Genomic DNA, 57671 nt, shown 5'->3' with positions numbered 1-57671 from the left:
AATTCGGAAGTGGTACTGGTGGCGATGCTGTTGTCCGGCGTGAGTCAGCCCTGGTTGCTGGTCTTAATAGCAACAATGGGTAATAGCCTTGGAGGGCTGACTAACGTTATTCTTGGACGTTTCTTTCCGCTACGCGAAAAATCTCGCTGGCAGGAAAAGGCAGTGGGCTGGCTAAAACGCTATGGCGCTGCCACGCTGTTATTAAGCTGGATGCCTGTAATAGGCGATTTACTGTGTCTGCTGGCGGGATGGATGCGCATCTCCTGGGGGCCGGTGCTCTTTTTTTTGTGCCTTGGCAAGGCGTTACGCTATGTTTTATTGGCATGGGTAACACTACAGGGTATGACGTGGTGGCACTAATTGGTGGAATGAATTCGCGACCTTCAATCGTCAACCATTACAATTATGCTGAGTGACAATTTTTTGACAGGCGGGAGGTCAAATTGATCCCGGACGTATCACAGGCGCTGGCCTGGCTGGAAAACCACCCTCAGGCACTGAAGGGGATTCAGCGTGGGCTTGAGCGCGAAACGCTGCGCGTAAATGCGGATGGTAGCTTAGCGACAACGGGACACCCGAAGGCGTTAGGCTCGGCGCTGACACATAAATGGATCACAACCGATTTCGCCGAAGCGCTGCTGGAGTTCATCACGCCGGTAGACGGTGATATTGATCATATGCTGACGATCATGCGCGATGTGCATCGCTTTACCGCCCGCAACCTCGGCGACGAGCGTATGTGGCCGCTCAGCATGCCGTGCTATATCGAGCAGGGGCAGGATATCGAGCTGGCGCAGTACGGCACCTCTAACGTGGGGCGGATGAAAACGCTGTACCGTGAAGGCCTGAAAAACCGCTACGGCGCACTGATGCAGACGATCTCTGGCGTGCACTACAATTTCTCTCTGCCGATGGCGTTCTGGCAGGCGAAATGCGGTGAAACGGATAAAGACGCGATCTCTGCGGGCTACTTCCGCCTGATCCGCAACTATTACCGTTTTGGCTGGGTTATTCCGTATCTGTTTGGCGCGTCGCCGGCCATCTGTTCATCGTTCTTGCAAGGGAAACCGACCACGCTGCCGTTCGAGAAGACCGAGTGTGGCATGTATTACCTGCCGTACGCGACCTCTCTTCGCCTGAGCGACCTTGGCTATACCAATAAATCGCAAAGCAATCTCGGAATTACGTTTAACGATCTGCACGACTATGTGGCAGGCTTGAAGCGGGCGATCAAAACTCCGTCGGAAGAGTACGAAAAAATCGGCCTCGAAAAAGACGGCAAGCGCCTGCAAATCAACAGCAACGTATTGCAGATTGAGAACGAACTGTATGCGCCGATTCGTCCGAAGCGCGTAACGCGCAGCGGTGAAACGCCGTCGGATGCGCTACAGCGCGGCGGGATTGAATACATTGAAGTGCGCTCGCTGGATATCAACCCGTTCTCGCCGATTGGCGTTGACGAGCAGCAGGTTCGCTTCCTCGACCTGTTTATGGTCTGGTGCGTTCTGGCGGATGCGCCGGAAATGAGTTCCGACGAGCTGCTGTGTACCCGTACCAACTGGAATCGCGTGATTCTGGAAGGGCGTAAGCCGGGCCTGACGTTAGGGATTGGCTGTGAAACGGCGCAGTTCCCGCTGTCTAAGGTGGGGAAAGATCTGTTCAGTGACCTGAAGCGCGTTGCCCAGACGCTGGACAGCGTGTACGGCGGCGAAGCATACCAGAAGGTCTGCGACGAACTGGTTGAAAGCTTTGATAACCCGGAACTGACGTTCTCGGCACGCATTCTGCGTTCTATGATTGAGCAGGGAATTGGCGGCACAGGACGTTCACTGTCAGCGGAGTACCGTGAGATGCTGATGCAGGAGCCGTTAGAGGTTCTGAGCGAAGCGGATTTTGTGGCAGAGCGCGACGCATCCGTTATGCGTCAGAAAGCGATCGAAGCGGCGGATACGGAGTCGTTTGAGGCGTTTCTGGCGAAGCAGGCTTGAACCAAAAGAAAAAGGCCACATCGCTGTGGCCAAAATATACATCTCTGAATTCAGGGATGATGATAACAAATGCGCGTCTTTCATATACTCAGACGCGCATTCTGTAGAAGAGTTCAGTTTATTTTAAAAAAATCACTATCGGAGGTGACGTATGCCGTTATTAGATAGCTTTACTGTCGACCATACCCGTATGGAAGCACCAGCAGTCCGCGTGGCGAAGACCATGAACACGCCGCACGGCGACACGATCACCGTTTTCGACCTGCGCTTCTGCGTGCCGAATAAAGAAGTGATGCCGGAGAAAGGCATTCACACGCTGGAACACCTGTTCGCTGGCTTCATGCGCGACCACCTGAACGGCAACGGCGTGGAGATCATCGATATCTCTCCGATGGGCTGCCGCACCGGTTTTTACATGAGCCTGATTGGTCAGCCGGAAGAGAAACGCGTTGCGGATGCGTGGAAAGCGGCGATGGAAGACGTGCTGAAGGTGAAAGAGCAGAACCAGATCCCTGAGCTGAACGTTTATCAGTGCGGCACTTACCAGATGCACTCTCTGGAAGAAGCCCAGGACATTGCCCGTCATATCATCGAACGTGATGTTCGTGTAAACAGCAACGACGAGCTGGCCCTGCCAAAAGAAAAACTTCAGGAACTGCACATTTAGTATTGTGCCCGTGGATGCCCGGTGGCGCTTCGCTGACCGGGCCTACAATCCTTTATCGGTACTGATAATTGTGGATAACCGGGCCGGACAGAGGCCCGGTTATCGTAGGCCGGGTAAGGCGTAGCTGCCACCCGGCAACCCATAAACAGGGTTAATGCGCACCGCCGCCGCCGCTACCGGCACCAAACGGTGGTTTGGCAAACCACACCAGCCCCAGCAGGACGATAAAGATCCCCGCCGATATCCAGAATATCTCGTTTGCCGAGATAATCAGCCCCTGGTTGGTGATTTGCTGGGCAAGCCAGCCGGACGCCTGCTGCTCCGTCATGCCCATCCCCTCAAGCTGGCTATACATCTGCTGAGCGTTAGGGTTGAACGGGTTCACCGCTTCGGTCAGCTGGGCGTGGTGCATCGATTCCCGGTTGGTCCACAGCGTGGTGGTAATCGAGGTCCCGATGGAGCCCGCCAGCGTACGGGTAAAGTTCGACAGGCTCGATGCCGCCGCCATCCGCTCTGGCGGCAAGCCGGAAAGCGTAATGGTAGTCAGCGGCATAAAGAAGCACGCCACGGCAAAGCCCTGAATAAACTGCGGCCACGCGGAGGCGCCAAAGTCCATTCCCGGTTCGAACGTATACGCGCGCCAGTAGAAGCACACGGCGTACATGATGAAGCTGAACGTCACCAGCCTGCGCATGTCGAGCTTATGGGCGAAACGGCCAATAATCGGCGACAGCAGAACCGGAATTAACCCCACCGGCGCGGAGGCCAGCCCCGCCCAGGTTGCGGTATAGCCGTACACCTCCTGCAACAGCTGCGGCAGCAGAACAATCGCGCCGAAGTAGAGCATATAGGCGAGGCTGATACAGAGGCAGCCGATGGTGAAGTTTCGCGATTTAAACAGCGAGAGATCGACTATCGGGTTATCGTCCGTCAGCTCCCAGACAATCAGGAAGCTAATGGCGACCACGGCGACCACCGTCAGCACGATGATTTCCGTAGAGGCGAACCAGTCCAGCTCTTTACCCCGGTCGAGCATGATTTGCAGGCTGCCGATGCCGACCACCAGCAGCGCCAGACCGATACCGTCGATCCGCCGCTGTTCGGTTCGCGTTTCGCGACCGCGCAGAGACTGTAGCGTCATCAGCACCACCAGCGCACCGATGGGCACGTTGATGAAGAAGATCCAGCCCCAGTGATAGTTATCGCTGATGTAACCGCCGAGGATAGGCCCGCAAATCGGGGCGACAATCACCGTCATCGACCACAGCGCGAGCGCGATGGAGCGTTTGGCGGGCGGATAGTTGTTCAGCAGCAAACTCTGCGACAGCGGGATCAACGGCCCGGCGACAATCCCCTGGATGACGCGGAAGAATATCAGCATCGTCAGGCTGCTGGACATCCCGCAGGCCCAGGAGGCCAGCACGAACAGGATCGTCGACCAGAGGAACAGCTTCACTTCACCGACGCGCTTCGCCAGCCAGCCGGTAATGGGGATGGAGATGGCATTCGCCACCCCGAACGAGGTAATGACCCAGGTCCCCTGGCTCAGCGATGAGCCAAGGTTCCCGGCGATGGTTGGGATCGCCACGTTTGCGATGGTGGAGTCCAGCACCTGCATGAATGTCGCCAGCGACAGCGCAATGGTCATAATGACCAGCTGCGCCCCCTCCAGCGGTTTTTGCGGCTTTTGCTGTTGCATAACGCTCACCTTCGGATTAACCGGCGTTTGCCTTCACGATGTCATCGATCAGCTTATTAACCGGATCGAGGCTAATTTCACGGGCGTTACTTTCATAAGCTGGCGTGCTGCGCACCTGATTTGCGAGGATCTGACCGTCGCGGTTGGCGGTATCAACCGTCACCAGCGTGGAAAGGCCAATTCGCAGCGGATGGTCCGCCAGCTGTTTGGCATCCAGTTCAATACGCACGGGCAGGCGCTGTACCACTTTGATCCAGTTGCCGGTGGCGTTCTGCGCAGGTAGCAGGCTGAACGCGCTGCCGGTCCCCATGTCCAGACCGACCACTTTACCGGTGTACTTCACGTCATCGCCGTAGATATCGCTGACCACGGTTGCGGTCTGGCCGATACGCATATGCGCCAGCTGGGTCTCTTTGAAGTTCGCATCCACCCACAGATTGTTCGCCGGAACGACCGCCATCAGCGGCGTGGTGGTGCCAATCTGCGCGCCGGGCTGTACGGAACGACGGGAAACGTAGCCGGTCATCGGGCTGACGATTTTGGTACGTTGCAGGGCAAGCCATGCGTTGCGCACTTCGGTCGCCGCCTGTTTCACCGCCGGCTGGTTTTCCAGAGAGGTGCCCAGCACCATCGCCTGGTTAGCGTTGTACTGCTGAATAGCCACGTCCAGCTGCGCCTGTGCGCTGGCCACCGCATCGCGGGCGTGCTGCAACTCTTCACGGCCAATCAGGTTGGCGGTGCCGAGAGGAACACGACGCTTAAGGTCGCTTTGCGCCTGGGCCAGGGCCGTTTTCTGCACGTCGATACTGGCCTGAAGCTGTTTGCTGTTGATCATCAGCTGGCGGGTCTGGCGAACGCTGGAGGCCAGCGCCGTCTGTGCTTTTTCAAACGCCTGTTGGGCGTCGGTCGGGTCGAGCGTGACCAGCACATCCCCTTTTTTTACAAAGTCGGTGTTGTCAGCCCAGACTTTCGTCACGCTGCCCGACACCTGTGCCATGATTTGAACCTGATTCCCTGCCACGTATGCATCGTCTGTCTCTTCAACATGACGCAATACTAAAAACCAATAAATCCCATATGCCACGGCAATAATAATAAAGAGCAAGGTCAGCAGAATAAGGGCGCTCTTACGTTTGCCCTTCTTGTTAACCGGTTGCTGCGGGGGAGTGTTCTCCGCATTTGCGCTCATTGTTGTTCTCCACGATCTTTTTATTTTCACATCGGCTGAGCCGACCTGTTGTCAGAAAGGCCAGCAGTTTCACGTGCTGGCCTGTCAGTTTTTCTTTTGAAATCTGGATGGTTGAGCGGATCGTCGCGTTAGCGCAGCGCCTCAAGAATGACGCCATCTTCATCCATCTGATCCAGACGGGTGAGCAGCTTGCGAGTAATGTGCTCAAGCTGGTCGCGCTCGGCGGTGCTGAGGGCGGACCAGAGCTGGTGCAGGCAGTTATGCTGCGGGGGCAGCACTTCGCGCAGGAATTCGTGACCTTTCTCGGTCAGTTGCAGATGCAGGCAGCGGCGATCGTTATCGCTTTCACGGCGTTCGATCCAGCCGCGCTTCTCCAGCTCATCAGCAATACGGGTGGCATTGGTACGGGATGAACCCAGCGCGCAGCTCAGTTCAGACGGCTGAATGCTGTGGTTTTCCTGAGACTCAAGCGTAATCAACGCCATAAATAACGTCTCGTTAATCCCTTGCGCTTTCAGCATCTTATTACGATTTTCCAGCAGCTTACCCTGCATGTGCATGCACAGGCGGGTCAGCAGGATCTCCTGATACGGGAAGTCCTCATGACGACTGGCGCGGAACTTAAGCATTTGTTCAATGGGCGTAAACGAACTATCCATTTTGGGCATAACCTCATTAATTACAGCCGATATAGTAACGATAGTGACAAATAATGTAAATGAATTATTTGTGCGGTTATATCCGCCAAACGAATGTCACCATCAGAAAGCGCCGGGTAAATCCGTGACCCGGTGAGCACAGAAAGCGTGGGGTGTATACCCGCGAAAGAGGGGATGTGAGGACAGGGGTCTGAACTATTCATGCCGGTAGTAAATATGTCACCCACAGTAAAATTTCTGGGATAAATGATTACCGTTACATTAACAGATGCAGGCCCCCTTTACACCCCAGGGGGCCCAAAGCAATGTAAAACTTAGTGAATTGCTTCCTGGCGGTGGTAGCCGCGCCACCACACCAGCAGATTTATCGCCGCGACGATGGCGCCAATGGCGCACACGCCCGTCCAGCCCGCATGCTGCCAGGCGGAGGCTGAGATCAACGAGCCCGCCGCGCCGCCGATAAAGTAGCTGGTCATATATCCGGCCGTCAGGCGGTTACGTGCGTCCGGCTTCACGCGGTAAATAACGGTCTGGTTGGTGATGTGTACGCCCTGCACGGTGAGGTCGAGCACCAGAATACCAACAATCAGTGCCAGCACTGAGACGTGTCCGTACCAGATGGCCGCCCAGGAGAGCAGGAGCAACACCAGCCCGGCGGAGGTGGTCATATGCGATTTGCCTTTGTCGGCCAGCCCACCGGCCGGGCGTGCGCCCAGCGCGCCAGCCGCGCCTGCCAGCCCAAACAGGCCAATCACCCCTTCTGAGTAGTTAAACGGCGGTGCGGCGAGCAGAAATGCCATCGACGTCCATAAGATGCTGAAGTTAGCGAAGGTAAGACACCCCAGAATGGCGCGCGTGCGCAGGAGTTTATCCTGCGTAAAGAGGCTGAAAACGGAGGCGAGAAGCTGGGGATAGTTCAGGTGATTCTCCTGCTTCACTTTCGGCAGGCCGCGCCACAGCGCCAGCGCCATGATAACCATCAGCACGCTCGCCACCCAGTAGACGGTGCGCCAGCCGCCGAGGCTCGCCAGCAGCCCGGCAACGGTTCTCGCCAGCAGGATGCCTAGCAGCAGGCCGCTCATGATAGTGCCGACCACTTTGCCGCGTTTTTCCGGGGACGCCAGCGTAGCGGCAAGGGGAACCAGAATTTGCGCCACCACCGAGAACAGGCCGGTCAGCGCGGTGCCAATAATCATCATCGTTAACGACTGGCTGCTGGCAGTGATCAACATCCCGCCAGCCGCCAGAAGCGTCATAGAGACGATAAGCATCCGGCGCTCAAACATATCGCCCAATGGCACCAGGAACAGCAGCCCTGCCGCATAGCCGAGCTGCGCAGCGGTGACGATAAAGCCGGCGGAGCTGGCGGAAAGATCGAAGGCGCGCGCGATAGTATCAAGCAGAGGCTGCGCGTAATAGTTGCTGGCGACTGCCAGACCCGTTGCCACGGACATTAAAAGGATGAGTGCGGGGCTAAGCCCCTGAGATGTTTTTGTCATTAGTTTCAGGAATCGTGAGTTAAGTGATTATTTTTCCGGAAACATAATAACCAATGATTGAGAATGTTGGGGGATTGTTATGTGTGTGTTTGTGCGGTTATCCCCCTCACCCCAGCCCTCTCCCCAAAGGGGAGAGGGTGAGGGGTAAGGTTATGTTGTATTTTTACTTCTGCGCCGCAAGCGCCTCTTTCACCCAGCCATCAAACTGCTGCTGGTGGGCTTTGATCCAGCCATCCACGTGGCCTTTAATATCGGCTTCGGACGATTTACCCGCGTGCATCATCGCGTTCTGAGCGTTGATGTCCGCCAGCGGCAGCTTCATCACCGAGAACAATTTCGCCGCAGCCGGGTTTTTCTCTGCCCAGGCTTTGTTCGCCACGATATGCATGGTGTTCACCGGGAAGCCATAGTTCATGCCGTTCGGCAGTTTGGTGTCGATATCTTTCTGCTCGCCCGGCAGGGAGGAGAAGGGCACCTGCAACCACACCACGTCTTTGCCCGGCTTCAGCACGTCGCTCACCCAGTACGGCGTCCAGGTGTAGTAGATCACCGGCTTGCCCTCTTTAAAGCGGGCGATGGTGTCGGCCATCATCGCGGAGTAATTGCCGTGACTCACGTCGACGGTTTTCGCCAGATCAAACGCTTTGTTCTGGTGGTTGATCACCGCTTCACAGCCCCAGCCCGGTGAACAGCCCATCATGTCCGCTTTGCCGTCGCCGTTGGTGTCGAACAGTCTGGCGATCTTCGGATCTTTCAGCTGTTCAATATTGGTGATGTGGTACTGGTCGGCGGTTTTCTTGTCGATCAGATAGCCCTGCGCCGCGCCGGTCACGAAGGTGCCTTCGCGGTAGAATTTCTTGTCACCGCCTGCGGCAGCAAACATATCGTCGTGCAATGGCTGCCAGTTCACGGCGGTAAAGGTGGCATCACCGGAGGCAATCGAGGTATAGCCCACGTTGTAATCCACTTCGCTGGCGGTATTCACGGTATAGCCCAGCTTCTCCAGCGCGCGGCTGACGAGCTGCGTCTGGAAGGACTCTTCCGAAATGGTGCTTTGCACCGGCTGCACGGTAATGCCTTTGCCCGGCAGGTCAGCGGCAAACGCGCTGGTGGAGACAAGGGTCGCAAACGCTGTGGCAAAAAATACGTTATGTCGCATCGTTGTTCCTTATTTTGTAAAGGGGCGGGTGAGTAACCCGAGAGGGCCGGTGGTGTACCAGCGACGGTTGCCGCGACTGCGTGAATCACGACCGACAGCCTGGGTCAGGCGGTCAAGAATGATGGCGAGGATCACAATCCCGACGCCGCCGACGGTCGCCAGCCCCATATCAAGACGGCCAATACCGCGCAGTACCATCTGGCCTAAACCGCCAACGGCAATCATCGAGGCGATTACCACCATGGACAGCGCCAGCATCAGGGTCTGGTTCACGCCTGCCATAATGGTCGGCATCGCCAGCGGAAGCTGAACCTTGAACAGCATCTGACGCGGGCTGGCGCCGAACGAGCGCGAGGCCTCAATCAGATCCGCAGGTACCTGGTTAATGCCCAGGATCGTCAGGCGAATAATCGGCGGCAGGGCGAAGATTATGGTCACCACTACCCCCGGCACGTTACCGATACCGAACAGCATGACGATAGGCACCAGGTAAACGAACGCCGGCGTGGTCTGCATCGCATCCAGCAGCGGGCGAATAATTTTCGCGGCCCGCGGGCTGCGCGCCAGCCAGATCCCCATCGGTAGCCCGATGACAATGCAGAAGAGCAGGGCGGTCAGCACTAGCGCCAGGGTAATCATCGCCTGAGACCACGCGCCAATCGCGCCGATGGCGATCAGGGAGATCAGCGTGGCGACGCCCATCCCCGCGCTACCGAACTGCCACGCGATCAGCGAGAACAGGATAATCGCTACGGGCGCAGGCATGCCCAGCATCAGCTGCTGGAAACCGTTCAGGATGTAATCCACCGGGATGCGGATCCCCTGGAACACCGGGCGGAAGTGGGTAACGACCCAGTCGATCCCCTCCGTCACCCAGCTGTCCAGCGGGATCAGCGTCTTGTGGAACGGATCCATAATATTGAAATGCTCTGGCGCAGGCGCAGGTGCGCTGTTGAGCCAGTCCGCCGCGCCGCCGCCGTCGGCAGGTGCGGGCGTGGAACCCCACGCATCGGCAGATTGCGCCGCGCTGTCCGCAGCGTCAGTGGTACCCCATGGGTTTGATTGATCAGCCATTGTTTGCCCCCTCGCGATCTAAAGCCTGTAGCAACATCCGTTTTGAAATGATGCCAACGTACTGTTGTTCTTCACCGACAACCGGCACGGCGCAAGGCGCCTGACCCACATGAGAGAGCAACTCGCTGAGCGGCGTTTCGGCGTCCACGGCAAGCGGAGCGTCAATCAACGCCGCATCGATTCCCTGGTTTTCGCTCAGGGCGGTTTTCAGAGAGTCGATGGAGACAACGCCGACAAATTTATTGCCGCGTTCAACCAGATAACCGTATTCACGATCTTCATCCTGCAACAGCTTCAGCGCGGAGCGCGGGCCAAAACCTGGCGTTTTTCGAATAATGCCGTTTGGCGTTCGGCGGGCAATATCTTTCGCACTAAATACGTGGCTAATATCCACGCCGCGGAAGAAGGTGCGCACATAATCATTTGCCGGATTATTGAGAATTTCATCCGGCGTACCGACCTGCACCACCTCGCCATTTTGCATAATGGCAATTCGGTCGCCAATACGCATGGCTTCATCCAGATCGTGAGAAATAAACACGATGGTGCGCTGATGTTTGGCCTGTAATTTTACCAGCTCATCCTGCATCTCGGTGCGAATTAAGGGATCGAGCGCCGAGAAAGCTTCGTCCATTAATAAAATATCTGGATTAATGGCTAATGCGCGGGCTAATCCCACGCGCTGACGCATGCCGCCCGACAGCTCATCCGGGTAGGCATGAGCATAATTTTCCAGCCCAACCTGACGCAGCGCATCAAGGGCTTTTTCCTGACGTACCTGAGCGGGCGTGCCGGCTAACTCCATGCCGAAGGCGGTATTATCGAGCACCGTCATGTGCGGCATCAGCGCAAATGACTGAAACACCATCGCAATTTTCTTTCTGCGCACCTCGCGGAGTTCTGCGTCTGAGATTCTGGCGATATCCACGCCGTCAATCAGCACCTGTCCGCGGGTGGGTTCAATCAGGCGATTGAGAAGGCGAACCATAGTGGATTTACCCGAACCGGATAATCCCATGATGACAAAAATCTCGCCTTCTTCAATGGCCAGACTGGCGTCTTTAACGCCAAGCGATAGCCCGGTTTTTTCCAGAATTTGCTCTTTCGAAAGGCCTTTCTCAATATATTTGAAAGCACGCTGCGGGTGCTCGCCAAATACTTTATAAAGATTTTTCACTTCTAATTTAATTGCCATGCAATAGAGAGTGTCCTGTTATTTGTTTATGTCGATATGATTACCATGGTAAATAGTTAACTGGCATTACCCTAACATACTCAGAATCTGAGACAACCCTGAGCGGGCATGAGGTCGGAATTTTGCCACAAGCGAAACGGCTGAATTTCCCATGAATAAAGGGCTGAGGGCGGTTTGAATTTTTCTCAATTTTTTGCTGCTGCATGGGGAAATTCCGCCTGAATCGGTGTGATTCAGGCGAATATGACGTGGAAATTACAGTGTAGTACGTAGTGAAATATTCGGCCGGGAATAATGAACTTTATATTTAATTAACGAACGTTAATTCACTCATTAAAAATCCCAGTCCTCATCTTCCGTCTCCACCGCTTTACCCATCACGTACGATGAGCCGGACCCGGAAAAGAAGTCGTGGTTTTCATCCGCGCTGGGTGACAGCGCCGCGAGGATCGCCGGGTTCACCTCCGCCATCTCCGGCGGGAAAAGCGCCTCGTAGCCCAGGTTCATCAGCGCCTTATTGGCGTTGTAGCAGAGGAACGCTTTTACGTCCTCTTCCCAGCCCGTTCCGGCGTACAGTTCTTCGGTATAGCTCAGCTCGTTGTCGTAAAGATCCATCAGCAAATCGAGCGCAAATCCCTTCAGCTCTTCCTGCTTCGCTGCGCTGACTTTTTCCAGCCCTTTCTGGTACTTATAGCCGATGTAATACCCATGCACCGCCTCGTCACGAATAATGAGGCGAATCAAATCGGCGGTATTGGTGAGCTTGCCCCGGCTCGACCAGTACATGGGCAGCCAGAAGCCGGAATAGAAGAGAAAAGATTCCAGGAACACGCTGGCGATCTTTTTCTTCAGCGGCTCGTCGGCGCGATAATACTCCAGCACCAGCTCCGCCTTACGCTGCAATGACGCGCTCTCTTCACTCCAGGCGTAGGCCGCGTCAACGTCTCTGGTCTGGCACAGCGTCGAGAAAATCGAGCTGTAGGAGCGGGCATGGACCGCCTCCATAAAGCTGATATTCGACATCACCGCCTCTTCGTGCGGCGTCAGCGCATCGCTCATCAGCGCGGGGGCACCCACGGTATTCTGAATCGTGTCCAGCAGCGTCAGGCCGGTAAAGACGCGGATTGTCAGCTGCTGCTCGGCGTGGCTGAGCGTTTGCCAGGCCGGAATATCGTTGGAGAGCGGCACCTTTTCCGGCAGCCAGAAGTTGCTGGTCAGGCGGTTCCACACCTCCAGGTCTTTATCGTCCTGAATCTTGTTCCAGTTAACGGCACTCACGCGTGACAGTTTCATCCTTTCTCCTTACAGCGCGCAGGACACGCAGCCTTCGATTTCGGTGCCTTCCAGCGCGAGCTGGCGCAGGCGAATGTAGTACAGCGTTTTGATGCCTTTCTTCCAGGCATAAATCTGCGCCTTATTGATATCCCGCGTGGTGGCGGTATCCGGGAAGAAGAGCGTCAGCGACAGCCCCTGATCCACGTGTTTTGTCGCCTCGGCGTAGGTATCAATGATTTTCTCCGGCCCGATCTCATAGGCGTCCTGATAGAGCGTCAGATTGTCGTTAGTCATAAACGGGGCAGGGTAGTAGACGCGCCCGGTTTTGCCTTCCTTACGAATTTCAATTTTCGACACGATCGGGTGAATGCTCGACGTGGCGTGATTGATGTAAGAAATAGAGCCGGTCGGGGGTACCGCCTGAAGGTTCTGGTTATAGATGCCGTAGCGCATCACGTCGTCGCGCAGCTGCTGCCACATCTCGCGCGTCGGCAGGGTAATGCCGGCGCGGTCAAACAGCGCGCGCACTTTTTCGGTTTTCGGCTGCCAGTCGCTTTCCAGATAATGGCTGAAATATTCCCCGCTGGCGTAGCGCGACTGCTCAAAGCCTGCGAACCGCTGGTTGCGCTCGCGCGCCAGCATCATTGAGGTGTGCAGCGCATGCCAGGTGATGGTGTAGAAATAGAGATTCGTGAAATCCAGCCCTTCCGGGCTGCCGTAGGCGATGCCTTCCCGCGCCAGGTAGCCGTGCAGGTTCATCTGCCCCAGGCCGATGGCGTGCGACGCGGCGTTGCCCGCCTCAATGGACGGCACGCTGCGGATGTGGCTCATGTCCGATACCGCCGTCAGCCCGCGAACGGCGGTCTCCACCGTGCGGCCAAAATCTGGCGAATCCATGGTGTGGGCAATATTCAGCGACCCGAGGTTACAGGAGATATCTTTGCCGATGTCCGCGTAGTCGAGGTTTTCGTCATAGGTGGAGGTGCTGTTGACCTGCAAAATCTCCGAGCACAGGTTGCTCATGTTGATGCGCCCGGCAATCGGGCTGGCGCGGTTAACCGTATCCTCGTACATGATGTACGGGTAGCCGGACTCAAACTGAATTTCCGCAAGCGTCTGGAAGAAATCGCGGGCGTTGATGTACTTCTTGCGGATGCGATCGTCTGCAACCAGCTCGTCATAAAGCTCGCTTATCGCCACGTCGCCAAACGCTTTGCCGTAGATCCGTTCAATGTCATACGGCGAGAACAGCGCCATGTCGGCATTCTCTTTGGCCAGCTTAAAGGTGATATCCGGGATAACCACACCGAGCGACAGGGTTTTGATGCGGATTTTTTCGTCGGCGTTTTCACGTTTGGTATCGAGAAAACGCAGGATGTCCGGGTGGTGCGCGTGCAGATAAACCGCGCCCGCACCCTGGCGTGCGCCAAGCTGGTTGGCGTAGGAGAAGGCATCTTCCAGCATCTTCATCACCGGGATGACGCCGGAGGACTGGTTTTCGATGCGTTTGATCGGCGCGCCCGCTTCCCGCAGGTTTGAGAGCAGAAACGCCACGCCGCCGCCGCGTTTCGACAGCTGTAGCGCCGAATTCACCGCACGGCCAATCGACTCCATATTGTCTTCAATACGCAGCAGGAAGCAGGAGACCAGCTCGCCGCGCTGGGCTTTGCCGCAGTTAAGGAAGGTTGGCGTGGCAGGCTGGAAGCGGCCTGAGAGGATCTCCTCCGTCAGTCTTTCGGCCAGAGCTTCATCGCCCTGCGCCAGCGTCAGGGCCACCATGACCACCCGGTCTTCAAAGCTTTCTAAATAGCGTTTGCCGTCGAAGGTTTTCAGGGTGTAGCTGGTGTAATACTTCCATGCGCCAAGAAACGTCTGGAAGCGAAAACCGCTGGCGTGCGCATGTGCAAACAATGCCTCCACGAAGGCGCGATCGTAGCGGGTCAGGACGCGCTCTTCGTAATATCCCTCTTTTACCAGATAGTCGAGACGTTCCCGCTGGCTGTCAAAGGCAACGCTGTTCGGGCGTACGTGGGCGGCAAAAAAGGCGTCCACCGCCTCACGATCTTTATCGAGCTGAATGCGCCCCTCGCGGTCATAGAGGTTAAGCATTGCGTTTAATGCGTGGTAATCCGGCGTCGCCTGAATCACGCGTTCTGCGGTTGTCGTTGCCAAAATTCGTTCACTCCTTTACGCACGTTCTCTACGTCCTGCTGTGTCCCCATCAGTTCAAAACGATAGAGATACGGCACGCCGCATTTTTGAGAGATGACATCCCCGGCGCGGGCAAAGGCCTCGCCGAAATTGCGATTGCCCGCCGCAATCACGCCGCGAATCAGCTGTCGGTTATGGGGATCGTTCAGAAAGCGGATCACCTGACGGGGAACGGCCCCAGCGGTGCCACCGCCGCCATAGCTCGGCACCACCAGTATGTAAGGTTCGTCTACCTGAATACGCTCCCGCTCGTTCAGCGGGATGCGTATCGCAGGCAGCCCGAGGCGCTCCATAAACCGAAGCGTGTTTTCCGAGCTGCTGGAAAAGTAGACCAGCCTGCTCATGCACTGACGGCCTGAGCGGCAAGACGGTTGATCATGTCCGGGCGAAAGCCAGACCAGCTGGTATCACCGGCAACCACCACCGGAAGCTGACGAAAACCCTGCGCCCGCAGGATGTCAGCCGCGTCGGGCACCTGATCAAGATTGACCATCTCAAATGCCACGCCGCGGCTCTCCATCGCCCGTTTCGTGGCGTGGCACTGAACACAATCGTTACGAGTGTAAATAATAATGCTCATGATTCGTATTTCCATTTAGAATGAGAGAACGGCGCGAGTAAACGCGTCATGTTGTGTGTGTCTGTCTAAAGGGAATACTAGATGTAGTTGCGATAAGTTTCAACCACACAAGATATGGGAAATTTAGATTGATAAGGCCCTAATGATGAGCCCGGCGGGGCAGGGCGGGCTGTACATGTTTTTCAGGCTTTCCGGCAAAGAAAAGCCCCGGCGCCAGGGGCAACCGGGGCTAAGAACTCGCGCTTACTTACGCAGGCTAAGCAGGGCGCCGACAAAAATACCGACCGCCGCCACCGTTCCCAGCGTACACAGCGGTTTTTCACGTACGAAGGTGGTGGCGCAGCTGGCCATGTCGCAGGCCGCCTGGGTGGTACGTGAGCGGCCATTCATCCTTGCGCGCGTTTCACGCAGCAGAGACTGAGCCTTACGTTTCGCGGCATCTGTTTCATCCTTCGCATCAGAGCCCCAGGATTTCAGCACCGCTTCCAGCGTATCCGCTAATTGGCTGACATCATTACGAATATCCTGTGTGTCGTCGTTAATATCGTTTCGGTTCGGTCTGTTAAACATACGATCCTCCATAATTTGTGTTCCCGTTTAGTTTAGTTCAGAAATTTAATATCTGAAGCCAGTCACGGGTTATCGGGCAGTTTATGGAATATTCTGAAAGCCCTGCTAATGCTGAATACTGTAAGGTTGCCCGGCAGGTATGATAATGAGGAAGAGATATGTATTTACGACCCGATGAGGTGGCGCGCGTTCTTGAAAAAGAAGGGTTCACCATGGATGAGGTAACATCAAAAGCGTACGGATATCGCCGTGGCGAGAATTATGTTTACGTTAACCGTGAAGCAAGAATGGGGCGTACTGCTCTCATTATTCACCCGACACTGAAAGACAGAAGCCTGTCATTTGCTGAGCCCGCCTCGGATATTAAAACCTGCGATCATTATCAGCAATTTCCGCTCTATTTAGGCGGCGAGACGCATGAACATTATGGTATTCCGCACGGTTTCAGCTCGCGTATGGCGCTGGAGCGGTTCCTGAAAGGGCTGTTTGGCGACGTACAATAACTCTGCGACTGGCATGTGCCAGTCGCCTCACCTTACGCTTTGGCCTGGCTATAGGGGCTGACTTTAAACAGGCGACGGCAGTAGTCGAGAAAGTAACCGTACACCGCACCCATCAGCATTGATACCACGATATTCGAACTTACCGCGGCGGCGATTTGATGCCAGTCTGCGCCCACCGTCAGCAAAATAACCACATACACCGGGGACTGGAACGTTACATAAGCCAGCACGTCAGCCAGGTTTTTTACCCAACCTGCCGGGCTAATACGCCGGGCATAACGCATCACCGCATCGCGATACAATCCGTACGGCCAGGCGATCATAATATTCACCGGAATGGCCACCAGGCGCGACGAGAGGGACTGCTCAAAGGACATTCCCGACAGAAATATTTCAATCAGCATGTTCACGACGGAACAGTAAACGACCATCGCGAAAGTATCCGCTACCGCATGGCGCAGGCGAGACTGCGGTGAGAACATGTCTGAACTCCTCGAACAGGACAAAAAAGTGGCGTTTTACCTGCGGCGTTTAGTGCTTTAGGTTGGTTTGTTTTGAGTGTATAGCGTATCTCTCTGGCTTTTAACTAACAAGTAGTGATTAATCTTTATTTAGTGGCGCTTTGTCCATAAAATTCTCTAAAGTTGTCTGTTTTTTGCGCGCTTCGTTATTTTCTTTCCCATCAACGTTTTTGTTAAAAGAAATCAATCGATTAGCTTATCTGAGCACGCGTGAAACCTTTGTTGTACGAGCGTTTAAGGGCGGTTTTATGAACGGTTTTAAACAGGCGTTTTTGACCAGGTGCAGGACGGTATATTACGCATTATAACTGACGGATAATTCCGGGTTATATTAACGGGATATTCTAAAACATTTACAATAATGTCAAAACGACAGGATGGGTAGATATCAGAACAAAAATCAATTATTCTGTTGCCTGATTTATGTTATACACACGAAGAAAGGTTTCTCATTATTATGGCTTTAACGTTACAGAATCTTAATAATATCCGTACGCTCCGGGCGCTGGCGCGTGAATTATCCATGGATGTTCTGGAAGAAATGCTGGAAAAAGTCCGGATGGTCACGGAAGAAAAACGCAGCGAGCAGGCTGAATTAGAGCGTCAACGCGCTGAGCAGCAGGAAAAAATTAATGCTCTGCTGGAACTGATGAAGGCTGACGGTATTTCCCCGAGCGATCTGTTAGGCGGTGAACTGGCTCATGCGGGCCAGCCGGCTAAAAAACGTAAAGCGCGTGCGGCGAAATATCGTTTCATCGATGCGAACGGTGAAGAGAAAACGTGGACCGGTCAGGGACGTACGCCAAAGCCCATTGCGAACGCGCTGGCAAACGGTAAATCTCTGGACGATTTTCTGATCTGATGATAATTCGGGCGGTGTATTCCGCCCGGTTATTGACTCAGCAGACGCCAAAGTCACCTTCTTCGGAGTAAAGAACCACGTCCGCCGCTTTCAGGTTATATTTCTCGCCCTGCTCATTGCTGGCCTGTACGGCCACAATATTTTCACCATTCACTTCGAGCACTTTCAGTTTCGGACCGCCCTGACGCGGTTGAACATAATCGCCGACAGAAAACATAGCACCTCCTAACGTTGTTATGATCTTCACCATAGCCCACGTCCGGGGGCGGGGTACAGTCTAATCTTGCAAATACCCTTTATCAGGTACGCCGGTTCCACGGCATCACTTTCAGTAGTCGCGCCATGCCGCAAAAACCCGTCACACCGGCAAACAGCAGCCCGGCGCCCACAAAACCGCTCAGCAGGAAAAAGGCGCTGGAGACGCTGTAACCCAGCACCACACCGCAGAGGATCAGCAGCCCGGCGGCGATCTGCACCTGACGCATCAGCGGAAGGGGTTGCGATCTGTCTTCAACGGTCAGCAGCCCGGCTTGCTTCCAGCCCTGAATACCCCCCTTAACCACAAAGGCGTTTGCAGGGGAGGCTGCCCGGGCAAGACGAGCGGCATTGTTTGAGGTTCGCGCGCCGGACTGACAGTGGAAAATCACCGTTTCTCCCGGCGCTGGGTTTAGCCCGCCGGGTAACGAATCCAGCGGGATGGAGTGCGCCGCCGGAATGTGCTCGCGGGCAAATTCGTCGGCGTCGCGAATATCGATGAGTTTAGCGCCCTCTGCAATCAGCGCGCTTGCCTGCCGGGGCGTAATAAGGGGAAGAGACATTGTGTTTCCTTACGGTCATTTTCAGAACAGTAGAGCATTTAAGGCAAGGTTTAAGCCACTGTAAAGAGGGTAAAGGCAGGTAAAAGCGCGAGTGCCGAATGGCAGTTACCCGTAAACTGGCTACGCTTAGAGTTGTGTCTTTTATACTTTTCAATTGGTTAGCTTGCACGGAGTTTTTATGGGTTTTTGGCGTGTTGTTTTTACGATTATTCTCCCGCCGCTGGGCGTGCTGCTTGGCAAGGGACTGGGCTGGGCGTTCATCCTGAATATCCTTCTGACCATCCTGGGTTACTTCCCGGGCCTTATCCACGCGTTTTGGGTTCAGACGAAAAGCTAAATACGCCACAGTAAGTCACTGTAGATCCGGGTCAGCGCGCCCTCGGGGCCAAACTGCTGTTTGATCCAGCGCGTGACCTGACCGGTCGCCGCATGCTGCGTGGCGAGCAGCATGCGCGAGTCCTGGCGCGGATTATTGATCCGCCGCGTCACCAGCAGCCCGTCCTCTACCGCCTCCCGCGTCATATACTCCGGTAAAAATCCAATACCTTCCCCCAGGATCTGACACTGACATTTGGTGTTGAAGTCCGGTACCAGAATCGCCTCCTGGCCGTGAAGCAGCCAGCCGACCTTCTTGTTGATGGTGTGCGCAGTGTCCTCGACCATGATATTGGGATACAGACGCAGCTGACTTTCGGAAATGGGCTCCGGGGCGAATGCCAGCGGATGCGTCGGGGCGATGGCAAATACCCAGCGGATCGCCCCTATTTCGGTGTAATCAATGCCGCCGCCGTCCAGCAGCGTATCTGGCGCGCCAATGGCAATGTTGGCCTGATTATTAATGATGGAATCCCAGACGCCGTTGTACACCTCGGTCGTCACCGTGATCTGGCAGGTGGGAAACTGTTTTTTCAGCACCTGGAGCAAACGCGCGGTATGGCGTGGCGTATACAAAAGCTGATTAATGCAGATGCGCACCCGCGTCTCAATGCCCTGCGAAATGGTATCAATCCCGCGCTTGATGGCGTGAAAGTCATTCAGCAGGTCGGTCGCTTTACGATAAAAGTAAAAGCCGGATTCGGTCAGCTCAATGCTGCGCGTGTTGCGTACAAACAGCACCACGTCCAGCCCGGTCTCCATGCGTTTAATGGTGTAGCTGATGGCGGAGGTGGTCACGCCCAGCTCGGCAGCAGCTTTGCTAAAACTGCCAAAACGCGCCGCGGTGGTGAAGGCCAGCAAATTCTCTTCGGTAAAGATGGAATTCATATTATGGCTCCGGGTGACCATCAGTTTTGAACATATTTTAACAGCGCCGTTACATCATATTTGAAGTGGGTCACAGTTCTGGCTTTTCACGCAGATCCGCGTCATGTAAGGCTTTTTCAGCCATAAGGATAATGCAGCCTGAGGTGCCTGAACGCGGTAAAACATAAGAAAAAGGTTGCACAGACGCACGTTTTTGCCTGACCGTTGAATTTAACTCAACAATGAATTGCGTGTCGATGAATCATTTTTAAGCGGATTCTTTTATGAACAGCCTGTTGCTATTCTCAGGTCATCAGAAGTGACACATAGGGAGTCTTAATATGTCTGCAACTGCACTGGTTACAGAATTTCTGCTGGCGGCAGAAGAGGGCAATATCGATGCGCTAAAAGCCTGCCTGAAGAAAGGCGTGGATATTAACGCGACCAACCGCCAGAAAAGAACCGCCATTATTATTGCCAGCCTGAAAAAGCATTACGCCTGCGTAGAATTTTTAATTGCCGCTGGGGCGGATATTGATAAACAGGACCAGACCTGCTTTAACCCCTTCCTGATTAGCTGCCTGACCAATGATGTAACCCTGCTGCGCATTGTTCTTCCAGCGGAGCCGGATCTCGACCGTCTGACGCGTTTTGGCGGCGTGGGTATAACCCCTGCCAGTGAAAAAGGGCACGTTGAAATCGTGCGCGAACTGCTGGAAAAAACCGATATTAACGTCAACCACACCAATTTTGTCGGCTGGACGCCGCTGCTGGAAGCCATCGTGTTAAACGACGGCGGCGCAAAGCAGCAGGAAATTGTGAAGCTGCTGCTGGATCACGGCGCGAATCCGCACATGACCGATAAATACGGCAAAACCCCGCTCGAACTGGCGCGGGAAAAAGGCTTCAACGCGATAGCAGACCTGCTGTTGGCGGCAGGCGCATAGCGCAATTGGCCAGCCTTTTCCGGCTGGCCATTAATCAAAAACGCATTGTTACCGACGTGCTTTTAGCACGACGGCGGCCCCCTTTTATCTTAAACAGGTGAAAATAATGCCAACCAAAATCGTCATAAAAAAGAACACGTATTTCGATTCGGTTTCCTTAATGTCGGTTTCCACCAAAGCCAATAAACTGCCGGGCGTCGAACAGGCATTTGTGGCGATGGCGACGGAAATGAATAAAGGCGTTCTGAAAAATCTCGGGCTGCTCACGCCGGAATTAGCAGAAGCTAAAAATGGCGACCTGATGATCGTGATTAAAGGCGATGCGGCGAACGATGAAACGCTGGCGGAAATAGAAGCCTTATTTACCCGCAAAGCGAGCAGCGGCGCCCATGAAGCACGCTACGCGACGATAGCCAGCGCCAAAACCCATCGCCCGGACAGCAACCTGGCGGTCATTTCCGTCAACGGCACCTTTGCCGCCCGCGAAGCGCGTCAGGCGCTGGAAAACGATCTTAACGTCATGCTCTTTTCCGATAACGTGTCGCTGGACGACGAGCTGGCGCTGAAGCAGCTGGCGCATGAGAAAGGGCTGCTGATGATGGGGCCGGACTGCGGGACCGCCATCATCAACGGTGCGGGGCTGTGCTTCGCCAACGCGGTCCGTCGCGGGCCGATTGGGATTGTGGGCGCCTCTGGCACCGGCAGCCAGGAGCTGAGCGTACGCATTCACGAGTTCGGCGGCGGCGTGTCGCAGCTGATCGGCACCGGCGGGCGCGATCTCAGCGAGAAAATCGGCGGCCTGATGATGCTCGACGCCATTGACATGCTTGAGGCGGATGAGGGCACCCAGGTGATTGCGCTCATCTCCAAGCCGCCTGCACCCGCGGTGGCCGGGAAAGTGTTGGCCCGCGCGCGCGCCTGCCGCAAGCCCGTGGTCGTCTGTTTCCTTGGCCGCAACGACCCGCCCGCCGATGAAGACGGCTTGCAGTTTGCCCGTGGCACCAAAGAGGCGGCGCTCAAAGCGGTGCTGCTCACCGGCGTTAAAAAAGAGTCGCTGGATTTACATCCGCTCAACTGGCCGCTGATTGAAGAGGTGCGCGCCCGCCTGACGCCGCAGCAGAAGTACATTCGCGGCCTGTTCTGCGGCGGCACCTTGTGCGACGAAGCGATGTTCGCCGCGCTTGCGAAATTCGACGATGTCTGGAGCAATATCCAGCCCGATCCGGCTAAGCGCCTGAAGGACATCAGCGTCAGCCAGGCCCACACCTTCCTTGACTTCGGTGACGACGACTTCACCAACGGCAAACCGCACCCAATGATTGACCCGACCAACCGCATCAGCCGCCTGCTACAGGAGGCGCGCGATCCGCAGGTGGGCGTCATCGTGATGGACTTCGTGCTCGGCTTTGGCGCACACGAGGATCCGGTGGGGGTGATGATCGAGGCGATCAAAGAGGCACAGGCCATTGCGAAAGCCGATAACCGTCCGCTGGAGATCCTCGGCTACGTGCTCGGCACCGACCAGGATCCGCAATCGCTGGCGCAGCAGTGCCAGCGGCTGACCGACGCAGGCGTCATCTGGGCCAGCAGCAGCACCAACACCGGATTACTGGCACGCGAATTTGTCTGCAAAGGGGAGAAAGCATAATGACCACTTTATTCAACCAGCCGCTTAACGTCATTAACGTCGGCATTGCGATGTTCAGCGACGACCTCAAAAAGCAGCACGTTCCCGTGACCCAGCTCGACTGGACGCCGCCGGGGCAGGGCAATATGCAGGTGGTGGAGGCGCTCGACCAGCTGGCAGAGAAACCGCTGGCGGAGAAGATCGCCGCCGCGAACAAAATCGCCCTTGAGCGCATTATTCAGTCCCATCCGGTGCTGGTGGGCTATGACCAGGCGATTAACGTGGTGCCGGGCATGACCCGCACCACCATTCTGCACGCCGGTCCGCCGGTTTCCTGGACAAACATGTGCGGGGCGATGAAGGGCGCGGTTACCGGTGCGCTGGTGTTTGAAGGGCTGGCGACGGATCTGGAGGATGCCGCAAGGCTGGCGGCTTCCGGGGAGATCACCTTCTCGCCGTGCCACGAGCACGACTGCGTGGGCTCCATGGCGGGCGTCACCTCCGCGTCAATGTTTATGCACATTGTTGAGAACAAAACCTACGGCAACCGGGCGTTCACCAACCTCAGCGAGCAGATGGCGAAGATCCTGCGCATGGGGGCTAACGACCAGAGCGTGATCGACCGTCTGAACTGGATGCGCGACGTGCTCGGCCCGATGCTGCGCGACGCGATGAACATCATCGGCGAAATCGACCTGCGCCTGATGCTGGCCCAGGCGCTGCACATGGGTGACGAGTGCCACAACCGCAACAACGCGGGCACCACGCTGCTGATCCAGGCCCTGACGCCGGGGCTGATCCAGGCGGGCTATCCGGTGGAGCAGCAGCGTGAGGTGTTCGAGTTTGTCGCCAGCAGCGACTACTTCTCCGGCCCGACGTGGATGGCGATGTGTAAAGCCGCGCTGGATGCCGCCCACGGCATTGAGTACAGCACCGTCGTGACTACCATGGCGCGCAACGGCTACGAGTTCGGCCTGCGCGTTTCCGGCCTGCCGGGGCAGTGGTTTACCGGTCCGGCGCAACAGGTGATTGGCCCGATGTTCGCAGGCTATAAGCCGGAAGATTCCGGACTGGACATTGGCGACAGCGCCATCACCGAAACCTACGGCATCGGCGGCTTTGCGATGGCGACGGCGCCGGCCATCGTTGCGCTGGTGGGCGGCACGGTGGAGGAAGCCATCGACTTCTCCCGCCAGATGCGCGAAATCACCCTCGGCGAGAACCCGAACGTCACCATTCCGCTGCTGTCGTTTATGGGCATTCCAACCGCCATCGACATCACCAGAGTGGCGGGCAGCGGCATTCTGCCGGTGATCAACACCGCCATAGCCCACAAGGACGCGGGCATCGGCATGATTGGGGCGGGCATCGTTCACCCGCCGTTTAGCTGTTTTGAAAAGGCGCTGTTGACCTTCCGCGATCGCTACTTTTTATAAGGCATGCATCCATGAAAAACATGAAACTGGAGTGGAAAAGAGGTGACTGGGCAGCCTATTTCGGGTTGATGACCAACAACCTGACCAATTTGCTGACCATGATGGGGTTGCTCATTTTTGTCGTCGGCATCCCGAAGGAGATTGTTTATGGACGCATCGCGCCGGCCTTCGGGCTGGCGGTGCTGGTAGCGAGCTTATGCTACACATGGTTTGGCCTGCAAATGGCGCGCGCCACCGGACGTACGGACGTCACCGCGCTGCCGTCCGGCCCGAGCGCACCCTCGATTTTTACCGTGACCTTCCTGGTCCTGATGCCCGTCTACCAGCAAACCGGGGATGCGGATTTCGCGATTCAGATTGGCCTGGTGTGGTGCTTCGTGGAAGCGATGATCCTGGCGGGCGGCTCGTTCCTGGGTGAGACCATCCGCAAGATGATCCCGCGTACCGTGCTGCTGTCGTGCCTGTCCGGTCTTGGCCTGCTGCTGCTGGCGATGAACCCGATGTTGCAGGCGTTCGAAGCGCCCACCGTGTCGTTCATCGTCCTGCTGCTGATCTTCATTAACTGGTTCGGTAAAAAGCCGATTTTCGCCAAAATCCCGACCGGCCTGCTGCTGCTGCTGATTGCCGGAACGGCATTAGCGTGGATTTCCGGACTGCAAAGCCCGGATGCCATTAAAGCGTCTATGTCCTCCTTCGGCTTTAACCCGCCGGAGGTTCACGTCGACAGCTTTATGCAGGGCCTGCCGCACGCGCTGCCGTATCTGGCGTCCGCCGTACCGCTGGGGCTGGCGAACTACATCTTTGACCTGGAGAACATTGAAAGCGCCCACGCGGCGGGGGATGAGTACCCGACCCGCAAGGTAATGCTGGCAAACGGCCTGGCTTCCATGCTTGGCTGCCTGATGGGCAACCCGTTTCCGGTCACGGTCTACGTGGGCCATCCTGGCTGGAAGGCGATGGGGGCGAGCATCGGCTACACGCTGGCGTCCGGGGTGACCATGTTCATCGTGCCGCTGTTCGGGCTGGGGGCCTTTATGCTCGCCATCATACCGATGACCGCTATCGTGCCGATTCTGGTGTTTATCGGCGTCGTCACCGCCAACCAGGTGGTGCGGGAAACGCCGAAATTGGAGGTGCCCGTCATCTTTATCTGCCTGTTCCCGTGGATCGCTAACTGGGCGCTGACCATGATGAACAGCGTGATGAGCGCGGCGGGAACCAGCGCGGCGAAAATTGGCACCGACGTGCTGCACAGCAAAGGGATTTACTACGAGGGGCTGATGCACCTCGGCAACGGTGCGCCGCTCGCCAGCATGCTCTGGGGCTGTATCGCTATCTTCGCCATCATCAACAAACCGCTGCGCGGGGCCGTCGCCGCCGCAGGTGGGGCGCTGCTGGCGCTGTTTGGCGTGATCCACGCGCCGGTGGTGGGCTTTGCCGAGGGCAGTTCCCTGATGTTCGTCACGGCCTACCTGATGATGGGCGGGATGTTCGTGGTGAAGCATTTCCTCGACAGCCGCGAAGTTGCGAGCGCTGAAGTTACCGTTGCGAAGGAAAACGTATGAAAGAGCTTATGGTCGTCGCCATCGGCGGCAACAGCATCATCAAAGACAACGCCAGCCAGTCGGTTGAGCATCAGGCGCAGGCGGTCAAAGCGGTGGCCGAGTCGGTGCTTGAAATGCTGGCCTCCGACTATGACATCGTCCTCACCCACGGCAACGGACCTCAGGTGGGGCTGGATCTGCGCCGCGCCGAGATCGCCCACGAGCGGGAAGGGCTGCCGCTGACCCCGCTGGCAAACTGCGTGGCGGATACCCAGGGCGGCATCGGCTACCTGATCCAGCAGGCGCTCAACAACCGCCTGGCGGCGCGCGGCGAGCAGAAGGCGGTCACGGTCGTTACCCAGGTGGAGGTGGATAAAAACGATCCCGGCTTTACGCACCCGACAAAACCGATCGGCGCGTTCTTCAGCGAGGCGCAGCGCGACGAGCTACAGCTCGCGCACCCGGACTGGCATTTTGTCGAGGATTCAGGCCGGGGCTATCGCCGCGTGGTGGCCTCACCCCAGCCGCTGCGCATCGTCGAGGCGGATGCGATTAAGGCGCTAACGCAGAAGGGTTTTGTGGTCATCGGCGCGGGCGGCGGAGGCATTCCCGTGGTGCGCAGCGAGCAGGGGGATTATCAGAGCGTCGATGCGGTTATCGATAAAGATCTCTCCACCGCGCTGCTGGCGCGCGAGATCTGCGCCGACGTGCTGGTGATAACCACCGGCGTGGAGAAAGTCTGCATTAACTTCGGCAAGCCAGAACAGCAGGCGCTGGACATCGTCAGCGTGGCGCAGATGACGCGCTACATGGACGAAGGCCACTTCCCGGCGGGCAGCATGCTGCCCAAAATCGTCGCCTCGCTGGCATTTTTACGCCACGGCGGCAGGCGCGTGATCATCACCTCGCCGGACTGCCTGCCCGCGGCGCTGCGCGGTGAAACGGGTACCCACATTGTTAATGAAGGAAGATAAGATGAGTGAAAACAAAAGCCGCCGCGAGTTTATCAGCCAGAGCGGTAAAATGGTCACCGCCTGCGCGCTGTTTGGCGCAACCGGCTCCGTCGCGTATGCTGCCGATACTGCAAAGGCAACCTGCGAGACGGGGAAACCGATGAACATCACCGCAAAACATTACTATCTGGACAACGTGCTGCTGGAGGCCGGGTTCAACGTCGACGGCAACGTGGCGACGAGCACCCGCACCGAGCTGAAAACGCTGGAGATCAAAGACGGTAAAATCGTCGCCCTTCGCGATAACAACAGCCACGCCGACGCCGCGCTGCCGCACTACGACGCGGGTAAGAAACTGATGCTTCCGGCGATGCGCGACATGCACATCCATCTGGATAAAACCTTTTACGGCGGCCCGTGGCGATCGCTCAACCGCCCGGCGGGCACCACCATTCAGGACATGATCCGCCTGGAGCAGACGCTGCTGCCGGAATTACAGCCTTACACCCAGGCGCGCGCGGAAAAGCTGATCGACCTGATCCAGTCCAAAGGGTCCACCATCGCCCGCAGCCACTGCAATATTGAGCCGGTTTCCGGCCTGAAAAACCTGGAAAATTTGCAGGCGGTGCTGGCGCGCCGCAGCGCAGGTTTCGACTGCGAAATCGTTGCCTTCCCGCAGCACGGTCTGCTGCTCTCCAACTCTGAAAAGCTGATGCGCGAGGCGATGCAGGCCGGGGCGCACTACGTGGGCGGGCTGGACCCAACCAGCGTTGACGGCGCGATGGAAAAATCGCTCGATACCATGTTCCAGATTGCGCTGGACTACGACAAAGGGGTGGATATTCACCTGCATGAAACCAGCCCGGCGGGCGTGGCGGCGGTGAATTACATGGTGGAAACCGTGGAGAAAACGCCGGCGCTGAAGGGGAAGCTGACCATCAGCCACGCCTTCGCACTGGCGACGCTCAACGAGCAGCAGGTGGATGAGATTGCCACCCGCATGGCGGCGCAGCAGGTGACCATCGCCTCCACCGTGCCGATTGGCACCCTGCACATGCCGCTGAAGCAGCTGCGGGAGAAGGGCGTGTTCGTGATGACGGGCACCGACAGCGTGATCGACCACTGGTCACCGTACGGTCTCGGGGACATGCTGGAGAAAGCTAATCTGTACGCCCAGCTCTATATTCGCCCGAACGAGCAGACGCTCTCCCGCGCGCTTGGCATCGCCACCGGCGACGTGCTGCCGCTGAACGATAAAGGTGAACGCATCTGGCCGAAAGCGCAGGACGACGCCAGCTTTGTGCTGGTGGACGCCTCCTGTTCCGCCGAGGCGGTGGCGCGCATTTCTCCGCGCACCGCGACGTTCCACAAGGGGAACCTCGTCTGGGGCACGGTCGCCTGACGCCACGATGGGGTATCGCTACAGGTGATACCCCGACAATCGCAACTCCCGATCAATCCACTCGACGAACTGCTGGATCTTCCACGCGCGTTCGTTCATGTGCGGCATCACCAGATGATGCGCGTTAATGGCGATTCCCATCTCATCCGGCAGAACCTGTACCAGCGAGCCATCCTTCAGGTGATCGGTAGCCATCATTTTGCTCTCCAGAATAAACCCCAGCCCCATGCGCGCCGCTTCAAAGCTCATATAGGAACGGTCGAAGCTGAGGCTGAAATTGAGCCAGGGCCTGTCGATATTGTGCCAGGCGAACCATTTTTCCCAGTTCACCAGAGTGCTGGTGGAGGAGATAAGCGACTGTTGCAGCAGATCGGCGGGCGTGCTGATGGGATGCTCTTCTGCATAGCCCGGCGAGGCCAATACTACCAGAGTGTCGTTTTTAATGGTCATCACCCGGTAAGCATCCCAGTCCGGAATACCATGACGGATATCAATGTCGATATTATCTCTGGCGAACTGCTGGTTCTCATAGGAGCAGGTGAGATTGATGGTGATATCAGGATATTCGGCGCGGAATCTGCCCAGACGGCGCAACAGCCATGACAGTCCGAAGGTGGGGGAAGAGTGCACGCGAAGCACAGCATTGTCTTTTTCTTTCACGATCTGATCGGTGGCGCGCCCAATGGCGCTCATCGCCGCCGAGACCTCCCGCAGATATTTTTCTCCCGTCGGGGTGAGTTGAACCCCTTTGCCGCTGCGGATAAATAATTTCTTGCCCAGCCACGATTCCAGCGACGCGATCTGGTGGCTTACCGCCGAAGGCGTGACGTTGAGCTGTTCCGCCGCCTGATGAATGCTCAGGGCGTTAGCAACGGCGATAAACGCCTGCAAATTTCTGAGCGAGGGCAGCGATAACGTCTGGCGATCCTGCGCGGACATGGCCTACTCCTTACACGATAATTGATAAAAAACATAACATTGTGACTGCGAGCGGGCAATTTTATCCCGATGTTATTTTTTTTGAGCTGTATCGCGAATCAAATTTATCTCAGCAATAAATGAGCTTTATTGAATGGCGTTTCATGGGTGAGCCGATATATTGACGTTGAACGCAATAATAAAACGACTCACGGTGTTCGAATAATGAGGTAAGTTATGTCTCGTATAGAACAAGCTGTCCCCTACATAAAGACTAAAAAAACCAATTACCGTTTCGTTGTGCTGGCATTAATTTTTATTGTTTATGCCATTAACTATGCTGACCGAACAAATATTGGTGCGGTACTGCCGTTTATCATTGACGAATTTCATATCAATAATTTCGAAGCCGGTGCTATCGCCAGCATGTTTTTTTTGGGATATGCCCTGAGCCAAATTCCTGCGGGCTTTTTTATTGCCAAAAAGGGAATTCGCGGCATGGTGGCACTGTCGATATTCGGCTTCTCTGCCTTTACCTGGCTGATGGGCACCGCAACCTCGGTTCTGGGCCTGAAGTGTATCCGCCTGGGGCTGGGGTTAACAGAGGGGCCGTGCCCGGTCGGGCTGGCCTCCACCATCAATAACTGGTTTCCGCCAAAGGAGAAGGCCACGGCCACGGGCGTCTACATCGCCGCCACCATGTTCGCGCCCATCCTCGTGCCGCCGCTGGCCGTGTGGATCGCCATGACCTGGGGCTGGCGCTGGGTCTTCTTCTCCTTTGCGATCCCAGGATTGGTCATTGCCGTCCTGTGGTATCTGCTGGTACGCACGAAGCCGTCCGAGAGCGCATTCGTCTCTAAAGCGGAGCTGGAGACCATTACCGCCGGTCAGGAGACGCCGGACGCCAGACGTGAAAACATCGTGATTTCACCGGGCTTTGCACGCCTCGATCGGCTGATCCGCGTGCGGGAGTTAGCCCCGGTAAGCACGGTGAAAGGGCTGTTTACCTCGAAGAATATTCTCGGCGACTGCGTAGCCTATTTTATGATGGTCAGCGTGCTGTACGGACTGTTGACGTGGATCCCGCTCTATCTGGTGAAAGAGAAAGGCTTTACGTTTATGAGCATGGGGCTGGTCGCCAGCATGCCGTGCATCGGTGGATTTATCGGTGCGATTTTTGGCGGCTACGTCTCCGACAAACTGCTCGGCCGCCGACGTAAACCGACCATGATGTTTACCGCCATCAGCACCGTTTTAATGATGGTCATTATGCTGAATATTCCGCAAAGCACCGTGGCGGTTTGCGTCGGGCTATTTTTTGTCGGCCTCTGTCTGAATATTGGCTGGCCTGCTTTTACAGCTTATGGCATGGCTGTTGCGGACAATAAAACCTATCCCATTGCCGCGTCCATCATCAACAGCGGCGGTAATCTCGGCGGATTTGTTTCCCCGATGCTGGCAGGTTATCTGCTGGATAAAACAGGTAGTTTTAATTTCGTGTTTATTTATTTCGGTATTTGCGCAGCCATTGGCTTAATTATGATTATGCTGCTGGAAGAACCGAAATAAATCATTAAATCTCTCTTGTCCGAATGGAGTAAATATATGCTACTGAAAAATAAAGTCGCCGTTATTACCGGCGCGGCTTCCGTACGCGGTTTGGGTTTCGCTACGGCGAAATTATATGCCGAACAGGGTGCGAAAGTGGTGATTATCGATTTAAACGCTGAAGCCAGCCGGGCTGCCGCCGCGAGCCTGGGCGACGAACATCTGGGCCTTGCGGCGAACGTCAGCAATGAATTACAGGTTAATGCCGCCATTGAGCAGGTGCTGGGGAAATACGGGCGCATCGATATTCTGGTGAATAACGCCGGCATTACTCAGCCGATCAAGCTGATGGATATCAAACGCGAAAATTACGATGCGGTGCTTGACGTCAGCCTGCGCGGCACGCTGCTAATGTCCCAGGCGGTTATTCCCACTATGCGCGCGCAAAAGTCGGGCAGCATCGTCTGCATTTCATCGGTATCGGCCCAGCGCGGCGGCGGCATCTTCGGCGGCCCACACTACAGCGCTGCAAAAGCGGGTGTGCTGGGACTGGCAAAAGCTATGGCGCGTGAACTGGGGCCCGACAACGTGCGCGTAAACTGCATCACGCCGGGTCTTATCCAGACGGACATCACCGCAGGCAAGCTGAGCGATGAGATGAAAACGTCCATTCTGGCGGGCATTCCGCTTAACCGCCTCGGAGACGCGCAGGATATTGCCCGTGCCGCGCTGTTCCTCGGCAGCGACCTCTCTTCTTACTCCACCGGTATCACGCTCGACGTGAACGGCGGGATGCTGATCCATTAAGGAGATACGACGATGACGGATACCACAGTTCAACACGTTGTCGCCGCGGCCTGGCGCATTCGCCGCTACGCGCTGCGCATGGGCGAAGTGCAGGGGCAGGGCTACATCGGGCAGGCGCTGGGCTATGCCGATGTGCTGGCCACCGCGTTTACCCACGGAATGAACCTTAAGCCGGGCGAGCCGGAGTGGGAAGGGCGTGACCGTTTTCTGCTCTCCCACGGCCATTACGCCATTGCCTGTTATGCGGCCCTGATTGAAGCCGGGATCGTTCCTGAAGAGGAGCTGGAGACCTACGGTGCGGACGACAGCCGCCTGCCGATGTCCGGTATGGCAACCTACACACCAGGTATGGAGATCTCCGGCGGTTCGCTGGGGCAGGGCTTAAGCATTGGCGTTGGCATGGCGTTGGGGCTGAAGCACAAGCAGAGCGCGGCATGGGTCGTTAACTCCATGTCGGACGGCGAGCTGGACGAAGGGTCAACCTGGGAAGCGGCAATGTCGGCGGCACATCACGGCCTGTCGAACCTGATCGTGCTGGTGGACATTAACCGCCAGCAGGCGGATGGCAACTCGCACGCGATCCTCGGCTTTGAGCCGCTGGAGGATAAATGGACCTCCTTCGGCTGGTACGTGCAGCGCGTGAACGGCAACGATGTTCCTGCGCTGGTGACGGCGTTTGATAATGCCAAACGCTACCCGGAAAACCAGCCGCGCGTCATTTTGTGCGACACGCTGATGGGCAAGGGCGTGCCGTTCCTCGAAAAGCGTGACAAGAACCATTTTATTCGCGTGGATGCTGACGAGTGGCAAAAGGCACTCGCCGTGCTGGATGCCAACAAACCTGAAGGAGTGCTGTAATGAGCCAGACCACGGAGAAAAAACCGCGTTTAACCACGTCGGCGATGATTGCCTCTATCGCGGAAGAGGGCCAGGAGACGCGCGCCGCACCGTTCGGCCACGCGCTGGTAAAGCTGGCGGAACAGCGACCGGAGATCGTCGGTATGACGGCGGATCTGTCCAAATACACCGATCTGCATATCTTTGCCCAGGCCTACCCGGAACGCTTCTTCCAGATGGGCATGGCCGAACAGCTGCTGATGGGGGCCGCGGGCGGCATGGCGAAAGAGGGCTTTATTCCTTTCGCCACAACCTATGCCGTCTTCGCTACCCGCCGCGCCTACGACTTTATCCATCAGGTGATTGCTGAAGAGCACCTGAACGTGAAGATCTGCGCGGCGCTGCCGGGGCTAACCACCGGTTACGGGCCGAGCCACCAGGCGACGGAAGATATTGCGATTATGCGCGGTATTCCGGGCATGACGATTATCGATCCCTGTGACGCAATCGACACGGAACAGGCGGTGCCGGCGATGGCAGCGCACGATGGCCCTGTCTATATGCGCCTGCTGCGCGGCAAGGTGCCGGTGGTGCTGGACCAGTACAACTACCAGTTTAAGCTTGGCAAAGCTGCGCTGCTGGAAGAGGGGAGCGATGTCCTGATCGTCGCCTCAGGCCTGATGACCATGCGTGCGCTGGAAGCGGCGAAGCAACTGCGTAAGGATAACGTCAGCGTGGCGGTGCTGCACTCGCCCACCATTAAGCCGCTGGACGAAGAGACGATCCTGGCGCAGGCCGCGAAGCCGGGACGGCTGGTCATTGTGGCGGAAAACCACAGCAGCGTAGGCGGGTTGTGCGAAGCCGTCGCGTCGCTGTTGATGCGCAACCGCGTGAACGTGGATTTCGATACCGTCGCGCTGCCGGACGCGTTCCTTGATGCGGGCGCGTTGCCAACCCTTCATGACCGCTACGGGATCTCAACCACAGCCATGGTGGAGAAAATCCGGCGCAGGCTGTGATTTATCAGACGGATACGTTGCCAACGGGCGAGGGGGGCTTTACCCTTGCCTCTGTTGCGATAAAGGAGTCCGTCATGGCACAAAACATCTACGACAACCCGGCGTTTTTTGAAGGCTACGCTCAGCTTCCGCGCTCGGTGCAGGGGCTGGACGGCGCGCCGGAGTGGCCTGCGCTTAAGGCGATGCTGCCGGATTTAACCGGAAAATCGGTTATCGATCTCGGCTGCGGCTACGGCTGGTTCTGCCGCGTGGCGCGCGAGCTGGGCGCTTGCGACGTTACGGGCGTCGATATCTCAGAAAAAATGCTGGCCCGCGCGGCTGAACTGACGGATGACGCGCAGATTCACTATCAGCGTCGCGATCTCGACTCTCTTCAGCTTCGCGAAAACAGTCTCGATCTGGTCTACAGCTCGCTGGCGCTGCACTACCTGCCGCAACTGGACATATTATTCGCCAACGTCCAGCGTGCGCTCAAACCCGGCGGCAGCCTGGTCTTCTCGATGGAGCACCCGATTTACACCTGCGCCACCCGTCAGGGCTGGCTCACCGACGACAACGGCGAGCGTTTCTGGGGCGTTAACCATTATCAGGACGAAGGCAAGCGCGTCAGCAACTGGCTGGCAGAGGGGGTCATCAAATATCACCGCACGCTGGGTACGGTCCTCAACGCGCTGGTCAAGGCGGGATTAACGATAAGTGAAGTCAATGAGTGGGGGCCAACGCAGGCGCAGGTTGACGTCTGGCCCGCGCTGGCTGAAGAGGCGGAGCGCCCGATGCTGGTGCTCATCGCCGCCCGTAAGGCTTAATAACCGACTTTATATACCCGACCGCTCTGCACCCCTTCCACGCTGCGGCGGTAGGCCAGCGCCACGCTCGCGGCGGGAACGCTCTCAAAGCCGGGGAAGAAGCCCTCATACGCTTCGGCGGATTCCGTCAGCACCGTCGGGCTGATCAGGTTAATGCGGATCCCGCGCGGCAGTTCGCAGGCCGCGGCGCGGACAAACCCTTCCAGCGCCGCGTTTACCGTGGTGGCGTTGACGCCCTGTGCAATCGGCTCGTGCGCCACAATCCCGCTTATCAACGTAATCGAACCGCCTTCGTTCAGGTAGTGCTGACCGGTCAGCGCCAGACGAACCTGCCCCAGCAGCTTATCCTGCAAGCCCTGGTTGAACTCGCCGTCGGTCATAGTTGCGAGCGGGCCGAAGTGCACCCCTCCGGTTGCGGAGACGATCGCATCCACCGGGCCGATTTTTTCGAACAACGCCTGTACGCTCGCCTGAGAGGTGATATCCACCTGACGATCGCCCTGCGTGCGACCCACGCGGATCGTCTCGTGGCGTTGGCTTAACTCTTCTGCGACTGCACGACCGACCGTACCGCTGGCACCAATAATGACGATTTTCATATCCGACTCCTCATGTTGTAAGCCCTCATTCTTTAATAAATAAAAAGTCAGATAAACTGGGCTAAAGTTAGATGATTGCTAACCAGAGGTTTGGAATATGGATAAGCTTCGCGGAATGGAGACGTTTATCGCGGTGGTAGAGAGCGGCAGCTTTACCGGCGCGGCGTCGCGGCTGGAGATGTCGGCGGTGATGGTCGGGAAGTATATTGCACAGCTGGAATCGCAGCTCGGCACGCGGCTGCTGGAGCGCAACACCCGCCGCCAGAGCCTGACGGATGCCGGGCGCGTTTATTACGAAGAGACAAGGCGCGTGCTGGAGCAGGTCTCGATTGCCGAAAACGCGGTTGAACGTCTGCGTGCCGCACCTGCCGGCACCCTGCGCGTGACGGCCCCCACATCGTTTGGCGGCTGCGTTATCGCGCCCCTGACCGCCTCGTTTTTACAGCGCTACCCGGAAGTGCGCATCGAGCTGGATCTCACCAATCGAATGGTCGATCTGGTAGAAGAAGGGGTCGATCTGGCCATTCGCATCGGTGAGATTCGTCATGACGATCTGGTGGCGAAATACCTGTGTCCCTACAACATGACGATCTGCGCCGCGCCGGAATATCTGGCGCGCCACGGTACGCCGCAAACGCCAGCCGATCTGGTGGATCATCTGTGCCTGTCGCACACGGTATGGACGGCGCGCAACGAGTGGCGGCTGCCGGGGGTTGAAGGCGAAGTGCGCTGGAAGCGGGATGCCGTCTTAAGGTGCAATGACGGCTACGGGTTACGCATGGCGGCGCGAGCCGGGGCTGGACTGTTGCTGCAACCGGAAGTGCTGGTGGCGGAAGAGCTGGCGAGCGGCAGGCTGGTACGGGTGCTGGAGGCATTCACACCCGCGCCGAGGCCGGTGCATTTACTGTGGCGTCAGGATTTGCGTCCGCTGCCTAAGCTAACGGAATTTATTGCGCATATTCTGCTAAGATTGGGCACACTATAAAAAAGAAGGTAAGCAAAGAATGTCTGCAAACAAACTCGCCAGCAGCGCGCAGGGCCTGCAATCCTCTGCCATTCGTGAATTATTAAAACATAGCAAAATGGCAGGCGTGATTTCGCTGGGTGGCGGTATTCCCAACCCGGACCTGTTCGATCACGAAGGTTTAAAAATCGCTGCTGATGCCGTGCTGTCTCAGCATTTTGGCGAAGCGTTCCAGTACGGCCTGACGGAAGGCGTCCCGGGGCTGCGCGAAGAGATCCAGCGTATCTGCGAAGGACGCGGCATCGCCTGTAAAGCCGATGACGTGGTCATCACCTCGGGCTCGCAACAGTCTCTGGACGTGCTGGCGCGTGCGTTAATTAACCCAGGCGATACGGTCGTCGTTGAGCGTCCTACCTACCTCGCCGCGTTGCAGGTCTTTGGCCTGGCACAGGCGAATTTTGAATCCGTCGGCACCGACGGCGATGGCATGAAAGTGGATGAGCTGGAAGCGCTGGTGGCGAAGAAAACCATCAAGGCGGTCTATATCGTGCCAACCTTCGGTAACCCCGGCGGCGTGACGCTCTCCGAAGCGCGCCGTAAACAGCTGGTGGAATTATCGAAGCGCTACGACTTCGTGATTATCGAAGACGACCCGTACAGCGAGATCAATTACACCGACGAAGCGTTCCGCCCGCTGATTGCCCATGCGAAAGATATCGGCAATGAGGATAACGTGGTTTACACCTCTACCTTCTCTAAAATTCTCGCGCCGGGCACCCGCGTGGGCTGGGTGCTGGTGCCGGAATGGCTGAAGCGCGCGGTGGTGAACCTCAAGCAAACCACCGATCTACACACCAGCACGCTGTCGCAGCTGATGACCTACGAGTATCTGAAAACCGGGCGTCTGGCGAACCAGATTAAAATGATCCGCGAGGCCTATCGCCAGAAATACCAGACGTTTGCAACGGAACTGGAAGCCGAGCTGGGCGACGTGATGTCGTTCCACAAGCCGAAGGGCGGCATGTTCCTGTGGGCAAAAATGAACAACGGCATGAATACGACGAAATGGCTGGAAAAAACGTTGAGCAACGGCGTGGTGTTTGTGCCGGGTGAGTTCTTCTACTGCAACGAACCGGACCAGACAACGCTGCGCATGTCGTTCGTTACCCCAACGGATGAACAGCTGAAAGAAGCGGTTCGACGCCTGAAAATCTCCCTGTAAATACGCGTGAAACCCGGTGCGGTCAATATCGTACCGGGGTAAACGACCGATCAGGCCACATCCGGCTGGCCTGATTTCCTTTTTGCCATAATTTCCGCGACCGTCTTTATACGGCTCAACTCCTCCTGAGTCCGGGAATCGGTTTGCGCTTCCCAGACGTCGACGTTTAGCTGTAGGTTCAACCAGAATTCAATGGTGGTATCAAACGCCTTGGCCAGTCTGAATGCCATATCGGCCGTCAGTTTACGATTATTATTAACGAGAGCACTGATGGTGTTACGGTGCACGTTAAGCATTTCCGCAAGATCGCTAATTTTCAGATTGAGCGGCTCAAGATATTCATACTGCAACACGTCGCCCGGCGTGGTGGGTTTGCGTAGAGCCTGTTGAAGAGTCATAGGTAATGCCTCATTTGTATGGCGTGTACTTGTGCGGAGAGAGGTAGAGATCGTCTGCTTTGCCCTCTGACCACCTGAATACCAACCTGTATTGCCTGTTCACGCGAATCGCCGAGTACCCTGCAAGCGGGGGATTCAGCGATTCATACATATTGCCTGGCGGGGATCTCAGATCCCGGTGCGAGGTGGCAGCGTTGATCATATCCAGCTTCCTCGCTAAGGCTGATTCAAGGCTTGAAGGGATAACATTGCTGGATTTCCCATACAGAAAAAATCCTTAAGCCATTGATCACGAAAATGATTAATCATAGTGCTTATGAGCTCCAGTCCATGAAGCTATGTGGATAGTAATGCACTCTTGCACAGTGCGCAAGTGCGTTTTGAGTGGCAGCTATGTTACCCTGATGCGGGCTGAAGGAAAGCGGAAGGCGTCATTAAAAGCGGTTTCTTCGAGGCGGGTTCCAGAAAAGACGTATTGCGATGTGGGCGCGGCATGATGCCCTCCCTCCGGCCCTTTCCTACGGGGCGGAGGAATCGCCACAAATTAATGCGAGCAGCGAATCATCCCCTCGCCCCTTTGGGGAGAGGGTTAGGGTGAGGGGGAAGATCGTAGCCGCCGCCCGGCGTTTAACTACCGCTCCCTCAGCGCCTCTTTCGCCCGGTTAAATGGCTTAATCATATAATCCAGCACCGTTTTCTCTCCGGTCTTAATATCCACCGTCGCAATCATCCCCGGCACAATCGAAAAATGCCTGCCCGCCTTGTTCACCAGATAATCCTGGCTGGTGCGAATGAATACGCGGTAATAGAACACCTCCGGCTTCGCTTCGTCCTGAATGGTGTCCGGCGAAATGGTTTCCACCACCCCGTGCAGCCCGCCGTAAATCGCGTAATCGTAGGCGGTGATTTTCACCAGCGCCTCCTGATTAGGGTGGATAAACGCGATGTCGCGCGGCGAGAGGCGGGTTTCAATCAGCAGGTGATCGTCCACCGGCACAATTTCCATCAGCTCGCCGTTGGGCGGTATAACGCCGCCGATGGTGGTCACCTTGATGTTTTTCACGATCCCGCGCACCGGCGATTTCACCGTCAGGCGGGTAACGGAATCCTCCCGACCTTTCAGGATCGCCGACACCATGTCCACCTCAGCGTTGGCCTTCGACAGCGCTTCACGGGCCTGCACGTAATACTGAGAACGCACGTCGGTGAGCTTCAGCTCCAGGTCGCTTTTCTGCCGTTGCAGGCGCAGCACCTCCACGTGGCTTGCGGCCCCGGTTTTTACCAGCCGCTGGGTGATCGCCAGCTCTTTATTGGCCAGCGCTAGCGCGGAGCGGAGTTCACGCTGCGTATCCTCCAGCTGGGCGCGACGCGAATTGTAGAGCCGCGTTTCGGCGGCGGTCAGGTCGGTCCATTTCGCCAGCGAAGGGGGGAATTTCAGCGGGAGGTCGTTGACCTCGGCGTACAGGCGCGCGCTGGAGGCCAGCGACGCGCGGTAGCGCGCCGCGCTTTCGCCAACGTTAGATTCCGAGCGGGTAGGATCCAGCCGCGCCAGCACCTGTCCGGCCTGCACCTGATCGCCTTCGTGCACGTTCAGCTCGGTGAGGATCCCCCCATCCAGCGACTGCAATACCTGCTCGCGCGAGCTGGGGATCACTTTTCCGGTGCCGGTTGAGACTTCGTCCAGCACCCCGAACCACGCCCAGATGCCGAGCACCACAAACATCACCAGGGAGAAGAAAACGATGCGCCGGGCGCCGGTATAACCGCTTTCGGAATCGAGCGCGTTATCCAGATCTTCTACTGAGGCGACGTCACGCTGACTGATTTTCATTTTTCCACTCCCGTCCGGTTGCCTGCTGCTGTTGCTGCATACGGCTGTTGGTCAGCGCCTGCGCTTTTGGCGCGTCCATCACCAGCATGCCGTCTTTAAGCACCACCACGCGCTCCACCAGCTCCAGCACCGGCACGCGGTGGGTAGCAACCACCAGCGTACGGTTGCCAAGCCACGCCCCGAGACGCTGAATAAATTCCCGCTCGGTGTGTTCATCCAGGGAGGCGGTCGGTTCGTCCATCAGCACGATATTCGGGTCGCGCAGCAGCATCCGCGCCAGCAGAATGGACTGCCGCTGCCCGCCGGACAGCCCGACGCCGTTCTCCATAATCGGGTAATCCAGCCCCTTCGGCAGCTTCTGCACAAAGCTGGCCGCGCCGCACATCTCCAGCACCTCGAAGATCTCTTCGTCGGTGGCGCGGGGCATGCCGAGCGTGATGTTTTCGCGCAGGGTGCCGTAAAACAGCCGCGCGTTCTGGGTCATAAAGCCGACGTTTCGCCGCACGTCCGCCACGTCCAGATGCGGCAGGCTGAGGTTGTCGAGCCGCAGCTCGCCGCCCGCCAGATCCATTCCACCCGCCATCGCCTGTAGCAGGGTTGATTTCCCCGCACCGTTGCGCCCGAGGATCGCCACTTTTTCGCCCGCTTTGATCTCCAGGCGGTTAATGCGCAGCGCCATGCGCGGATCTTCCGGGTGATAGCGGAACTGCGCCTGCTCGAAAAGATAGTGGCCGCGCAGCACGTCCTGGCGGATCGGCGTCTCTTCGCGCTGGTTCTCGGTCGGCAGCTGCATAATGCTGTCCAGCCCCTCTTTGGCCGCCTTAACCTGCTGCCAGCGAGCCAGCACGCCGCACAGCGTCGCCATCGGGGCGATCATCCGCGAGGCCAGCATCGAGGCGGCCACCACCGAACCGGTGGTTAAGGTGCCGTCGATCACCATCGGCGCGCCCACCACGATCACCCCGGCATAGACCAGGCTCTGGATGGTCATCCCCCAGCTGATCAGGTTCTGGGTCAGCTCGCGGGTGCGCAGACCGGATTCGGCGGTGATTTGGATATAGCTGTTCCACTGCTGCAAAAAGCGGTTCTCCGCCTGCATCAGCTTGATGTCCTCCAGCCCCTGCACGCTCTCCACCAGCACCGCGTTGCGCAGGGTGGATTCATGCGCCGACTGCTTCGCCAGCTCCGCCAGCTTCTTTTGCAGCAGCAGGCCGGGCAGAACCATGATCAGCGCCGCGACCGGGGCGATCCACGCCAGCTGCGGGGCGATGATCGCCAGTACGATCACGAACAGGATAAAGAACGGCAGATCGACGATGGTGGAAATGGTGGAGGAGGTGACCATCTCGCGGATCTGCTCCAGCTCGCGCAGCTGGGAGATAAAGCTTCCCGTCGATCGCGGAATGGCGCTGTGGCGCAGCCGCAGCGCGTGGCCAAACACGCGATCCGACACGCGCAGATCCGAGCGCTTGCCCAGCAGATCCATAATGTGCCCGCGCGCCACGCGCAACACAAAGCCAAACAGGGTTGCGATCAGTACCCCAATGGTCAGCACGTAGAGCGTCGGGTAGGACTGGGCGGGGATCACCCGGTCATACACCTGCATGGAAAACACAATGCCGGAAAGGGAGAGCACGTTGATAAAGAGCGCCGCCAGCATTACCCAGCTGTAAGGGCGCAGGTCGCGCATCACCAGCCGGTAGAGCCAGTCCGGGCGATATTTTGAGATATAGGCATCCACGCGGCTGTCCTTCAGCGCCGCCAGCGGACGCAGGGCAATAACGTGGCGGATGGCGGGCAGCATCGCGCTCATCGACAGGCGGTTGGTGTGCGTGCTGTCGTCGAAAAAGCTGACCTCCAGCGTATCCTGGCCGTCGAAATTGTCGATCACGCCGATTTTGCCGTCGTTCAGTTCCACCACCACCGGCAGACGCCAGCTGTTGATGGACTGCTGATCGGCCCCCAGCAGCTGGAAGGTCAGCCCGGCTTCACGGGCGAGCTGAGTCAGCGCGGGCACCATCGGTTTGCCTTTCAGCCACGGCGCGCCCGCGACGAGCGAGCCTGGCGAGCAGGCAACGCGATACCGCGTCGCCACGTAGCCAAACGCCTGCGCCCACTGCTCCAGCGCCTCATCCGTCATGTTTTCACCCTGCGGGATATCGCGTTGCTTCATGGCTGGATCTCCACGGTCTGGATGGTGCGGTTTTCAAGATCGAACGCGTGACGCAGGCGTCCGGTTTGGTAGAGGCAGTTCAGCTGAAGCTGATGCAGCTGTCCGGCAGTTTGCTGCTGGGTAAAGCGCGCCTGATAAACCTCCTGCTCGGCGTTGAGCACGTCGAGCAGCGGGCGGGAACCGAGATCGAGATACTGCTGCTGATACAGCTCGCGGGTGCGGGCGCTGAGCGCTTCCTGACGGCCCTGGATCTGAAGCGTGCTCATCAGGCTCATCACCTGGCTGCGCGCCTCAAGCAGCTTTTGCCGCACCTCAAGACGGGTGCGCTGAATGGTGGACTGGGCGGATTCCACCGCGTGTCCGGCGGCGTTACGCCGGGCGGTGAGGCCGCCGCCCTGATAGAGCGGCATCTGCACCTTTACCCACGCGGAGTACTGGGTGCGGTCGCGGGTTTCGTTGCCGGAGTAACGGTCGTTAAGATAGTGGCGAACCTCCGGCTCCAGCGAGACGGTAGGGGTCATCTGCGCGTTGGCGTAGTCAAGGTTAGCCTGCGCGACGTTGGCCTGCGCCCAGGCGGCTAACACCGAGGGTACCAGACGATCGTCCGGCTCGGCGATGTCGCAGCTGCGGGCCAGGCTCTGCGGAAACTCATTGCTGACCGCGTTCAGGCTGTCCCAGCCCAGCATGCTCATCAGCGTGGCGCGCGAGCTGTCGAGGCTGGCCTGATACTGCATCAGCTGCGCGCGCGCGCCTTCGATACGGGCGTCGGTCTGCACCACGTCAGAGAGCGACGTGGCGCCTTCGTCATTACGCAGCTTCGTCAGCGAGCCGATGGAGGTCAGGGCGTCCAGCTGTTCTTTGGCCGTCTCGACCATCTGCTGCCAGGTTTGCACCTGCACCATGGCGATGGCGGTATCGTGGGCGATGGTATCAATGCTTACCAGCACGTTAGCCTGCTGCTGGGCGACGCCCGCGTTTTCAGCGCGCACCTGGCTGGCGACTTTGCCAAAGTCATAGAGCATCTGCGAAAGGGAAAGCACCAGCGAGGGGGTAAAGCCGTTATCGTCGCCGTCGTGGGTATAGCCGTTATCCATGCCAGCGTTGATTTGTGGGTAATATTTTGATTTGGCGACGTCCACATTTTCGCTCTGCTGATAGAGCTTGCCGACGGCTTCACTGATGGCCGGATGCCAGGTCACGGCGCGGTTAACGGCTTCATCCAGCTGAAGCGTGCCGGGGGCGGCCTTGCCGGCAACGGGCGCCACGCGACCGTTTAACGAGGGGAGTTCCTGCGTTTCGCGTAATTGTCCGGTATTAATCATCGCCGCAGGGTTTGCCGCGATAGCGGGCACAGATATCAGGCAGCACGAGAGCCACCAGTAAGGCATCTTCTTTCCCATGTCTTGTCCCTAATAAAAGAGTACTGCTTTATTGTTTATGCCCGGGCGCTGCGCGCCCGGGTCATTTATTGCACGTGCTATCAGGTAATGATGTGCTGCTGGTTTACAAGCTCGTCGTAGGTGGTCTGAACGTTATCAAGCGTAACGAGCGTAGATTTAGTGTAGGCGGCTCCCGTGCCGTCACGGTCGATGGAGATCACAGTATTGCCACCGCTTTGTGAAACAGAGACATAGTTCCCAAGCGTCGACGCGCTACCGTTCCAGCCCACCAGCAGATCGCCAATGTCGATTTTGTCTCCCTGCGCCAGGGAGAAGTTCGTCCAGTGGTCACCGCCAGCGCTGGTGATGTTGCCCCCCGTTGCGTTACCCGCCGTATTGTTCAACACCTGATAAATCAGCGTGTCGCCATAGGCCGTGCCGCTGATGAGATCGTTATGCTCCGAACTGACAAATTTCGGCGCCATGTTGATGGTGAGCGACGCTGTATCCTTACTACCGTTGGCATCGGTCAGGGTGTAGTTAAAGACCTCCTTGCTGGTAATGGTAGAGAACGATATCCCCGGGTTGAGCGTGTAGGTGTAGCTGCCGTCAGCGGCAATCGCCAGCGTGCCGTAGTGGCCCGTAATGTTCACCTGCGTGCTGCCGGTGTACGGATCCAGCGTGGTGGTCACGCCGTCGTAGCCGGTAATGCTGAGGCGGGTATCCACCGAGTGCAGCTGGTCCATCGCGCCCGCGGAGCCGGTGCCGTCGAAGATATTGCCGTCAACGGTGTGGTTGCCCGTGGCGTCGAACTGCGACAGCGAGTAGCTGGTGCCGGTAACGCTTGGGGTAACGGTGATATTCCCCACCCCCAGCGGCCCCATTTTGCCGGTATAGTTCAGCGTGTAGGTTCCCGCCTCCAGATCGAGTCCCGTCAGGTTGATGGTCGCCCTGCCGCCCAGCAGCAGCCCGCCGTTGAACGAGCCGGATCGGATGGTGGTGGTGCCGTTGGTCAGCGTCCAGTCCACCGTTAATCCGGTAAGCGTCAGCAACGAGGCGACGTTAAACGTCAGCACCACGTTGTGCAGCGCGGTATTAGGATCCACCACGAAGGTACCGGTGCCGGTACCTTGCGTTGAGGTAAGCAGCGCGGCGTTCCAGCTCGCCGAGCCGACGGTGGTATCCGAGTAGGCGGCGGTGCGGTGTACCGAGTTCACGTCCATCGCCGTGCTGACATCGTTCACCGCGTCCATTGGCCGCGCGGTTGGGGTGATGTTCAGCGATGCCGTGTCTTTCGAGCCGTTCGGCGCGGTGATGGTATAAACGAAGGTATCCGGCGTGCTGATGCTGTCAGCACCGACCCCGCTCTTCAGGGTGTAGGTGTACTCCCCGGCCGCGTTGATCCGCAGCGTACCGTACTCGCCGGTAATCTCCGTCAGACCATTGCCGTTCACCGTCACGCCGTTAACGTCGGAGACCACGGTACCCGCCGGTGCGATATCGTCGGACAGTACATCCCCGGTGGTGGACTCGCTCACGCTTGCCACGCTGTAGACATGATCCTGCAAGACGTTCAGCGTGTAGGCCGTCAGCGCGGTGATCCCCGCCGCCGTATTCAGCAGGAACAAGTACTCGCCGGCGGGCAGGTTCAGCGTCAGCTGCGGCGAGGTGCCGCCCAGCAGCGGCGCGCGCAGCCAGCCCGGTTCAACGCGCATCTGCTCGAAGGTCTGCGTCGCATTGTTGAACTTATAGATGTAGAGGTCGAACACAGAGGCCAGCGCCACGCCGCCCACGGAGGCCTGAACGGTCATGGTGCGGGTGGTGCCTTCTTCCACGTTATAGATGATCGGGTTGGCCAGATCGTCCAGCAGGTTCAGCCCCAGCGTATTGCCAAGGTTAATGCCCACCAGGGTAAAGCCGCCCTGCGACGACGGACCGTTGTTAATGGCCTCAACGGTCGTGTCGAAGGTCAGCGAGGCGGTATCGTCCACGGCCACGATCCCGCTGCTGGTGGCGCCTTCGCCCAGCGACAGAACCAGATTTGCCGAGGCGCTGGTGCCGTTGTGGGTGATGGTGTAGGTAAAGCTCTCCGTGCGGCCAATGACCGAGGCGCTGGTGTTGGTCAGGTTATAGGTATAGCTGCCGTCCAGGTTGATGGTCAGCGTGCCGTACTGCCCCTGAATCACCGTGCCGTCAGCCGTGACGCTGGTGGTGGTGCCCTGGGCGTTGGTGACCGCGGTGACGGTGGTGCCCGCCGGGGCGTTGTCGCTGCCTGCGGTCGGGTCAACGTCGGTGATCACGTTACCCGCAAGGCTGGTGTCGCCGGACACGGTACCTGCGCTGGTCTCTTTCACCGCCACGTCGAGGCTGGTGTAGGAGCCGGTTGCCAGCAGGTTGGTGTTGTAGCTCAGGACGCGATACTGGCCATTCGCCAGCCCGGTCAGGTTGAGCGACACCCCCGCCGCGCCGAGGGTCAACAGGTCAGCGAACTGCGGCTGTCCGGTATCCACCACAGTAGTCCAGGTATTGTTGACGGCGTCAAAGCGCTGCACCACCAGCTCAAGGGTGTTGAGCAGGGAGAGCACGGCACCCGTGGCGTTGGCGTTCACGGCAATATCCGCCGTGCCGCCGCTGCCGACGGTGAAACCTACCTGCGCGGTGTCGTTGCCGAGCAGCGTCAGCACGTTACCCACGGCGCCCACCAGCAGGAAACCGTAGTCGCTGTACTGCGAGTTGGTCACCGTGGCGGTGGTCGTCAGCGCCAGCTCCTCAGCGTTGGTGCTGGCCGACAGCGGCACCACCGGTGCAAGGGCTGAGCCAGGCAGCGAGACGTTGCCGGCCGCATCGGTGGCGGTGATTTGCAGCGTCTGGCCTTCCGTCTGTTTATTGAGGAAGGTGTAGCTCCAGCTGCCGTTGCTGTCCGCCGTGGCGGTGACCGTTGAATTATCCGCCAGGCGGATGGTGACGGTGCTGCCCGCTTCGGCGCTGCCGGTCAGTACGCTGCCGTCTGCGTTGAAGGTCCCGGTTGGGGCCGTTGGCGCAGTGAGATCGACAATCACGGTCGTCGGCGTGGAAATCGGGCTGGTGCCCGAGCCGTTGCTCGCCGTGGCGGTGAAGGCATGCGGACCTTCACTCAGTACCGGCGTGGTGAAGCTCCAGTTGCCGCTGGCATTCGCGGTGACCGTGCCCATCAGCACCCCGTTGTTATACAGGGTGATGGTCGCGTTCGGCTGCGCCGTACCGCTCAGGGTTGGCGTGGTGTCATCGGTGGTTTTTCCGTTGGTCAGGTTGCCCGTCACCGTCCCGACGTTATCGTCGATGGTGGCGATAACCGGCGCGTTCGGGATCGCCGTGACTGGAGCTATCACGGAGGTGGTGATACCCGCGTTACCGGCCTTATCGGTAGCAAAGACGATCAGGGATTCCCCGGCGGTCTGCGCAGGGGTGATGGTGGCGCTAAAGTTCCCGCTACCGTCAGCGACGGCCGTACCAAGAACGGTTCCGGTGCTGCTGGTGATGGTGACGGTGCTTCCCGCTTCCGCCGTACCGGTCACCTGCGTACCGTTGGTGATCACCGCCAGGCCCGCCGGGGCTGGTGGCGGCGTCAGGTCAACGTTAATCGTGATAATCGGTGATGCCACGCTGGTATTGCCCGCGGCGTCGGTGGCGGTGGCGGTGAAGTTATGTGCGCCTTCCGTCAGCGTGGTGCTGGTTTGCGGCAGCGTCCAGTTGCCGTTGGCATCCGCGGTGACCGTTCCCACCAGCGTCGTGCCGTCGTAAATACGTACGGTGGAATTGGCTTCCGCCGTGCCGCTTAACGTTGGACGCGTATCGTTGGTTGGGTTGGTACCGGTGACAGGGCCGGTGACGGTTCCCACATCATCCACAATCGAGGTGATGGCCGGCGCGACAGGGGCGGTGGCATCCACATTGATAGTGTAGCCGCCGGTCTGCGCGCTGGCGTTGCCCACGGCGTCGGTGGCGGAGAAGGTCAGATTGTGCGGCCCGTCAGCCAGCGGGGTAGACGGCGTAAAGCTCCACGCGCCGCCGGTGGCGACAGCGGTGCCAATCTGTACCCCATTATCAAAGATGGTGATCGTCGCGCCGGCTTCTGCCGTACCGGTGAGCGTTGGTCGGGCATCATTGGTTAACCCGCCGTTGGCGACAGGCGTCGCAGCGTTACCGACGTCATCGGTGATGCTGGTCAGCACCGGCAGCGCTGGCGGCGTGGTATCAATGGTCAGGCTGAAGTCGCCGGATGGCGCACTGGTGTTGCCCGCCTGATCCGTGGCTTCTGCCGTAAAGGTATGCGGCCCGTTGTCCAGCGGCACGGTGATATCGATGGTCCAGTTGCCGTTGGCATCGGCAGTACCGGTGCCCACCAGCGTGTTGCCCTCATAGATATTCACGGTTGCCAGCGGCTCGCTGGTTCCCACCAGGCGCGGGAGAGGATCGTTGGTGGTCTGGCCGGAACCGATCGCCCCGGTGATGGTGCCAACATCGTCAATCGCCTGCGTGATAACGGGCGCGACAGGCACGGTCGTATCCACAACCAGCGTGAAGCCCGGTGAGGCAGGGCTGACGTTGCCCGCGGCGTCGGTTGCCGTGGCGGTCCAGGTGTGGCTGCCGTTTGCCAGCGTGCCGGGGGTGAAGCTCCATACGCCGTTGGCATCCGCCACGGCGGTGCCCACCTGCTGACCATTCTCATAAATGGTGATGGTCGCGTTGGCGGCCGCGGTACCGTTCAGCGTTGGCGTGGTATCGTCTGTGCTTTGCCCCGAAGCGACCGGGCCCAGTACGGTGCCAACGTTATCGGTGGCTGGCGTAAAGACCGGTGCAACGGGTACCGACGTATCCACCGTCAGGTTGAACGGCGGCGAGGTGTCGCCGGTATTGCCTGCGGCGTCGGTGGCGTTGAAGGTAATGGTGTGTGGCCCTTCACTCAGCGCGGTGGTCGGCGTGAAGCTCCAGGTACCCTGGGCGTTGACGACCGCCGTGCCAATTTCCACGTCATCAACAATAACGTGTACCGTTGCGCCCACTTCCCCCGTACCGTTGAAGGTTGGACGGGTGTCGTTGGTGGCCCCGTTGCTGGCGAGGGTTCCCGTTCCCGGGCCCACGTCGTCTATCACCGTCGTGACGACCGGAGCCGCAGGGCCAGCGGTATCCACCGTAAAGGCGAACACTGGCGAGTTGGCGGAGACGTTTCCGACGTCATCGCTGGCGTTAACGCGCAGATTATACGTCCCGTCCGTCAGGACCGGATCTGGCGTAAAGGTCCAGTTGCCGCTGCTGTCGACCGTGGTGGTACCAATCTCCACGCCGTTATTCAGCACGTGAATGGTGGTGCCCGCCTGGCCGGTGCCGCTAAGGGTTGGCGTGGTGTCATTGGTGACCTGCCCGGCGGTAAGCGGGCCGGTTACGCCACCCGGGGCGTTATCGCTGACCGAATCGATCGTCGGCACCTGTGGCGCCGTCAGATCGATATTGACGCTCCAGACGCCGGACGGCTGGCTAACGTTGCCCTGCGGATCCGTCGCTCTGACGGTAAAGTCATGCGTCCCTTCGCCGAGGGCGGTTTCCGGGGTAAAGGTCCAGGCGCCGGTACTGTCTGCTGCCACGGTACCAATCTGCGTGGTGCCATCAAATATGGCGACGACGCTGTTCGGCTCTGCGGTGCCGGTCAGGGTTGGCGTGGTGTCGTTGGTCGGATCGCCGCTTGGTACAGGCGTTGCGGCATTGCCCGCGTTATCCGTCACGCTGGTTATCACCGGCGTGGTGGAGACGGTATCGACAACGATGGTGATCCCTGCCGATGGGGTGCTTTCATTCCCTGCCGGGTCGGTGGCGGTGACGGTCAGGGTGTGACTGCCGTCATCCAGCTCAGGCGGCGTATAGCTCCAGGTGCCGGTTGGCCCGACGAGAACGGTGCCCAGCGGGTCGCCGTTATTGTAAATCGTAATGGTGTCCCCAGCCGTGCCTGTCCCGGTGAGGGTAGGACGGTTGTCGTTGGTGCTCTGCCCGTCGGCGATAGGGCCAGTAACCGGACCCACATCATCGGTCACCGCACCGATGGCTGGCGCTGTCGGGGCGGTGAGGTCGACGGTGACGGTCGCGATTGGCGACTGCCCACTGGTCTCGCCGGTGGTGGTATTCGTGGCGGTCACGGCAAAGGTATGTGGCCCTTCCGTCAGCGGCAGGAGCGGCGTGTAGCTCCAGTTGCCGTTGGTATCCGCAACGACAGTGGTCACCGGAAGCAGCGATCCATCCTGATAAATGGCGATCACGCTGCCCGGATCGGCGGTGCCGGTAAGGGTAGGCGTGGTGTCATTGGTGGTTTTATCTTTCACGTCGCCCGTGACGGGATCGACGTCATCGTTGATTGCCGTAATCACCGGTACCGCAGGCAGATCGAGCGTGGACTCCGGCACGTCAAAGGTGGTTGACGGGCTGGCGTTTCCTGCTGCGTCCGTGGCGATCAGCGTCAGCGTGGTGGCATCCAGCAGGGCCGGGGAGAGGGCGATGGAGAAGGTGCCTCCCGTCGCAACGCCGGTTCCAATGATATTGCCGTTAGCGTCACGTACCGTCACGGTGGTGCCATCTTCCGCCGTACCGGTCAGCGGCGTACCCTGCTCGGCGATGTCGATATTCGTTGGCGTTGCAGGCGGCAGCGTATCCACCGTCACGCTGAGATCGCCGGAGCTGGCGGAGGTATTCCCCGCGGCATCACTCGCGGCGACCGAGAAGGTGTGCGGCCCTTCCGCAAGCGCAGGGTCGGCGGTCCAGGACCACGTCCCGTTCGGCTGAACCACCACCACGACCGGAGAGGCGACGCCGTCAACGGTGACCGTTACGTTCGAACCCGGCTCGCCGATCCCGGTAAGGGTTGGGGTGCCGTCACGGGTGTAAAGCACGCTGTTCGCCAGCTGGCTGTCAGAGACGGCGTCAATTTGCGGCACGGTTGGCGTCTGGGTATCGACCGTCACGCTAAAGACCGGGCTGACCGGGCTGAGGTTACCCGCATCATCCACCGCGGCAACGGTGATGTTCAGCGGGCCATCGGTTTGCGTCGGCAGGGTATAGGACCATTGACCGTTAACGACATCAACGCGATCCACCGCCACGCCGTTGTTGTAGATGATCACCGTTTCGCCGGTAGTGCCGGTACCGCTCAGAGTTGGCGTAGTGTCGTTAGTAGACCCGCCGTTCTGCGCGCCAGCGATGTCGCTGATGACCGGGGTAGTCGGATCAAGGGTATCTACCGTTATCGTGATACCGGCTGATGGCACAGATTCATTGCCGGATTCATCGGTGGCGGTCGCCGTGTATTCGTGCGTCCCTTCGCCGATGTTGCTCTCCGGACGCCAGGTCCAGTTGCCGTTACCGTCTACCGTGACGCTGCCTACGGCCTGCGGCGCGCCTGTACCCACCTGGTCATAGATGGTAATGACGTCGTTTGGCGTACCGGTGCCGCTCAGTACGGGACGCGGATCGTTGGTGGATCCGCCATCGGCCACCGGACCGGTGATCTGGCTCACGCTGTCCGTCACCACCGGAACATCCGGCGCGGCAGGGGCGTCGCTGTCAATGGTAATGGTCACCGGCGTGGACGGCGCGCTTTCGTTCCCGGCGCTGTCCTGATTGGTCACCGTCAGGGAGAGATCGTAGGTGCCGTCAGGCAGCGGGGTAGTTGGTGTCCAGGTCCAGTTGCCGTCGCCGTCGATCTCGGCTTCACCAATTTTGGTGGCACCATCGTAAATGTTCACGGTATCCCCCGGCGTGCCCGAGCCGCTCAGGGTTGGCGTGGTATCGCGGGTGGTCTCCCCCGGATTCAGGGCAGTACCCGGCGTGCCGCCGTCCGGGTTGACGGTGATGTCAGGAATATCCGGCGTTGCAGGCGCGGTCGTGTCGATCGCCAGCTCAAACGGTGGCGAGATGGTGGTGTTACCCGCCTCATCCGTGGCGTGGACCGTTAGCGAATGCGGACCCTCCGTCAGCGGCGTGGTTGGCGTAAAGCTCCAGCCGCCGCTGCCGTCGAGCACGGCCGTGCCGAGCAGGGTGGTGCCGTCATAGATAGTGATGGTGGTGCCTGCCGGTGCGGTACCCTGCAACTGCGGCAGCGTATCGTCGGTAGTATCCCCGCTGTTAAGCGGAACCTGTACTGGACCAATATTATCGGAGACGGTGTCAATGGTGGCCGCCAGTGGCGGAGTCGTATCGACGGTAAAGGTAAAGCCGCCAGAAGGCGCGCTGGTATTACCTGCCGCATCGCTCGCAACGACGGTGAAGGTATGCTGGCCGTTCACTAATGGCGTGGCAGGCGTAAAGGTCCACGCGCCGGCGCTGTTAACGAGGGCTGTACCAATATCCTGCCCATCCAGACGGATCGTTACGGTGGTTCCTGGCTCGCCGGTACCGTTCACGGTAGGGAGCGTGTCGTTGGTGATGCCATCGCTGTCCAGCGCCCCCGTAGTGCCCGGTACGTCATCAACGACCTGCGTAATGGCCGGGGCGCCCGGAACGGCGGTATCCACCGTGATGCTCCAGGTGTTCGATGTCCCGCTGAGGTTGTTGTCGGCATCAACCGCGGTCGCCGTCAGCACGTGCCCGCCGTCCGGCAGCGCGGTAGCCAGCGTGATGGACCACTGGCCGTCAGGCCCAACCGTACCGGTGCCAATGACGGTAGTGCCGCTGTAAAGGGTGATGGTGGTGCCCGGCTCGCCCGTTCCGTTGATGGTTGGCGTGCTGTCGTTGGTGAGACCGTTCTGGCTGACGGGACCGGTATCGCCTGGCGCATCGTCCACCACGCCGGTGATGACCGGGGTTTGCGCCGCGGTGATGTCCGGCGCGTCAAACGGCGCGGTCGGGCCGGTGTTGCCGGCGGTATCGGTGGCATCGGCGGTCAGGGCTTCGCCGTTGGCTTTCGGCGGGATCAGATCAACGCTGAAATTACCCTGATCGTCGGCAATCGCTTCCCCGACCTTCACGCCATTTTCACGAATGGTCACGGTGCTGCCCGGCTCGGCTGTACCGGTCACCGTGGTGCCGTCGGCAGAGATAACCACATTTTCCGGCGCCTGCGGCGGCGTGCTGTCTGGCGCGTCGGCAAAGCCGGACGGACTGGTGTTGCCGCTGCCGTCGGTAGCCGTCACTTCAAGGGCCTCGCCGTTGGTCTGGGCTGGCGAAATCGGGATAGTGAAGGTGCCATCCGGGCCGGCGGTGGCCTGGCCGATGGTCGTACCGTCTGGCGCTTTAATGATAATCGTGCTGTTTGGCTCGGCGGTTCCGCTGACGCTTGCCCCGTCTTCTGCCACCACAAGGTTACCCGGTGCGGCAGGCGGGGTGATATCCGCGGCGTTAACCAGCGCCGGTGAACTCTGGTTGCCTGCGGCATCGGAGGCGACCACGGAGATGATCTCGCCGTTCACTTGTGCAGGGTTCAGGTTGGCGACGTAGTTGCCGTTGCTGTCGGCAGTGGCGGTCCCGATTTGCACCCCGGCGTTGTTGGTGATGACAATTTTACTGCCCGGCTCGGCGGTACCGGTGATTTGCGTGCCTGTGGAGTTGAGCGTCGCCTCCGGCATGTCTGGCGGCGTAAGATCGACGGTGAAGTTGATCGGCTGAGACAGGCCGCTCTGGTTGCCTGCCGCATCGGTTTCGCGCAGGGTAATTGAGTGTGCACCCTCTGCCAGCGGCGTTGTCGGCGTGATGCTCCAGGTACCGTTCGGCAGAACGGTGGTGCTGCCAATCGCAACGCCGTTATCGTAAACCGTAATCGTGCTGCCCGGCTCTCCGCGGCCCGTCAGACGCGGCTGTGACTCGTCGGTAACCTGTCCGGCGGTAATCGCGCCTTTCAGTCCTCCGGTATCGTCATTAACGATAAACCCTGTTGGCGCCGGCGGGGTGGTGACATCCACCGTTACGGTAAAGGCCGGCGAGGCCGGACCGGTGTTACCGGCGACGTCGGTGGCGCGTACGGTAAGCTGGTGGCTGCCTTCGCTCAGGTTTACCGACGGCGTAAAGCTCCAGCTTCCGTTGCTGCCCACAACCGCGGTGCCAATGGCAATGCCGTTGTCATAGATGGTGACCGTAGAGCCCGCTTCCGCCGTGCCGGTGAGCTGCGGGCGCGGATCGTTCGTGGTGCTTCCGCTTCCGAGCGTGCCGGTATTGGGCGCAACGTCATCAGTTATGCTGACGATCGCCGGGGCACCCGGCGCGACCGTATCCACCACGAAAGTCACCGCCGTGGACGCCGGGCTGGTATTGCCTGCGGCATCAGTCGCGGTGGTGGTAATAGCGTGGTTTCCTTCAGACAGGTTGGTCGACGGGGTAAAGCTCCATTTACCGCTGGCATCGGCCGTGGCGGTACCGATCGGCTTGCCGTTGTCATAGAAGGTAATGACGGTGCCGGCTTCGCTGATGCCGCTGAACGTCGGGCGTGCATCGTCCGTGCGCTGTCCGTTGCTCAGCGGGCCCGCGTCGGTGCCCACGTTATCACTGACGGTGACAATCTGCGGCGCATCCGGCGCGGTGAGATCCGGTGCTGTGACCTGACCGCCCTGGCTGGTGTTGCCGGACGGATCGGTGGCAGTGGCGGTGATCTGCTCCCCGTTGGTGAGCGGCGTACCGAGATCGATAGTGAATTTACCGTCGCTGCCGGCCTTGCCCGTGCCGATGGTGTTGCCGTCGGCATCTTTCAGGGTCACGGTGCTGCCCGGCTCAGCCGTACCGGTCACGGTTTTGCCGTCAGGTGAAACTTCCAGATTGGCAGGTGCATCCGGCGCGGTGAGATCCGGTGCCGTGACCTGACCGCCCTGGCTGGTATTGCCGGACGGATCGGTGGCGGTGGCGGTGATCTGCTCCCCGTTGGTGAGCGGCGTACCCAGATCGATAGTGAATTTACCGTCGCTGCCGGCCTTGCCCGTGCCGATGGTGTTGCCGTCGGCATCTTTCAGGGTCACGGTGCTGCCCGGCTCAGCCGTACCGGTCACGGTTTTGCCGTCAGGTGAGACCTCCAGATTAGCAGGCGCATCCGGCGCGGTGAGATCCGGTGCGGTGACCTGGCCGCCCTGGCTGGTATTGCCGGACGGATCGGTGGCAGTAGCGGTGATCTGCTCCCCGTTGGTGAGCGGCGTACCCAAATCGATAGTAAATTTACCGTCGCTGCCGACCTTGCCCGTTCCAATGGTGTTGCCATTGGCATCTTTCAGGGTAATCGTGCTGCCCGGTTCAGCCGTACCGGTTACGGTTTTGCCGTCAGGTGAAACCTCCAGATTGGCAGGTGCATCCGGCGCGGTGAGATCCGGTGCCGTGACCTGACCGCCCTGGCTGGTATTGCCGGACGGATCGGTGGCGGTGGCGGTGATCTGCTCCCCGTTGGTGAGCGGCGTACCGAGATCGATAGTGAATTTACCGTCGCTGCCGACCTTGCCCGTTCCGATGGTGTTGCCATTGGCATCTTTCAGGGTAATCGTGCTGCCCGGCTCAGCCGTACCGGTTACGGTTTTTCCGTCAGGTGAGACCTGAAGATTGGTGGGGGCATTCGGAGGCGTAGTATCAGGTTCGGAAGGATTTCCCGGATTGCCAGGATTCGGGTTGTTGTTATCGTCATCTCCGCCCCCTCCACCGCCGGTTCCCGCCGCGATGGCAATCCCCCCTGCGACGGCCAGGCCACCCAGCACCCAGGGCCACGCTGCGGCGCCGCCGGCATCGCTCCCTGACGCCGCCAGTAATGCATCGGTGGAGGCGATGGATTCATAGGTCGCGGCACCGGTTGGATCTTCAATCCACCACAGCGCGCCGTCACTCTCCTCAAGCACCAGCTGGCTTACGCCCTGCGCATCAGTGACGTAGAAATTCTTCAGGGTAATCACTTCGCCCGAGTTGAGGGTAATCACCAGATCGTTTCCGCTGCGGGAGTAACCTGCGATGTCGGCTCGATCCACGTTAAGCTTAACGACAGATGAGTGATCGAGTGTTATCTGTGTCCCTTCCGTGGTCGTTTCCACGCCAGTTAATTTAGATATAACAGATATTTGGCTCATACAGTTATTACTCCAGCAGAGTTATTGGTTACGGCGTGTCAAACAAGGCCATCGTTTCTGAAGGGATGAGCGCGCTCCCGGCGAAAATACTGTTTAAAAAACAGAATTTACCGTCACTTTCTTTAGCGCGACCGATGCCCGCCAGGATTAAAAGTGGCAACCTCAGGGCAAAGCTAATTATTTAGTCAGGAAACTGTTGTTTATTTATATATTTGCGATTTATAAGCCTTATTATTTGTGCAGGTATTGATTTATTTCGTTATGAAAATGATATAGCTATAAATGTCTGAATATGCAAATTAAGCGTTCGTAAACCCAGCGCGGTTATTGCAGGGGAAATTAATTGATAGCATGAATATATTTCGTTCGCTACAAGGGCGCGTGGTGAAAGGGTTTTGGCGTAAAAGGTGCAACCCTTAAAACGGGGCTGGCAGGGCGATAATAATAATTAAAATGTGCGATATATATATAATTTTGGTTAGGTTTAATTGCTGCTTAATTGCGGTTTAAGTTAGGGTAAATTATCTGGTGTATGATATATTTAAAATTATCTCATTTATAAAATATATTTTTATAGGGCCTTTAATTCCTGCTACTCAAAAAATAAAGTGATTTCTTCTCATGTTTAATAAATAAATGGCCACAAATGTGGCCTTTCAGAAGTAACCGGTTTTAGCCGAAAGAAATTAGGCCGATTTCCACGAGGGCGGCTAATGTCAAAAGAATAAAGAGGATAACGACCATTGGTCTGTGCATTTTTACGGTTCCATCCTTGTGTAAAGTCCTGCCCATCGTGTCCTTTGTCATTTTCCATGGTAGCGCTGTGCTGTCGTTGATGCTCATCAAAGGGACGCGGTAGATTGAGGAAAATCTGCATCCAGGGTTGGAACCGTTTATCGCTGAGCAGGTTGCGTGGCGGGGAGCTGGCGCCACTGGCGGATGTGCTCGATCAGGGCTCTGAGCTTGGGGGCCATATTGTGGCGTTGGGGAAAATAGAGATAGAAGCCAGGAAAAGACGGAAGAAACGCATCCAGTAAAGAAACCAGCTGTCCTGATTCAATGTAAGGCGCGAAGGTATCCTCCGTGGCAAAGGTAATTCCACCGCCGGCCAGTGCGAGACTGAGCATAAGACGCAGATCGTTAGTGGTGATTTGTGGTTCAATGGCCACATCGAAAGGGACGCCTGCTTCTTCAAATTCCCAGCGATAGGGGGCAACGTCCGGGGAAGGGCGCCAGCCGATACACCGATGAGCGACCAGCTCTCGGGGATGCGCCGGTGCGCTGTGCGTCGCCAGATAGGAAGGTGAAGCCACCACCCGTTCACGCTGCTGGCCCGTAAGGGGAACGGCGATCATGTCTTTTTCGATAACTTCGCCCAGCCTCACCCCTGCGTCATAGCCCGCCGCCACGATATCGAATTCCTCATCTGATACGAAGACATCAAGCGATACCGCAGGATGCGCTGCCGTAAACGAGGCGAGCAGGGGGCCAGAAAGAAACGCTTCCGCAATTGAGGTGACCGCGATCCTGAGCTGTCCGCGCGGTGTGCTGTCTGACGTGACATCATCAAAGGCCGCTTCAATGTTGGCGATGGGTCCCTGCAACGATTTATGCAACCGTTCACCCGCTTCGGTAAGGCTTACCGAGCGCGTGGTGCGCATCACCAGCAGGGTCTGAAACCCATCTTCGAGACGCCTTATCCCCTGGCTGACAGCGGAACGGGTGATGCCCAGCCGCCCGGCGGCCGCGCTGAAGCTGCGCTCCTCGGCGACCGCCAGAAAAAGCGGTAACAAATTAAGATCAATTTTCATTGTTTAACAGTGCTAACCAGTGAGTCCAGTAAAGGCAGGATACAAGAAACAATGGTGAGACTCTATGATTGCTTTGAACTCAACTGAAGGAGTAAAACATGAACAAAGTGATCTTAATTACCGGTGCCTCCAGCGGTATTGGAGAAGGTATTGCCAGAGAGCTGGGCAAGGCAGGCGCAAAAGTATTCCTCGGCGCACGCAGGCTGGATCGCATCCACGCGCTGGCTGAAGAAATCCGCAGCGCAGGAGGGGAGGCAGAGGCTCGGGAATTAGACGTAACCCGCCGCCAGTCGATGGCTGCCTTCGTTCAGGCAGCACGGGAAAAGTGGGGCCGCATTGACGTACTGATTAACAACGCGGGCATTATGCCCCTCTCTCCGCTTTCCGCAGGCAAGCAGGATGAGTGGGAACGCACCATTGACGTGAATATCAAGGGCGTACTGTGGGGAATTGGCGCGGTTCTGCCAATTATGGAAGCCCAGAACTCGGGGCAGATCATTAATATTGGCTCGATCGGTGCCTTGTCAGTTGTGCCCACGGCCGCTGTTTATTGTGCGACCAAATTTGCGGTCCGGGCCATTTCCGATGGTTTACGTCAGGAAAGTTCGAACATCCGCGTGACCTGCGTTAACCCTGGGGTAGTGGAAAGCGAACTGGCCTCGACCATTACGCACGAAGAAACCATGGCGGTGATGGATGCGTACCGGGCTATTGCCCTCAAACCGGCTGATATCGCCCGCGCCGTGCGCCACATCATCGAGGCGCCTGAGAGTGTCGATACCACCGAAATCACCATCAGACCTACGGCATCCGCAAACTAACGTAGCGGGTCAGGCATAAGCCTGACCCGCTTCACCCTCTTACCACGGCTGTTCGGTCGGCATAATAAACAGCTCTGCCACGTCCACATGTTCCGGTGCCTGCAACACGTAAAGAATCGAGTCGGCGATATCATCGGCTTTCAGGAACGTCATCTTCTCCTTCAGCTGTTCCATCTGTGCACGATAATTTTCGTCACTGATATGCTCGAATAATTCACTTTCAACGGCACCCGGCTGAAGCGAGGTGACGCGAATGTTGAACTGCGGCGCCAGCTCCATACGCAAAATATCCGAGAAGGCGGCAACGGCATGCTTCGTCGCGCAGTACACGCCAAGCCCGGGGAAGGTTTTACGCCCGGCGATCGACGAGGTATTGATGATATGCCCGGACCGCTGCGACTGCATAATCGGCAGCACGGCCGCCACGGTGTTAAACAGGCCTTTTACGTTGACGTCTACCATACGGTGCCACTCGTCAACCCGGAGGCTGGCGATATCCGAAATCGGCATCAGCCCGGCGTTATTGAAGGCGATATCAATATGCCCATAGCGTTTGTGCAGTGCCGCCACCCCTTCATTCACCGAGGCCGGGTCAGTGACATCCATCGCCAGCGCTATGGCTTCACCGCCAGCAGCCTCAATGTCAGACACCAGCGCCTGAAGGCGATCCAGACGGCGGGCGGCGAGACCCACCCTGACGCCCTGTTGCGCTAATTTTTTGGCCGTGGCGGCGCCAATTCCGCTTGAAGCACCGGTGATGAGCGCGACTTTACCTTTGAGTTCCATAGGTGATCCTCTTGAGAGTTAATTTCAACGCTTCAGAAAGAACGTCTGAAGTACGGTTCAATAATGGATTTTTCAGGCGCTGGCTTCG

The 57671-nt window shown here is 58.0% G+C and carries 45 protein-coding genes and 1 pseudogene (1 of these 46 only partly in view); 20 read left to right on the top strand and 26 right to left on the bottom strand.

The window, feature by feature from the left end:
- From N5C09_RS18735 to luxS, 3 genes are all read left to right on the top strand, one after another.
- Window positions 1-360 carry the 3' portion of a YqaA family protein gene (locus tag N5C09_RS18735; RefSeq protein WP_017692791.1) on the top strand. 69 nt of this gene lie to the left of the window's left edge, so the window shows 360 of its 429 coding nt (coding positions 70-429); the start codon falls outside the window, past its left edge; the stop codon is at window positions 358-360.
- Window positions 361-443: 83 nt separating this feature from the next.
- Window positions 444-1988: a glutamate--cysteine ligase gene (gene gshA / locus N5C09_RS18730; RefSeq protein ID WP_279749649.1), complete on the top strand. Its 1545-nt coding sequence runs from the start codon at window positions 444-446 to the stop codon at window positions 1986-1988.
- A 151-nt stretch (window positions 1989-2139) separates the two neighbouring features.
- Window positions 2140-2655, top strand: coding sequence for an S-ribosylhomocysteine lyase (gene luxS / locus N5C09_RS18725; protein ID WP_063451839.1), 516 nt, complete (start codon window positions 2140-2142; stop codon window positions 2653-2655).
- Window positions 2656-2806: 151 nt separating this feature from the next.
- Here the strand turns inward: luxS and emrB are convergent, their stop codons facing one another.
- The 12 genes from emrB to N5C09_RS18665 form a co-directional block, all read right to left on the bottom strand.
- Window positions 2807-4354: a multidrug efflux MFS transporter permease subunit EmrB gene (gene emrB / locus N5C09_RS18720; protein ID WP_006811709.1), complete on the bottom strand. Its 1548-nt coding sequence runs from the start codon at window positions 4352-4354 to the stop codon at window positions 2807-2809.
- Between the two features lie 16 nt (window positions 4355-4370).
- Complete coding sequence (gene emrA, locus N5C09_RS18715) at window positions 4371-5543, bottom strand: multidrug efflux MFS transporter periplasmic adaptor subunit EmrA (RefSeq protein ID WP_064909826.1); 1173 nt, start codon at window positions 5541-5543, stop codon at window positions 4371-4373.
- Between the two features lie 128 nt (window positions 5544-5671).
- Entirely contained in the window at window positions 5672-6202 is a 531-nt protein-coding gene (gene emrR / locus N5C09_RS18710) for a multidrug efflux transporter EmrAB transcriptional repressor EmrR (RefSeq protein ID WP_017694792.1), read from the bottom strand.
- Window positions 6203-6516: 314 nt separating this feature from the next.
- A complete protein-coding gene (locus N5C09_RS18705) occupies window positions 6517-7701 on the bottom strand; it encodes an MFS transporter (RefSeq protein ID WP_107533585.1) in 1185 nt (394 codons plus the stop codon).
- Window positions 7702-7864: 163 nt separating this feature from the next.
- Window positions 7865-8860 carry a glycine betaine/L-proline ABC transporter substrate-binding protein ProX gene (gene proX, locus N5C09_RS18700; RefSeq protein ID WP_279749648.1) on the bottom strand — a complete coding sequence of 332 codons (996 nt, stop codon included), beginning with the start codon at window positions 8858-8860 and terminating at the stop codon, window positions 7865-7867.
- Between the two features lie 9 nt (window positions 8861-8869).
- The gene (gene proW, locus N5C09_RS18695; RefSeq protein ID WP_279749647.1) at window positions 8870-9934 is read right to left on the bottom strand and encodes a glycine betaine/L-proline ABC transporter permease ProW; all 1065 of its coding nucleotides are present in this window, start codon (window positions 9932-9934) and stop codon (window positions 8870-8872) included.
- Window positions 9927-11129, bottom strand: coding sequence for a glycine betaine/L-proline ABC transporter ATP-binding protein ProV (gene proV / locus N5C09_RS18690; protein WP_279749646.1), 1203 nt, complete (start codon window positions 11127-11129; stop codon window positions 9927-9929). The genes proW and proV overlap by 8 nt, the downstream gene beginning before the upstream one ends.
- Before the next feature lie 333 nt (window positions 11130-11462).
- Window positions 11463-12422, bottom strand: coding sequence for a class 1b ribonucleoside-diphosphate reductase subunit beta (gene nrdF / locus N5C09_RS18685; RefSeq protein WP_279749645.1), 960 nt, complete (start codon window positions 12420-12422; stop codon window positions 11463-11465).
- 9 nt (window positions 12423-12431) lie between these two features.
- Complete coding sequence (gene nrdE, locus N5C09_RS18680) at window positions 12432-14576, bottom strand: class 1b ribonucleoside-diphosphate reductase subunit alpha (RefSeq protein WP_279749644.1); 2145 nt, start codon at window positions 14574-14576, stop codon at window positions 12432-12434.
- Window positions 14549-14959, bottom strand: a complete 411-nt coding sequence (nrdI, locus tag N5C09_RS18675; protein ID WP_063869450.1) for a class Ib ribonucleoside-diphosphate reductase assembly flavoprotein NrdI — start codon at window positions 14957-14959, stop codon at window positions 14549-14551. Before nrdI ends, nrdE begins: the two co-directional genes overlap by 28 nt.
- Complete coding sequence (gene nrdH, locus N5C09_RS18670) at window positions 14956-15195, bottom strand: glutaredoxin-like protein NrdH (RefSeq protein WP_063451831.1); 240 nt, start codon at window positions 15193-15195, stop codon at window positions 14956-14958. Before nrdH ends, nrdI begins: the two co-directional genes overlap by 4 nt.
- A gap of 243 nt (window positions 15196-15438) precedes the next feature.
- Window positions 15439-15765 carry a DUF883 domain-containing protein gene (locus N5C09_RS18665; RefSeq protein WP_063869453.1) on the bottom strand — a complete coding sequence of 109 codons (327 nt, stop codon included), beginning with the start codon at window positions 15763-15765 and terminating at the stop codon, window positions 15439-15441.
- Between the two features lie 158 nt (window positions 15766-15923).
- Here N5C09_RS18665 and N5C09_RS18660 point away from each other — a divergent pair, with 158 nt between their 5' ends.
- Window positions 15924-16268 carry a DUF2002 family protein gene (locus N5C09_RS18660; RefSeq protein ID WP_006811693.1) on the top strand — a complete coding sequence of 115 codons (345 nt, stop codon included), beginning with the start codon at window positions 15924-15926 and terminating at the stop codon, window positions 16266-16268.
- A 32-nt stretch (window positions 16269-16300) separates the two neighbouring features.
- On the opposite strand, the gene alaE is transcribed toward N5C09_RS18660, so the two are convergent.
- Window positions 16301-16750 carry an L-alanine exporter AlaE gene (gene alaE / locus N5C09_RS18655; RefSeq protein WP_063869455.1) on the bottom strand — a complete coding sequence of 150 codons (450 nt, stop codon included), beginning with the start codon at window positions 16748-16750 and terminating at the stop codon, window positions 16301-16303.
- 496 nt (window positions 16751-17246) lie between these two features.
- On the opposite strand from alaE, the gene stpA reads away from it, so the two are divergent.
- The gene (gene stpA / locus N5C09_RS18650) at window positions 17247-17651 is read left to right on the top strand and encodes a DNA-binding protein StpA (RefSeq protein WP_063869457.1); all 405 of its coding nucleotides are present in this window, start codon (window positions 17247-17249) and stop codon (window positions 17649-17651) included.
- 37 nt (window positions 17652-17688) lie between these two features.
- Here the strand turns inward: stpA and N5C09_RS18645 are convergent, their stop codons facing one another.
- Together N5C09_RS18645 and N5C09_RS18640 are read right to left on the bottom strand one after the other, a co-directional pair.
- Window positions 17689-17868, bottom strand: coding sequence for a hypothetical protein (locus tag N5C09_RS18645; RefSeq protein ID WP_063451827.1), 180 nt, complete (start codon window positions 17866-17868; stop codon window positions 17689-17691).
- An 82-nt stretch (window positions 17869-17950) separates the two neighbouring features.
- Window positions 17951-18469, bottom strand: coding sequence for a rhodanese family protein (locus tag N5C09_RS18640; protein ID WP_279749643.1), 519 nt, complete (start codon window positions 18467-18469; stop codon window positions 17951-17953).
- A gap of 178 nt (window positions 18470-18647) precedes the next feature.
- Between N5C09_RS18640 and N5C09_RS18635 the strand changes: the two genes are divergently transcribed.
- Complete coding sequence (locus N5C09_RS18635; protein WP_003862203.1) at window positions 18648-18806, top strand: YqaE/Pmp3 family membrane protein; 159 nt, start codon at window positions 18648-18650, stop codon at window positions 18804-18806.
- Here the strand turns inward: N5C09_RS18635 and N5C09_RS18630 are convergent.
- A complete protein-coding gene (locus N5C09_RS18630; protein ID WP_063869462.1) occupies window positions 18803-19732 on the bottom strand; it encodes a LysR substrate-binding domain-containing protein in 930 nt (309 codons plus the stop codon). The two genes, N5C09_RS18635 and N5C09_RS18630, sit on opposite strands and share 4 nt — an antisense overlap.
- A 320-nt stretch (window positions 19733-20052) precedes the next feature.
- Here N5C09_RS18630 and N5C09_RS18625 point away from each other — a divergent pair, with 320 nt between their 5' ends.
- From N5C09_RS18625 to N5C09_RS18600, 6 genes are all read left to right on the top strand, one after another.
- Window positions 20053-20658 (top strand): ankyrin repeat domain-containing protein, encoded by a 606-nt coding sequence (locus N5C09_RS18625; RefSeq protein ID WP_063451824.1) that lies wholly within the window; start codon window positions 20053-20055, stop codon window positions 20656-20658.
- Between the two features lie 106 nt (window positions 20659-20764).
- Window positions 20765-22306 carry an acyl-CoA synthetase FdrA gene (gene fdrA / locus N5C09_RS18620; RefSeq protein ID WP_279749642.1) on the top strand — a complete coding sequence of 514 codons (1542 nt, stop codon included), beginning with the start codon at window positions 20765-20767 and terminating at the stop codon, window positions 22304-22306.
- Window positions 22306-23721, top strand: coding sequence for a DUF1116 domain-containing protein (locus tag N5C09_RS18615; RefSeq protein WP_279749641.1), 1416 nt, complete (start codon window positions 22306-22308; stop codon window positions 23719-23721). Before fdrA ends, N5C09_RS18615 begins: the two co-directional genes overlap by 1 nt.
- An 11-nt stretch (window positions 23722-23732) precedes the next feature.
- A complete protein-coding gene (locus N5C09_RS18610) occupies window positions 23733-25286 on the top strand; it encodes a xanthine permease (protein ID WP_279749639.1) in 1554 nt (517 codons plus the stop codon).
- Window positions 25283-26239 (top strand): carbamate kinase family protein, encoded by a 957-nt coding sequence (locus N5C09_RS18605; RefSeq protein WP_279749638.1) that lies wholly within the window; start codon window positions 25283-25285, stop codon window positions 26237-26239. The genes N5C09_RS18610 and N5C09_RS18605 overlap by 4 nt, the downstream gene beginning before the upstream one ends.
- Window position 26240: 1 nt before the next feature.
- Window positions 26241-27620, top strand: coding sequence for an amidohydrolase family protein (locus N5C09_RS18600; protein ID WP_279749637.1), 1380 nt, complete (start codon window positions 26241-26243; stop codon window positions 27618-27620).
- An 18-nt stretch (window positions 27621-27638) separates the two neighbouring features.
- Here N5C09_RS18600 and N5C09_RS18595 read toward each other — a convergent pair whose 3' ends face one another.
- The gene (locus N5C09_RS18595) at window positions 27639-28559 is read right to left on the bottom strand and encodes a LysR substrate-binding domain-containing protein (RefSeq protein WP_063451819.1); all 921 of its coding nucleotides are present in this window, start codon (window positions 28557-28559) and stop codon (window positions 27639-27641) included.
- Window positions 28560-28775: 216 nt separating this feature from the next.
- Here N5C09_RS18595 and N5C09_RS18590 point away from each other — a divergent pair, with 216 nt between their 5' ends.
- The 5 genes from N5C09_RS18590 to N5C09_RS18570 all read left to right on the top strand — a co-directional run bounded on the left by N5C09_RS18590 (window position 28776) and on the right by N5C09_RS18570 (window position 33555).
- On the top strand, window positions 28776-30107 hold the full coding sequence (locus N5C09_RS18590) for an MFS transporter (protein ID WP_279749636.1): 1332 nt from the start codon (window positions 28776-28778) through the stop codon (window positions 30105-30107).
- Between the two features lie 36 nt (window positions 30108-30143).
- Window positions 30144-30893: a glucose 1-dehydrogenase gene (locus tag N5C09_RS18585; RefSeq protein WP_003862216.1), complete on the top strand. Its 750-nt coding sequence runs from the start codon at window positions 30144-30146 to the stop codon at window positions 30891-30893.
- A 12-nt stretch (window positions 30894-30905) separates the two neighbouring features.
- Complete coding sequence (locus tag N5C09_RS18580; RefSeq protein WP_279749635.1) at window positions 30906-31751, top strand: transketolase; 846 nt, start codon at window positions 30906-30908, stop codon at window positions 31749-31751.
- Window positions 31751-32749 (top strand): transketolase family protein, encoded by a 999-nt coding sequence (locus N5C09_RS18575; protein ID WP_063451815.1) that lies wholly within the window; start codon window positions 31751-31753, stop codon window positions 32747-32749. The genes N5C09_RS18580 and N5C09_RS18575 overlap by 1 nt, the downstream gene beginning before the upstream one ends.
- A 74-nt stretch (window positions 32750-32823) precedes the next feature.
- Window positions 32824-33555: a class I SAM-dependent methyltransferase gene (locus N5C09_RS18570; protein WP_279749634.1), complete on the top strand. Its 732-nt coding sequence runs from the start codon at window positions 32824-32826 to the stop codon at window positions 33553-33555.
- Here the strand turns inward: N5C09_RS18570 and N5C09_RS18565 are convergent.
- Window positions 33552-34154 (bottom strand): short chain dehydrogenase, encoded by a 603-nt coding sequence (locus N5C09_RS18565; protein WP_279749633.1) that lies wholly within the window; start codon window positions 34152-34154, stop codon window positions 33552-33554. The genes N5C09_RS18570 and N5C09_RS18565 overlap by 4 nt on opposite strands.
- 97 nt (window positions 34155-34251) lie before the next feature.
- Between N5C09_RS18565 and N5C09_RS18560 the strand changes: the two genes are divergently transcribed.
- Window positions 34252-35139 carry a LysR family transcriptional regulator gene (locus N5C09_RS18560; RefSeq protein ID WP_112792776.1) on the top strand — a complete coding sequence of 296 codons (888 nt, stop codon included), beginning with the start codon at window positions 34252-34254 and terminating at the stop codon, window positions 35137-35139.
- Between the two features lie 19 nt (window positions 35140-35158).
- Window positions 35159-36340 (top strand): PLP-dependent aminotransferase family protein, encoded by a 1182-nt coding sequence (locus N5C09_RS18555; RefSeq protein WP_112792777.1) that lies wholly within the window; start codon window positions 35159-35161, stop codon window positions 36338-36340.
- A 50-nt stretch (window positions 36341-36390) separates the two neighbouring features.
- On the opposite strand, the gene N5C09_RS18550 is transcribed toward N5C09_RS18555, so the two are convergent.
- The 7 genes and pseudogenes from N5C09_RS18550 to N5C09_RS18520 form a co-directional block, all read right to left on the bottom strand.
- A complete protein-coding gene (locus tag N5C09_RS18550; RefSeq protein WP_112792778.1) occupies window positions 36391-36738 on the bottom strand; it encodes a HigA family addiction module antitoxin in 348 nt (115 codons plus the stop codon).
- A 10-nt stretch (window positions 36739-36748) separates the two neighbouring features.
- Window positions 36749-37047, bottom strand: a pseudogene (locus tag N5C09_RS18545) (type II toxin-antitoxin system RelE/ParE family toxin).
- Between the two features lie 322 nt (window positions 37048-37369).
- A complete protein-coding gene (locus N5C09_RS18540) occupies window positions 37370-38569 on the bottom strand; it encodes an HlyD family efflux transporter periplasmic adaptor subunit (protein ID WP_279749632.1) in 1200 nt (399 codons plus the stop codon).
- Entirely contained in the window at window positions 38550-40742 is a 2193-nt protein-coding gene (locus N5C09_RS18535; RefSeq protein WP_279749631.1) for a type I secretion system permease/ATPase, read from the bottom strand. The genes N5C09_RS18540 and N5C09_RS18535 overlap by 20 nt, the downstream gene beginning before the upstream one ends.
- Window positions 40739-42142 carry a TolC family outer membrane protein gene (locus N5C09_RS18530; protein WP_063865314.1) on the bottom strand — a complete coding sequence of 468 codons (1404 nt, stop codon included), beginning with the start codon at window positions 42140-42142 and terminating at the stop codon, window positions 40739-40741. The genes N5C09_RS18535 and N5C09_RS18530 overlap by 4 nt, the downstream gene beginning before the upstream one ends.
- An 80-nt stretch (window positions 42143-42222) precedes the next feature.
- Window positions 42223-54165 (bottom strand): BapA/Bap/LapF family large adhesin, encoded by an 11943-nt coding sequence (locus N5C09_RS18525; RefSeq protein WP_279749630.1) that lies wholly within the window; start codon window positions 54163-54165, stop codon window positions 42223-42225.
- An 893-nt stretch (window positions 54166-55058) separates the two neighbouring features.
- Window positions 55059-55976, bottom strand: coding sequence for a LysR family transcriptional regulator (locus N5C09_RS18520; RefSeq protein ID WP_279749629.1), 918 nt, complete (start codon window positions 55974-55976; stop codon window positions 55059-55061).
- A 98-nt stretch (window positions 55977-56074) separates the two neighbouring features.
- On the opposite strand from N5C09_RS18520, the gene N5C09_RS18515 reads away from it, so the two are divergent.
- Entirely contained in the window at window positions 56075-56797 is a 723-nt protein-coding gene (locus N5C09_RS18515; protein ID WP_279749628.1) for an SDR family oxidoreductase, read from the top strand.
- 39 nt (window positions 56798-56836) lie between these two features.
- Here N5C09_RS18515 and N5C09_RS18510 read toward each other — a convergent pair whose 3' ends face one another.
- On the bottom strand, window positions 56837-57583 hold the full coding sequence (locus N5C09_RS18510) for an SDR family oxidoreductase (RefSeq protein ID WP_063865311.1): 747 nt from the start codon (window positions 57581-57583) through the stop codon (window positions 56837-56839).
- Window positions 57584-57671 lie beyond the last annotated feature (88 nt).

The sequence above is a fragment of the Enterobacter sp. GD03975 genome, from assembly GCF_029838645.1.
Classification (GTDB): domain Bacteria; phylum Pseudomonadota; class Gammaproteobacteria; order Enterobacterales; family Enterobacteriaceae; genus Enterobacter; species Enterobacter quasihormaechei.
Note: the sequence above shows the minus strand (reverse complement) of the source record. Positions and strands in the feature narration are given on the sequence as shown.

What these genes read in the sequence shown, in the direction of transcription:
- luxS (WP_063451839.1), top strand. Translation starts at nt 2,140, where the DNA reads ATGCCGTTATTAGATAGCTTTACTGTCGACCATACCCGTATGGAAGCA.
- emrB (WP_006811709.1), bottom strand. Translation starts at nt 4,354, where the DNA reads ATGCAACAGCAAAAGCCGCAAAAACCGCTGGAGGGGGCGCAGCTGGTC.
- emrA (WP_064909826.1), bottom strand. Translation starts at nt 5,543, where the DNA reads ATGAGCGCAAATGCGGAGAACACTCCCCCGCAGCAACCGGTTAACAAG.
- emrR (WP_017694792.1), bottom strand. Translation starts at nt 6,202, where the DNA reads ATGGATAGTTCGTTTACGCCCATTGAACAAATGCTTAAGTTCCGCGCC.
- N5C09_RS18705 (WP_107533585.1), bottom strand. Translation starts at nt 7,701, where the DNA reads ATGACAAAAACATCTCAGGGGCTTAGCCCCGCACTCATCCTTTTAATG.
- proX (WP_279749648.1), bottom strand. Translation starts at nt 8,860, where the DNA reads ATGCGACATAACGTATTTTTTGCCACAGCGTTTGCGACCCTTGTCTCC.
- proW (WP_279749647.1), bottom strand. Translation starts at nt 9,934, where the DNA reads ATGGCTGATCAATCAAACCCATGGGGTACCACTGACGCTGCGGACAGC.
- proV (WP_279749646.1), bottom strand. Translation starts at nt 11,129, where the DNA reads ATGGCAATTAAATTAGAAGTGAAAAATCTTTATAAAGTATTTGGCGAG.
- nrdF (WP_279749645.1), bottom strand. Translation starts at nt 12,422, where the DNA reads ATGAAACTGTCACGCGTGAGTGCCGTTAACTGGAACAAGATTCAGGAC.
- nrdI (WP_063869450.1), bottom strand. Translation starts at nt 14,959, where the DNA reads ATGAGCAGGCTGGTCTACTTTTCCAGCAGCTCGGAAAACACGCTTCGG.
- nrdH (WP_063451831.1), bottom strand. Translation starts at nt 15,195, where the DNA reads ATGAGCATTATTATTTACACTCGTAACGATTGTGTTCAGTGCCACGCC.
- N5C09_RS18665 (WP_063869453.1), bottom strand. Translation starts at nt 15,765, where the DNA reads ATGTTTAACAGACCGAACCGAAACGATATTAACGACGACACACAGGAT.
- N5C09_RS18660 (WP_006811693.1), top strand. Translation starts at nt 15,924, where the DNA reads ATGTATTTACGACCCGATGAGGTGGCGCGCGTTCTTGAAAAAGAAGGG.
- alaE (WP_063869455.1), bottom strand. Translation starts at nt 16,750, where the DNA reads ATGTTCTCACCGCAGTCTCGCCTGCGCCATGCGGTAGCGGATACTTTC.
- stpA (WP_063869457.1), top strand. Translation starts at nt 17,247, where the DNA reads ATGGCTTTAACGTTACAGAATCTTAATAATATCCGTACGCTCCGGGCG.
- N5C09_RS18645 (WP_063451827.1), bottom strand. Translation starts at nt 17,868, where the DNA reads ATGTTTTCTGTCGGCGATTATGTTCAACCGCGTCAGGGCGGTCCGAAA.
- N5C09_RS18640 (WP_279749643.1), bottom strand. Translation starts at nt 18,469, where the DNA reads ATGTCTCTTCCCCTTATTACGCCCCGGCAGGCAAGCGCGCTGATTGCA.
- N5C09_RS18635 (WP_003862203.1), top strand. Translation starts at nt 18,648, where the DNA reads ATGGGTTTTTGGCGTGTTGTTTTTACGATTATTCTCCCGCCGCTGGGC.
- N5C09_RS18630 (WP_063869462.1), bottom strand. Translation starts at nt 19,732, where the DNA reads ATGAATTCCATCTTTACCGAAGAGAATTTGCTGGCCTTCACCACCGCG.
- N5C09_RS18625 (WP_063451824.1), top strand. Translation starts at nt 20,053, where the DNA reads ATGTCTGCAACTGCACTGGTTACAGAATTTCTGCTGGCGGCAGAAGAG.
- fdrA (WP_279749642.1), top strand. Translation starts at nt 20,765, where the DNA reads ATGCCAACCAAAATCGTCATAAAAAAGAACACGTATTTCGATTCGGTT.
- N5C09_RS18615 (WP_279749641.1), top strand. Translation starts at nt 22,306, where the DNA reads ATGACCACTTTATTCAACCAGCCGCTTAACGTCATTAACGTCGGCATT.
- N5C09_RS18610 (WP_279749639.1), top strand. Translation starts at nt 23,733, where the DNA reads ATGAAAAACATGAAACTGGAGTGGAAAAGAGGTGACTGGGCAGCCTAT.
- N5C09_RS18605 (WP_279749638.1), top strand. Translation starts at nt 25,283, where the DNA reads ATGAAAGAGCTTATGGTCGTCGCCATCGGCGGCAACAGCATCATCAAA.
- N5C09_RS18600 (WP_279749637.1), top strand. Translation starts at nt 26,241, where the DNA reads ATGAGTGAAAACAAAAGCCGCCGCGAGTTTATCAGCCAGAGCGGTAAA.
- N5C09_RS18595 (WP_063451819.1), bottom strand. Translation starts at nt 28,559, where the DNA reads ATGTCCGCGCAGGATCGCCAGACGTTATCGCTGCCCTCGCTCAGAAAT.
- N5C09_RS18590 (WP_279749636.1), top strand. Translation starts at nt 28,776, where the DNA reads ATGTCTCGTATAGAACAAGCTGTCCCCTACATAAAGACTAAAAAAACC.
- N5C09_RS18585 (WP_003862216.1), top strand. Translation starts at nt 30,144, where the DNA reads ATGCTACTGAAAAATAAAGTCGCCGTTATTACCGGCGCGGCTTCCGTA.
- N5C09_RS18580 (WP_279749635.1), top strand. Translation starts at nt 30,906, where the DNA reads ATGACGGATACCACAGTTCAACACGTTGTCGCCGCGGCCTGGCGCATT.
- N5C09_RS18575 (WP_063451815.1), top strand. Translation starts at nt 31,751, where the DNA reads ATGAGCCAGACCACGGAGAAAAAACCGCGTTTAACCACGTCGGCGATG.
- N5C09_RS18570 (WP_279749634.1), top strand. Translation starts at nt 32,824, where the DNA reads ATGGCACAAAACATCTACGACAACCCGGCGTTTTTTGAAGGCTACGCT.
- N5C09_RS18565 (WP_279749633.1), bottom strand. Translation starts at nt 34,154, where the DNA reads ATGAAAATCGTCATTATTGGTGCCAGCGGTACGGTCGGTCGTGCAGTC.
- N5C09_RS18560 (WP_112792776.1), top strand. Translation starts at nt 34,252, where the DNA reads ATGGATAAGCTTCGCGGAATGGAGACGTTTATCGCGGTGGTAGAGAGC.
- N5C09_RS18555 (WP_112792777.1), top strand. Translation starts at nt 35,159, where the DNA reads ATGTCTGCAAACAAACTCGCCAGCAGCGCGCAGGGCCTGCAATCCTCT.
- N5C09_RS18550 (WP_112792778.1), bottom strand. Translation starts at nt 36,738, where the DNA reads ATGACTCTTCAACAGGCTCTACGCAAACCCACCACGCCGGGCGACGTG.
- N5C09_RS18540 (WP_279749632.1), bottom strand. Translation starts at nt 38,569, where the DNA reads ATGAAAATCAGTCAGCGTGACGTCGCCTCAGTAGAAGATCTGGATAAC.
- N5C09_RS18535 (WP_279749631.1), bottom strand. Translation starts at nt 40,742, where the DNA reads ATGAAGCAACGCGATATCCCGCAGGGTGAAAACATGACGGATGAGGCG.
- N5C09_RS18530 (WP_063865314.1), bottom strand. Translation starts at nt 42,142, where the DNA reads ATGGGAAAGAAGATGCCTTACTGGTGGCTCTCGTGCTGCCTGATATCT.
- N5C09_RS18525 (WP_279749630.1), bottom strand. Translation starts at nt 54,165, where the DNA reads ATGAGCCAAATATCTGTTATATCTAAATTAACTGGCGTGGAAACGACC.
- N5C09_RS18520 (WP_279749629.1), bottom strand. Translation starts at nt 55,976, where the DNA reads ATGAAAATTGATCTTAATTTGTTACCGCTTTTTCTGGCGGTCGCCGAG.
- N5C09_RS18515 (WP_279749628.1), top strand. Translation starts at nt 56,075, where the DNA reads ATGAACAAAGTGATCTTAATTACCGGTGCCTCCAGCGGTATTGGAGAA.
- N5C09_RS18510 (WP_063865311.1), bottom strand. Translation starts at nt 57,583, where the DNA reads ATGGAACTCAAAGGTAAAGTCGCGCTCATCACCGGTGCTTCAAGCGGA.